At 48.3% G+C, this 57,671-nt stretch carries 53 protein-coding genes (1 of these 53 running past the window's edge); 32 read left to right on the top strand and 21 right to left on the bottom strand.

Annotated elements, in window-relative coordinates:
• The 3 genes from ABFC84_13875 to ABFC84_13865 all read right to left on the bottom strand — a co-directional run.
• Positions 1–123, bottom strand: the 5' portion of a protein-coding gene (locus tag ABFC84_13875; GenBank protein MEN6413830.1) for a YitT family protein. Its footprint begins 738 nt before the window's first position; only the first 123 of its 861 coding nucleotides appear in the window; the start codon lies at positions 121–123; its stop codon lies beyond the left edge, outside the window.
• A 200-nt stretch (positions 124–323) separates the two neighbouring features.
• On the bottom strand, positions 324–515 hold the full coding sequence (locus ABFC84_13870) for a DUF1540 domain-containing protein (GenBank protein ID MEN6413829.1): 192 nt from the start codon (positions 513–515) through the stop codon (positions 324–326).
• Positions 516–748: 233 nt separating this feature from the next.
• A complete protein-coding gene (locus tag ABFC84_13865) occupies positions 749–2,110 on the bottom strand; it encodes a chloride channel protein (GenBank protein MEN6413828.1) in 1,362 nt (453 codons plus the stop codon).
• Positions 2,111–2,384: 274 nt separating this feature from the next.
• Between ABFC84_13865 and ABFC84_13860 the strand changes: the two genes are divergently transcribed.
• Both ABFC84_13860 and ABFC84_13855 read left to right on the top strand, forming a co-directional pair.
• The gene (locus tag ABFC84_13860) at positions 2,385–6,620 is read left to right on the top strand and encodes an acyl-CoA dehydratase activase-related protein (GenBank protein ID MEN6413827.1); all 4,236 of its coding nucleotides are present in this window, start codon (positions 2,385–2,387) and stop codon (positions 6,618–6,620) included.
• A 139-nt stretch (positions 6,621–6,759) separates the two neighbouring features.
• Positions 6,760–7,362 (top strand): TetR/AcrR family transcriptional regulator, encoded by a 603-nt coding sequence (locus tag ABFC84_13855; protein MEN6413826.1) that lies wholly within the window; start codon positions 6,760–6,762, stop codon positions 7,360–7,362.
• A gap of 151 nt (positions 7,363–7,513) precedes the next feature.
• Here ABFC84_13855 and uppP read toward each other — a convergent pair whose 3' ends face one another.
• Positions 7,514–8,332 (bottom strand): undecaprenyl-diphosphatase UppP, encoded by an 819-nt coding sequence (gene uppP / locus ABFC84_13850; GenBank protein ID MEN6413825.1) that lies wholly within the window; start codon positions 8,330–8,332, stop codon positions 7,514–7,516.
• A gap of 274 nt (positions 8,333–8,606) precedes the next feature.
• On the opposite strand from uppP, the gene ABFC84_13845 reads away from it, so the two are divergent.
• The 6 genes from ABFC84_13845 to ABFC84_13820 all read left to right on the top strand — a co-directional run bounded on the left by ABFC84_13845 (position 8,607) and on the right by ABFC84_13820 (position 16,863).
• A complete protein-coding gene (locus ABFC84_13845; GenBank protein MEN6413824.1) occupies positions 8,607–8,780 on the top strand; it encodes a hypothetical protein in 174 nt (57 codons plus the stop codon).
• 294 nt (positions 8,781–9,074) lie between these two features.
• Complete coding sequence (kdpA, locus tag ABFC84_13840; protein ID MEN6413823.1) at positions 9,075–10,778, top strand: potassium-transporting ATPase subunit KdpA; 1,704 nt, start codon at positions 9,075–9,077, stop codon at positions 10,776–10,778.
• Positions 10,779–10,788: 10 nt separating this feature from the next.
• Complete coding sequence (gene kdpB / locus ABFC84_13835) at positions 10,789–12,828, top strand: potassium-transporting ATPase subunit KdpB (GenBank protein ID MEN6413822.1); 2,040 nt, start codon at positions 10,789–10,791, stop codon at positions 12,826–12,828.
• A 29-nt stretch (positions 12,829–12,857) separates the two neighbouring features.
• Positions 12,858–13,436 carry a potassium-transporting ATPase subunit KdpC gene (kdpC, locus tag ABFC84_13830; GenBank protein MEN6413821.1) on the top strand — a complete coding sequence of 193 codons (579 nt, stop codon included), beginning with the start codon at positions 12,858–12,860 and terminating at the stop codon, positions 13,434–13,436.
• A gap of 36 nt (positions 13,437–13,472) precedes the next feature.
• Entirely contained in the window at positions 13,473–16,145 is a 2,673-nt protein-coding gene (locus ABFC84_13825) for a sensor histidine kinase KdpD (GenBank protein MEN6413820.1), read from the top strand.
• A 37-nt stretch (positions 16,146–16,182) separates the two neighbouring features.
• Positions 16,183–16,863 carry a response regulator gene (locus tag ABFC84_13820; GenBank protein MEN6413819.1) on the top strand — a complete coding sequence of 227 codons (681 nt, stop codon included), beginning with the start codon at positions 16,183–16,185 and terminating at the stop codon, positions 16,861–16,863.
• Between the two features lie 282 nt (positions 16,864–17,145).
• Here the strand turns inward: ABFC84_13820 and ABFC84_13815 are convergent, their stop codons facing one another.
• From ABFC84_13815 to ABFC84_13800, 4 genes are all read right to left on the bottom strand, one after another.
• Positions 17,146–18,426, bottom strand: a complete 1,281-nt coding sequence (locus tag ABFC84_13815) for an Nramp family divalent metal transporter (GenBank protein ID MEN6413818.1) — start codon at positions 18,424–18,426, stop codon at positions 17,146–17,148.
• A gap of 120 nt (positions 18,427–18,546) precedes the next feature.
• Positions 18,547–19,323: a phosphatase PAP2 family protein gene (locus tag ABFC84_13810; protein ID MEN6413817.1), complete on the bottom strand. Its 777-nt coding sequence runs from the start codon at positions 19,321–19,323 to the stop codon at positions 18,547–18,549.
• A 443-nt stretch (positions 19,324–19,766) separates the two neighbouring features.
• Complete coding sequence (locus ABFC84_13805) at positions 19,767–20,378, bottom strand: hypothetical protein (protein MEN6413816.1); 612 nt, start codon at positions 20,376–20,378, stop codon at positions 19,767–19,769.
• Positions 20,379–20,719: 341 nt separating this feature from the next.
• Positions 20,720–20,866, bottom strand: coding sequence for a hypothetical protein (locus ABFC84_13800; GenBank protein MEN6413815.1), 147 nt, complete (start codon positions 20,864–20,866; stop codon positions 20,720–20,722).
• Positions 20,867–20,929: 63 nt separating this feature from the next.
• Between ABFC84_13800 and ABFC84_13795 the strand changes: the two genes are divergently transcribed.
• The 7 genes from ABFC84_13795 to rsmI all read left to right on the top strand — a co-directional run bounded on the left by ABFC84_13795 (position 20,930) and on the right by rsmI (position 27,165).
• Entirely contained in the window at positions 20,930–22,408 is a 1,479-nt protein-coding gene (locus ABFC84_13795) for an aminotransferase class I/II-fold pyridoxal phosphate-dependent enzyme (protein ID MEN6413814.1), read from the top strand.
• A gap of 10 nt (positions 22,409–22,418) precedes the next feature.
• The gene (locus ABFC84_13790) at positions 22,419–23,096 is read left to right on the top strand and encodes a thymidylate kinase (protein MEN6413813.1); all 678 of its coding nucleotides are present in this window, start codon (positions 22,419–22,421) and stop codon (positions 23,094–23,096) included.
• 110 nt (positions 23,097–23,206) lie between these two features.
• Positions 23,207–23,653 carry a YaaR family protein gene (locus ABFC84_13785; protein MEN6413812.1) on the top strand — a complete coding sequence of 149 codons (447 nt, stop codon included), beginning with the start codon at positions 23,207–23,209 and terminating at the stop codon, positions 23,651–23,653.
• A gap of 9 nt (positions 23,654–23,662) precedes the next feature.
• Positions 23,663–24,655 (top strand): DNA polymerase III subunit delta', encoded by a 993-nt coding sequence (holB, locus tag ABFC84_13780; GenBank protein ID MEN6413811.1) that lies wholly within the window; start codon positions 23,663–23,665, stop codon positions 24,653–24,655.
• Between the two features lies 1 nt (position 24,656).
• On the top strand, positions 24,657–25,472 hold the full coding sequence (locus tag ABFC84_13775; protein ID MEN6413810.1) for a stage 0 sporulation family protein: 816 nt from the start codon (positions 24,657–24,659) through the stop codon (positions 25,470–25,472).
• Complete coding sequence (locus ABFC84_13770) at positions 25,444–26,199, top strand: tRNA1(Val) (adenine(37)-N6)-methyltransferase (protein MEN6413809.1); 756 nt, start codon at positions 25,444–25,446, stop codon at positions 26,197–26,199. The genes ABFC84_13775 and ABFC84_13770 overlap by 29 nt, the downstream gene beginning before the upstream one ends.
• A 102-nt stretch (positions 26,200–26,301) precedes the next feature.
• A complete protein-coding gene (rsmI, locus tag ABFC84_13765; protein ID MEN6413808.1) occupies positions 26,302–27,165 on the top strand; it encodes a 16S rRNA (cytidine(1402)-2'-O)-methyltransferase in 864 nt (287 codons plus the stop codon).
• Positions 27,166–27,282: 117 nt separating this feature from the next.
• Here rsmI and ABFC84_13760 read toward each other — a convergent pair whose 3' ends face one another.
• Positions 27,283–27,540 carry an AbrB/MazE/SpoVT family DNA-binding domain-containing protein gene (locus tag ABFC84_13760; protein MEN6413807.1) on the bottom strand — a complete coding sequence of 86 codons (258 nt, stop codon included), beginning with the start codon at positions 27,538–27,540 and terminating at the stop codon, positions 27,283–27,285.
• 287 nt (positions 27,541–27,827) lie between these two features.
• Here ABFC84_13760 and metG point away from each other — a divergent pair, with 287 nt between their 5' ends.
• The 6 genes from metG (at position 27,828) to ABFC84_13730 (ending at position 33,733) form a co-directional block, all read left to right on the top strand.
• Positions 27,828–29,765, top strand: a complete 1,938-nt coding sequence (gene metG / locus ABFC84_13755) for a methionine--tRNA ligase (protein ID MEN6413806.1) — start codon at positions 27,828–27,830, stop codon at positions 29,763–29,765.
• A 2-nt stretch (positions 29,766–29,767) separates the two neighbouring features.
• Positions 29,768–30,532, top strand: a complete 765-nt coding sequence (locus tag ABFC84_13750) for a TatD family hydrolase (GenBank protein MEN6413805.1) — start codon at positions 29,768–29,770, stop codon at positions 30,530–30,532.
• Positions 30,533–30,711: 179 nt separating this feature from the next.
• Positions 30,712–31,695: a 3D domain-containing protein gene (locus tag ABFC84_13745; GenBank protein MEN6413804.1), complete on the top strand. Its 984-nt coding sequence runs from the start codon at positions 30,712–30,714 to the stop codon at positions 31,693–31,695.
• Positions 31,696–31,779: 84 nt separating this feature from the next.
• Entirely contained in the window at positions 31,780–32,352 is a 573-nt protein-coding gene (rnmV, locus tag ABFC84_13740) for a ribonuclease M5 (protein MEN6413803.1), read from the top strand.
• On the top strand, positions 32,330–33,172 hold the full coding sequence (rsmA, locus tag ABFC84_13735) for a 16S rRNA (adenine(1518)-N(6)/adenine(1519)-N(6))-dimethyltransferase RsmA (protein ID MEN6413802.1): 843 nt from the start codon (positions 32,330–32,332) through the stop codon (positions 33,170–33,172). The genes rnmV and rsmA overlap by 23 nt, the downstream gene beginning before the upstream one ends.
• A gap of 27 nt (positions 33,173–33,199) precedes the next feature.
• Positions 33,200–33,733, top strand: a complete 534-nt coding sequence (locus tag ABFC84_13730; GenBank protein MEN6413801.1) for a macro domain-containing protein — start codon at positions 33,200–33,202, stop codon at positions 33,731–33,733.
• A gap of 24 nt (positions 33,734–33,757) precedes the next feature.
• Here ABFC84_13730 and ABFC84_13725 read toward each other — a convergent pair whose 3' ends face one another.
• The 4 genes from ABFC84_13725 to ABFC84_13710 are packed head-to-tail and all read right to left on the bottom strand — an operon-like array spanning position 33,758 to position 36,952.
• Positions 33,758–35,158 (bottom strand): glycosyltransferase family 39 protein, encoded by a 1,401-nt coding sequence (locus ABFC84_13725; GenBank protein ID MEN6413800.1) that lies wholly within the window; start codon positions 35,156–35,158, stop codon positions 33,758–33,760.
• Positions 35,151–35,906, bottom strand: coding sequence for a polyprenol monophosphomannose synthase (locus ABFC84_13720; GenBank protein MEN6413799.1), 756 nt, complete (start codon positions 35,904–35,906; stop codon positions 35,151–35,153). The genes ABFC84_13725 and ABFC84_13720 overlap by 8 nt, the downstream gene beginning before the upstream one ends.
• Entirely contained in the window at positions 35,897–36,319 is a 423-nt protein-coding gene (locus tag ABFC84_13715) for a GtrA family protein (GenBank protein MEN6413798.1), read from the bottom strand. Before ABFC84_13715 ends, ABFC84_13720 begins: the two co-directional genes overlap by 10 nt.
• A gap of 45 nt (positions 36,320–36,364) precedes the next feature.
• Entirely contained in the window at positions 36,365–36,952 is a 588-nt protein-coding gene (locus ABFC84_13710; protein MEN6413797.1) for a PadR family transcriptional regulator, read from the bottom strand.
• Positions 36,953–37,338: 386 nt separating this feature from the next.
• Between ABFC84_13710 and ABFC84_13705 the strand changes: the two genes are divergently transcribed.
• From ABFC84_13705 to ABFC84_13690, 4 genes are all read left to right on the top strand, one after another.
• The gene (locus tag ABFC84_13705) at positions 37,339–38,346 is read left to right on the top strand and encodes a hypothetical protein (GenBank protein ID MEN6413796.1); all 1,008 of its coding nucleotides are present in this window, start codon (positions 37,339–37,341) and stop codon (positions 38,344–38,346) included.
• A 68-nt stretch (positions 38,347–38,414) separates the two neighbouring features.
• On the top strand, positions 38,415–39,668 hold the full coding sequence (locus tag ABFC84_13700) for a glycosyltransferase family 4 protein (protein MEN6413795.1): 1,254 nt from the start codon (positions 38,415–38,417) through the stop codon (positions 39,666–39,668).
• Positions 39,665–40,738 carry a hypothetical protein gene (locus ABFC84_13695; protein ID MEN6413794.1) on the top strand — a complete coding sequence of 358 codons (1,074 nt, stop codon included), beginning with the start codon at positions 39,665–39,667 and terminating at the stop codon, positions 40,736–40,738. The genes ABFC84_13700 and ABFC84_13695 overlap by 4 nt, the downstream gene beginning before the upstream one ends.
• A gap of 53 nt (positions 40,739–40,791) precedes the next feature.
• Positions 40,792–42,174, top strand: coding sequence for a mannose-1-phosphate guanylyltransferase/mannose-6-phosphate isomerase (locus tag ABFC84_13690; protein MEN6413793.1), 1,383 nt, complete (start codon positions 40,792–40,794; stop codon positions 42,172–42,174).
• A gap of 127 nt (positions 42,175–42,301) precedes the next feature.
• On the opposite strand, the gene ABFC84_13685 is transcribed toward ABFC84_13690, so the two are convergent.
• The 3 genes from ABFC84_13685 to ABFC84_13675 form a co-directional block, all read right to left on the bottom strand.
• Positions 42,302–43,531 (bottom strand): MFS transporter, encoded by a 1,230-nt coding sequence (locus ABFC84_13685; GenBank protein ID MEN6413792.1) that lies wholly within the window; start codon positions 43,529–43,531, stop codon positions 42,302–42,304.
• A 17-nt stretch (positions 43,532–43,548) separates the two neighbouring features.
• Positions 43,549–44,745 carry an MFS transporter gene (locus ABFC84_13680; protein ID MEN6413791.1) on the bottom strand — a complete coding sequence of 399 codons (1,197 nt, stop codon included), beginning with the start codon at positions 44,743–44,745 and terminating at the stop codon, positions 43,549–43,551.
• A gap of 261 nt (positions 44,746–45,006) precedes the next feature.
• The gene (locus tag ABFC84_13675; protein ID MEN6413790.1) at positions 45,007–46,449 is read right to left on the bottom strand and encodes a PLP-dependent aminotransferase family protein; all 1,443 of its coding nucleotides are present in this window, start codon (positions 46,447–46,449) and stop codon (positions 45,007–45,009) included.
• A 116-nt stretch (positions 46,450–46,565) separates the two neighbouring features.
• Between ABFC84_13675 and ABFC84_13670 the strand changes: the two genes are divergently transcribed.
• The gene (locus ABFC84_13670; GenBank protein ID MEN6413789.1) at positions 46,566–47,147 is read left to right on the top strand and encodes a flavodoxin family protein; all 582 of its coding nucleotides are present in this window, start codon (positions 46,566–46,568) and stop codon (positions 47,145–47,147) included.
• Positions 47,144–47,833 carry a phenylalanine--tRNA ligase beta subunit-related protein gene (locus tag ABFC84_13665; GenBank protein ID MEN6413788.1) on the top strand — a complete coding sequence of 230 codons (690 nt, stop codon included), beginning with the start codon at positions 47,144–47,146 and terminating at the stop codon, positions 47,831–47,833. The genes ABFC84_13670 and ABFC84_13665 overlap by 4 nt, the downstream gene beginning before the upstream one ends.
• A gap of 32 nt (positions 47,834–47,865) precedes the next feature.
• Here the strand turns inward: ABFC84_13665 and ptsP are convergent, their stop codons facing one another.
• Positions 47,866–49,575, bottom strand: coding sequence for a phosphoenolpyruvate--protein phosphotransferase (gene ptsP, locus ABFC84_13660; GenBank protein ID MEN6413787.1), 1,710 nt, complete (start codon positions 49,573–49,575; stop codon positions 47,866–47,868).
• Between the two features lie 210 nt (positions 49,576–49,785).
• On the bottom strand, positions 49,786–50,586 hold the full coding sequence (locus tag ABFC84_13655) for a glycosyltransferase (protein MEN6413786.1): 801 nt from the start codon (positions 50,584–50,586) through the stop codon (positions 49,786–49,788).
• Positions 50,587–50,773: 187 nt separating this feature from the next.
• Between ABFC84_13655 and yabG the strand changes: the two genes are divergently transcribed.
• A complete protein-coding gene (gene yabG, locus ABFC84_13650) occupies positions 50,774–51,646 on the top strand; it encodes a sporulation peptidase YabG (protein ID MEN6413785.1) in 873 nt (290 codons plus the stop codon).
• Between the two features lie 53 nt (positions 51,647–51,699).
• On the opposite strand, the gene ABFC84_13645 is transcribed toward yabG, so the two are convergent.
• A complete protein-coding gene (locus ABFC84_13645) occupies positions 51,700–51,828 on the bottom strand; it encodes a hypothetical protein (GenBank protein MEN6413784.1) in 129 nt (42 codons plus the stop codon).
• Between the two features lie 299 nt (positions 51,829–52,127).
• Between ABFC84_13645 and ABFC84_13640 the strand changes: the two genes are divergently transcribed.
• The gene (locus tag ABFC84_13640) at positions 52,128–52,829 is read left to right on the top strand and encodes a CAP domain-containing protein (GenBank protein ID MEN6413783.1); all 702 of its coding nucleotides are present in this window, start codon (positions 52,128–52,130) and stop codon (positions 52,827–52,829) included.
• Positions 52,830–52,911: 82 nt separating this feature from the next.
• Here the strand turns inward: ABFC84_13640 and ABFC84_13635 are convergent, their stop codons facing one another.
• Positions 52,912–53,253 carry a hypothetical protein gene (locus ABFC84_13635; protein ID MEN6413782.1) on the bottom strand — a complete coding sequence of 114 codons (342 nt, stop codon included), beginning with the start codon at positions 53,251–53,253 and terminating at the stop codon, positions 52,912–52,914.
• 202 nt (positions 53,254–53,455) lie between these two features.
• Between ABFC84_13635 and ABFC84_13630 the strand changes: the two genes are divergently transcribed.
• The 3 genes from ABFC84_13630 to ABFC84_13620 all read left to right on the top strand — a co-directional run bounded on the left by ABFC84_13630 (position 53,456) and on the right by ABFC84_13620 (position 56,095).
• On the top strand, positions 53,456–54,169 hold the full coding sequence (locus ABFC84_13630; protein MEN6413781.1) for a DUF3794 domain-containing protein: 714 nt from the start codon (positions 53,456–53,458) through the stop codon (positions 54,167–54,169).
• Between the two features lie 33 nt (positions 54,170–54,202).
• Complete coding sequence (locus tag ABFC84_13625) at positions 54,203–55,141, top strand: SPOCS domain-containing protein (GenBank protein ID MEN6413780.1); 939 nt, start codon at positions 54,203–54,205, stop codon at positions 55,139–55,141.
• A gap of 153 nt (positions 55,142–55,294) precedes the next feature.
• Positions 55,295–56,095, top strand: a complete 801-nt coding sequence (locus ABFC84_13620; protein MEN6413779.1) for a HipA family kinase — start codon at positions 55,295–55,297, stop codon at positions 56,093–56,095.
• Positions 56,096–56,195: 100 nt separating this feature from the next.
• Here ABFC84_13620 and ABFC84_13615 read toward each other — a convergent pair.
• The coding region (locus ABFC84_13615; protein MEN6413778.1) for a recombinase family protein at positions 56,196–57,671 on the bottom strand (1,476 nt) is incomplete at its 5' end.

The raw sequence follows: 57,671 nt of genomic DNA, 5'->3' as shown, positions 1-57,671 counted from the left end.
GCCATCGATGATCTGATTGGGAACCAGGAAAAACTCCAAACCGGCAGCATCAAGAATAGAGCCGAGAAAGAGAAATAAGAAGTTTTTGATTGAGCGTTTCAGCGCATTTCTTTTTTTTGTCACTCTGTCACCACCTTGATAGTTTTGAATAGTAATTAATTCGTCATCGCCGTTAGTATTTCCTTTTAGCGAAGCTTAAGAGAACTTAGTTACACAGAGAAGGAAGCTCCTATCAATAATATAGAGAAAATCTGCCCATAGCGTCGCTATAAAAACAGCCTGCAACCGGCGAAACTGAACTGCCGGTTGCAGGCTGTTTACGCTTATTTATTTTTCGATGTAAAAGTGTGGCAGTTCGTTTGATCACTCGTGTAAGCGCTATTTCCGTCGCCGTCAGTACTAACCTCAATCGCCGAGGCGTCGCAGCGTTCGCCTTGCTGCCAGAATTTACAGCTGGATACTTTACACTTAACATTTTGTAATGCCATGATTTCACCCCCTTCGATTTCGGACATAGTTTGTCCTGCTTTCGCCTTTTTATTCCACTTTTCAAAGCACCTGACGTAAAATAAGGACGACAGCTGCGGCTAAGGACAGAGACAGACACAAAAATAAAATGCTCTGTCATTGCGAGACGGTACGGCGAAACAATCTCAGGAGCACGGGCCTTTCATGCTTGCTAACGACAGTAAAGGCGGGAGGGGATTTTACGCAAAAAACACAGCCTCGTTTTCGCAAGTTAAAGGGGTCAGCGGTTATCTTTTGGGGGGGAAGGATGTTTGATAAGATGGAGGCGATAAAATAATATTTTCCAAAAGCTTCCGTGAGGGTGGATCACAACATCATGGATAGCCTGAATCGGCTTGCCCGTGGCGATCTCCAGGGAGGCGCTTTTTCTGGTTGCCAGCACCTGGGTGGGGAAGATGCTGTTGTGGCCGATGGCCAGATAGCTGACGGCACAGGCAACGGCGGCATAGGGGGCTATTGCCGGGCCGAACAGTTCCATGGCAATCACCGTGGAAGCGATAGGGGTATTGGTGGCGGCGGCAAGGAGGGCAACCATGCCGATGGCCGCAAAGAAGGCCAAATGGTTTCCACCCAGAATTTGGGCGAAGAGATTTCCCGCTGCCGAGCCGATAAACAGAGTGGGCAGGATGATGCCGCCGCTGCCGCCGGCGGCAAAAGTAATGGAAGTGGCTATGATTTTGGCGAGAAAAGCATAGGGAGCCAGAATCAGCCCCTGGAGCGACTGTTGTATAGTATTCATGCTTAAGCCGAGATAGTCCGGTGAAACAAACCAGCCTAATAAGATTAGCAGCAGTCCGCCGGATATAGGCTGCAGCAGACTGCTTTTTCTGTCGGCAAACCGGTTTTTAACAAATTCCAGGGACTCGATGAAAAATAGCGCAGTCAGGCCGCAGAGTATGCCCAGCAGAATACATTGCAGTACATTCCAGCCGGAAAGAGCGGCGGCGGTTTCTATTTTTTGATAAAAGTAGGGGATGCCGCAAAGGTTGGCGATTTGATAAGCTGTAAGGCCGGCAATAAAAGCCGGAAAGAGGACCTCGTATAACAGCCTGCCTAAAAATAGTACTTCAGCGCCAAACAGGGCACCGCCGACGGGAGTGCCTAGGACGGCGGCGAATCCGGCACTGATGCCGCAGACAACCAGTTTCTTTTTATCTATGGTATCAATTTTCAGATTATTGGCGATTGAAGAGGCAAGCCCGGCACCGATTTGGCCGCACGGCCCGATTTTACCAGCCGATCCGCCGGCTGTTATGGTCAGTATGGATGCAATCAGCTTCACCGGAACGACCCGGAGCGGGACCTGGCCGTTTTTTTCCTGGACTGCGGCGATCAGTCGGTCAGTTCCATAGCCGGCGGCTTCGGGAGCTAATTTATCAATGAGCAGTTTGCTTGCCACAAGGGCAGCGGGAGCCAGAAGGAATGGGTAGGGTAGGGCTTGGAGCATAGTGATTGCATTATTTAGCAGGGTTAGAAAAAGCACGGTGCATCCGCCGACGATAGCGCCAAGGATTGAGGCATACAGCGTCCATTTTGTTATACTGATCAGCAAGGTTGTTTGTTCCAGCCATTTTTTCGTCATGCTCAACTCACTTTTCTAAAAGACAACTCCTATTATTTTTCAATCAGGCAGGAAAGAATTCCTGTCTGATTTGGTATATTCATTCGGATATTTTTCTACACATATACCAGGGGGTCGAGATGCAAAGAATTTGCGAGGATTCTTAATTGTATAATGAATTTTTGCTTGAATCAAAAATAGACCAAGTTTATAATAGAATTAAACAATGTTTAAATCTGCGTTTTCAAAGAACTGCTGCGTTACTATATTATTACATGAGGAGAGGAGTATAAAAATGAATAGAGTGCTGCGTGTTGGTATTGATGTTGGTTCAACCACCATCAAAATGGTGATTCTTGATGAACAGAACAGCATTGTGTTTCAGCAGTACTTAAGACACTTCTCTGATATAACGGCGACGCTGCATGGAATGGTTGCCAAAGCACAGTCTCTTCTGAAGCAAAAGATGCTGTCTGTGATGTTTACCGGTTCGGCAGGCATTGGCATATCCAAATGTCTGGAACTTCCCTTCGTCCAGGAGGTCATTGCCTGTACCAATGCGGTGAGGCAAATGATCCCCAGTACCGATACGGTAATTGAGCTGGGAGGGGAGGATGCCAAGATTACCTATTTCGGCGGTACGGTGGAGCAGCGGATGAACGGCGTGTGCGCCGGCGGCACCGGAGCCTTTATTGACCATATGGCTGCGTTGCTCAATACCGATCCGTCGGGATTGAATGAACTGGCCAAAGGGTATAGTATCCTGTATCCCATCGCGTCCCGCTGCGGCGTATTTGCCAAGACCGATGTTCAGGCGCTGATGAACGAGGGCGTTCCGAAAGAAGATATTGCCGCCTCTATTTTACAGGCGGTTGTCAACCAAACGATCAGCAGTCTGGCCCAGGGGCGGCCGATCAGCGGCAAGGTGGCCTTTTTAGGCGGTCCGTTATCCTTTTTATCGGAACTGCGCAAACGGTTTATTGAAACATTGCATTTAACCCCGGAGCAGGTCATCAGCCCGGCAAGCGCTCCCTATTTTGTGGCTATCGGCGCGGCCCTGACATCCAAGGAGGAGCCTTTTTCCTCGGACTGTCTCTATGCCCGGGCGCCGAAGATGTACAGCATGCGGGAAAACAGCCAGGAAAATTTGGAACCACTGTTTAACAGTGAGACGGAATATGAGGAGTTCAAGGTTCGTCATGCCAGGGATGCTGTACCTAGACGTAATCTTGCCGAATATGAGGGCAGGACTTATTTGGGAATTGATGCCGGGTCGACGACAACGAAGCTGGCCCTGGTGAGCGAGGACGGTAGTCTGCTCCATTCTTACTATGGCAGCAACCGGGGGAAACCTTTGGATACGGTCATCGGGGCTTTGAAAGAATTGTACCGGGTTCTGCCTGCCGGCGTGTCTATTGCCAATTCCGCTGTTACCGGCTATGGGGAGCAGTTTATTAAAGCGGCGCTGCAGGTGGACATCGGCGAGGTGGAGACAGTGGCTCATTTTAAGGCTGCCAACGCTTTTTTGCCGGGGGTTACGTTTGTTCTTGATATTGGCGGTCAGGATATGAAAAGCTTCTTTGTGCGCAACGGTGTGATTGATTCGATTATGCTCAATGAAGCTTGCTCCTCCGGCTGCGGTTCGTTTTTGGAAAACTTTGCTCAGGCTATGAACATGGACGTTCAGGAGTTTTCCCTTCACGGTCTGAAATCAAAACGGCCGGTTGATTTAGGAACCCGCTGCACGGTATTTATGAATTCCAAGGTGAAGCAGGTACAGAAAGAAGGGGCTGAACTCGGTGATATTTCGGCCGGAATTTCCATATCCATTGTAAAAAATGCGTTGTTTAAAGTGATTCGGCTGAAAAATACGGAAGATTTAGGCGATAAAATCGTGGTGCAGGGCGGCACCTTTTACAACGATGCCGTACTGCGCGCTTTGGAGAAAATTATTGGCCGGGATGTTGTCCGTCCTGATATCGCCGGGATTATGGGGGCTTACGGGGCGGCTCTGATTGCCCGGGAACGGGCGAAGGACGGACAGGTGTCGACTTTGCTGCCCGGTGAAGCGCTAAATGAGTTTACTGCCGCTACGGCAATTCATCGCTGCCAGTTTTGCGGCAATCATTGCCTGATTACCACCCAGCGCTTTTCCAACGGTCGGGAATACCATGCCGGCAACCGCTGCGAGCGGGGAGTGGGCCGGGAAAAGGCCGGTGGCGATACTCCCAATCTGTATGCGTATAAATACCGGCGGCTGTTTCAGTATAAGCCGTTAGCGGCTTCTCTGGCGAAGCGGGGAACGATCGGCATACCCAGAGTGCTGAATATGTATGAGGATTATCCCTTCTGGTTTACTTTTTTTACCGAACTGGGGTATCAGGTGGTTTTGTCGGGACGGTCTTCCCATAAGTTGTATGAAATGGGTATGGAGACCATACCCTCTGATTCTTTATGCTATCCTGCTAAGCTGGCCCACGGGCATATGGCCGATTTAGTCCATAAGGGAGTTAAAAAAATATTTTATCCCTGCGTTCCCTATAATCAGATGGAAGACGCGACGGCTGATAATCATTATAATTGTCCGATTGTGACTTCTTATCCGGAAAATATTCAGGCCAATATGGATATTCTGCGGCAGGAAAAAGTCACGCTTTTCCATCCGTTTCTGCCCCTTGATGCGCCGAAACGTCTCGTCAAAAGGCTGGTTCAGGAACTGGCGCCGGAGAAGATAGGCAAAGGCGAGATCAGCCGGGCTGTGAGCAAGGCGTATGCGGAGCTGGAGCATTACAAGGCGGATGTCCGGCAAAAGGCGGAGGAGATACTTGCCTATATCGTCGGGACGAAGGGGAAGGGAATTATTCTGGCTGGCCGTCCTTATCATTTGGATCCGGAAATCAATCATGGTCTGCCCGAACTGATTCAGTCCTACGGGCTGGCAGTTTTGTCGGAAGACGGTATTCGACACTTGGGAGTAACGGAAAGGCCGCTGCGGGTAGTGGATCAGTGGACGTATCATTCCCGTCTGTATGCCGCTGCCAATTTTGTTGCCGGGCAGCCTGCTGTTGAGTTGATCCAGTTGAATTCTTTCGGCTGCGGCCTGGATGCCGTTACGATGGATCAGGTTAAGGAAATTCTCGAAGCTCATCATAAACTCTGCACGGTCGTAAAATTAGATGAAATTAATAATCTGGGCGCGGCGAGAATCCGTATCCGGTCACTGATTGCCGCGCTGAACGAAAGAAGTAAGAGTTCCCTGCCGGTGCCGGCAGAAGGCGGTTATCACTATCACAAAGTGGTATTTACGCCGGAAATGAAGCAGCGGCACACGATTTTAGCACCCCAGATGTCTCCCATTCATTTTCAGTTTTTGGCGGCGGGATTTAGAAAAGCGGGTTACAATTTAGTGGTTGCGCCGATGCCGGACAGGGAGGCAATTAACGAAGGCTTGAAGTATGTTCACAACGATGCCTGCTATCCGACTATCATCGTGGTAGGGCAGCTGTTAAGGGCGTTAAAATCCGGTGAGTTTGATCTGAATAATACTTCGGTCATTATGTCCCAGACCGGCGGCGGCTGCCGGGCTACCAATTATATCGGCATCCTCCGGAAAGCGCTGCAGGATGCGGGGATGCCTCAGATACCGGTGATTTCCCTGGGCGGAGAGCCTTCCCCCGGCTTTTCTCTGTCAGCTTCCCTGCTGGTTTCTCTGATCATGGGAATTATTTACGGCGATTTACTGATGCGGGTATTGTACCGGGTACGTCCTTATGAAACTCAGGCCGGTTCTGCCAACCGATTGTACGAGTATTGGGCGGAGAAATGCCGGCAAGCTATCCTGTCCGGGAAAAAACGGGAGTTTAAGAGCAACATTGACGGGATTGTTCGGGATTTTGACAATCTGGAAATTCACGAGCAGCTGCGAAAACCGCGAGTCGGCGTAGTGGGGGAAATTTTGGTTAAATATCATCCGCTGGCAAATAATCATATTGTTGAATTGCTGGAGAATGAAGGAGCGGAAGCAGTTGTTCTGGATATGATGGATTTCTTTCTCTACTGTGCTCATGACCGCAAAGTAAAATATAAATTGCTGTCAGGAACTTTTAGTAAAATGGTGAAAGCCGAATTGTTTATTCACATTTTTGAATATTACCGGAAAGAGATGAAAAAAGCTCTTTCGGCCAGCCGTCGCTTTGCCCCTCCCCTGACAATCGATCAAATTGCCGCCTTGGCATCGCCTCATTTATCCTTGGCCAATCTTACCGGCGAAGGTTGGCTGCTGACCGGGGAAATGGTAGAGCTCATCCACAGCGGTGTCAACAATATTGTTTGCCTGCAGCCTTTCGCCTGCCTGCCGAATCATATTACCGGTAAAGGGATGATTCGGGAGCTGCGTCATCGCTACCCGGCGACAAATATCGTTCCCATTGATTATGATCCGGGAACCAGCGAAGTCAATCAGCTGAACCGCATCAAATTGATGCTGGCAGTGGCCAGAGAAAAAGGGCAGCCCAGCCGGGAGGCTCTATAGTCATAGTTGTTTTTCATAGCTGAAGTTTGCGTTGATTCCGGCAAGAAATACGGCTGTTTCTTTCAGGCGCTGCCGCCAATCCCGCAATAAGAGTTCTTGCTATAGATCAGACTAAATTAGGCAGGGAGGACTGAGACAGTTGGAACCCGATTTGGAGAACAAACCAACGCCTAAGGAAAAAATTCTCCAGGCTACTTTTGAAATTATCGGCAGTAAAGGAGTCCAGGCGGTTACAACGAGAAAAATTGCGGCAAAAGCGGAAGTGAATGTGGCGGCCGTCAATTACTACTTTGGTTCCAAAGACAATGTAATCAATGAGGCTTTAAAAATATTTACCAACAAACTGATGAGTCCTTATCGTCACCTGGATGACACAACATTGCCGCCGGTGGAGCGGCTGCGGAATTTTTTACGAAGCTATGCGGATTCTACCCTGGAATATCCTGATGTATTTCAAAACTTTATTGAACAGGTGATGCGTCATTCTGATTTGTCTTTTGAGTATATTGAATTTCTGAAAAAAATAGGCTGGGAAAAATTAGAGAGATTGATTCAGGACATTACTTTGGCCCAGGATGAGGAAGACGTATTGCGGATGAAGATTTTTCAAATGTTCAGCAGTTTGGAATTTCCCGTGCTGATCGGAGTCGAAATGGAAACTCTGTCTCAGTTTGATTATTATGATAGGGAGTGCCGCTATAAATATGTGGATCTGGTGTTAAAAGCTTTACTGTCCCGCTAAAAAGGGAGGACGTTCAAAATATTTTGAACGTCCTCCCTTTTTAGCACGTTAGTTAAAAGTCAATTGCAGGCGGCCGATCCGCTGCTTACGGCTAACACCCAGCAAGCAGCCGGCAAATGATTTCCAATTTCCAAGTCCCAAGCCCCATAAGTTATGCGCCCCGGACAAAGAAGACCACTACAATCACAGCGGCTATGATGAAGCGATAGACGGCAAAGACGGCAAAGTTATTGCGCTGCAGATATTTCAGCAGAAAGCTGATGCAAAACAGACCTACGATAGCTGAGACGAGGGTACCGAGTGCAAATAGCGGATTGGCGATATTGTGAATGATTTCGGGGGTGTGCTTTAGCGCTGCACCGGCAATAATCGGTGTTGCCAGCAGGAAGGAGAATTTGGCCGCCGCTTCCCGGGAAAAGCCTAGCAACCGTCCGGTGGTCATGGTGATTCCGGAACGGGAAACGCCGGGAATCAGGGCAAGAGCCTGGGAAATGCCGATGAAAAAAGCCTGCTTAAAGGTTATTTTTTCAAACCGTACTCGCTGCGGCATTTGTTTGTCGATAATATAAAGAATAAGGCCCATAATTGCCAGCCCGGCGGCGATGATGAGAGGCTGGGAGCGGAATAACTCCTCGATCTTGGATTCTAACAGCAGTCCGGCTACTCCGCCGGGTATGGTGGCCGCTACCAAATACCAAAACATCCTTCCCTCTCTTGTTTTCAGTCCCCGGGTTAATCCACCTAAAATCAGTTCCACCCAGTCCTGGAAGAAATAAATCAGTACCGCCACCAAGGTTCCTACATGGAGCGCCACATCCAAAGCAATATCGATATTTCCTCCTGCCTGGGCGATGATCTCATCCCAGCCGAACAGCCAGCGGACGATAATTAAGTGGGCTGAACTGGAGACCGGCAGAAATTCTCCCAAGCCCTGGACAATTCCTAAAATTACGGCAATAAACCATAACATATTGATCATTCCCCTTTATATAACTCTGTTTCCCTGCTGATTGATCCATTTGCTGATTCAAAAAGTGATACGGTCACAACGAATTTATTATACTGGATACCTTTGCATTTTGCAATTTTAACTGTTTTTGTTTCCTGCATAAAGCCATCATTAATGAGTCGCAGTCTTTTGATCTTTATACTTTCTTTACAGGAATAACCGGAACCTTTACCCCGTTTTTATATGGCAGATGATAGGATGAAACTGAAGTTAAGATTCAGTGGGAGATGAGAGTATGCATGACTTTTCGGATTATTATCTCCTTTGGCTGGGGTTTATGGCAGCCGGGATAGTCCTTTTCCTGGCGCTGGTCAAATTATATGATATTTTTGGGAAAATGTATCCGTATTTCCGGGAGACGTTGCGGGATGAAAAAGAAGTAGGAGGCCATGGCAATGGTAGAGTATAACACTGTCGTTACAGTAGCGGTGGCGACGTTTGGCTTCGGGATGGCATTTGGTTTACTGATTTTTCCTTATGTTATGAGACTCAAATAGACGACTCGAATGCTGCGAAAGGGGGAGCATAGCGGCAATCATTCGGCAAATAATAGTATAGGTGGATTTTCCAGGGCGACCCGGTATAAGGGCACAAGCGGTTTAAGGAGGGTATGGGCATGCTTGACTACTGGATTGGTGGGGGCGTTTCTCTCGCATTATTGGTTTATCTCGTATATGCATTATTGAAACCGGAGGAGTTTTAAATGATTAGTGATATTGCTTTATTTATAGGCTATCTGATTGTCCTTATTGCGCTGGCTTTACCGCTGGGTAAGTATATATCTAATGTTTTTCAGGGCAGGAAAACATTTTTCGATCCTGTTTTGGTACCTGCTGAAAAATTGATTTATAAGGTCAGCGGTATCGATCCCAGTCAGGAAATGAACTGGAAACAGTATGCCGGGGCGGTTCTTATTTTTAATGTCCTTGGATTTCTGGCCGTTTTTTTTCTTCAAATCCTGCAGGATCTATTGCCGCTGAATCCGGAGCAGCAAGCTGCGGTGCCCTGGGATCTGGCTTTCAATACGGCCGTCAGTTTCATTACCAATACCAACTGGCAGGCTTACAGCGGCGAGAGCACCATGAGCTATTTCACCCAAATGGCGGCACTGGCCGTACAAAATTTTCTGTCCGCCGCTACCGGCCTGGCAGTGGCCATGACTTTGATCCGGGGGATTACCCGCAAGACGGTAAGCGGACTGGGCAATTATTGGCGGGATATGGTTCGCGGTACTTTTTGGGTATTGCTGCCGATCAGTATTGTGCTGACGCTGGTCTTCGTTCAGCAAGGCGTGATTCAAAATTTTTCTCCTTACGTGACAGCGACAACCCTGGAAGGCGCTGACCAGAAGATCGCCATGGGGCCGGTGGCCTCCCAGGAAGCGATTAAAATGCTGGGAACCAACGGCGGTGGGTTTTTTAATGCCAACTCATCCCATCCGTATGAGAATCCTACGCCTTTAACGAACTTTCTTCAGGTGTTGGCGATATTTTTGATTCCGGCCTCGCTGGTATTTTCCTTCGGCCGTATAGTGCGGGATAAGCGCCAGGGATATGCCATATTGTCGGCGATGCTGTTGTTATTTATTATATTTCTTGGCGGTCTGTACGCGGCTGAAATGTATGGCAACCCAAATCTTGCCTCCCTTGGCGTTGCCGAGCCTACTATGTTGGAAGGCAAAGAAGTCCGCTTTGGCATCGGCGGGTCGGCATTGTTTGGAACGGTAACGACGGCGGCTTCCTGCGGCGCCGTGAATATGATGCATGACAGCCTGACTCCCTTAGGCGGACTGGTACCCATGCTGCAAATCATGCTGGGCGAAGTTGTTGTCGGCGGTGTCGGCTCAGGCTTTTACGGGATGATGCTGTTTGTTTTGCTGACTGTTTTTATCGTCGGTCTGATGGTTGGCCGTACACCGGAATATCTGGGGAAGAAAATCGAGTCCCGGGAAATGAAGATGGCGGTTCTGGGAGTTGTGATTCCGGCGGTAACGATTCTAATCGGCAGCGCCATCGCTTCGGTTACCGATGGCGGTACAGCGGCTACGAATAATAACGGGCCCCACGGCTTAAGCGAGATGCTGTATGCCTACGCTTCTGGCGCCGGCAATAACGGCAGTGCTTTCGCCGGCCTTAGCGCCAACAGCTTATTTTATAATCTTACACTGGGAGTCACGATGCTCCTGGGCCGCTTTGGTGTGATCCTGCCGGTGCTGGCCATTGCCGGCAGTTTGGCGGAGAAGAAAGTTTCCCCTCCCGGTGCCGGTACTTTTCCCACCCATGGCTGGCTGTTTGTAGTCCTGCTGGCAGCGGTGGTATTGATTGTTAGTGCCTTGACTTTTCTACCGGCATTAGCCTTGGGGCCGGTGATAGAACATCTGCTTATGCTGCAGGGACAGCTATTTTAGGGGGGACATGATGAGTAAGCAAATTAGTTTAGACAGTACTATTATCCGGTCGGCTGTCGGCCAGTCTTTTGTGAAGCTGGATCCGCGGGTTCAGTTTCGCAATCCGGTTATGTTTATCGTGTTGATCGGTGCGCTTATTACGACTGCCATGATGGTTAGAAATTTTTTTGGCGGCAGCTTCAGCGAAGTCGTTTTTGAACTTCAGATTAGTCTTTGGCTCTGGTTTACCGTATTATTTGCCAACTTCGCCGAAGCATTAGCCGAAGGCCGCGGCAAAGCCCAGGCTCAGGCACTGCGGAAAACCAGGACCGAAACAAAAGCCAAGAAATTGAGCGGCTTGCAGGGCGAAAAGTTTCAGCTTATTGATGCAGCTGCTTTGAGAAAAGGGGATCTGGTGCTAATAGAGGCAGGCGACGTGATTCCCAGCGACGGGGAAGTCATGGAAGGGGTGGCATCCGTTGATGAGAGCGCCGTTACGGGAGAATCCGCGCCGGTTATCCGGGAATCCGGCGGCGATAAATCTTCCGTAACCGGCGGCACCAAGGTGCTGTCCGACTGGTTAAAAGTCCGGATTACCGCCAATCCCGGCGAAACCTTTCTGGATCGGATGATCAGCCTGGTGGAAGGGGCTAAGCGGCAAAAAACGCCGAATGAAATTGCCCTTGCCATTCTTTTAACCGGACTGACTATTATCTTCCTGGTGGCTGTAGCCACGATTGAACCTTATGCCATTTATTCCGGGACTACCATTTCGGTGGCTGTTCTGATTGCCCTGCTGGTTTGTCTGATTCCTACCACGATTGGCGGATTGCTGAGCTCCATCGGGATTGCGGGAATGGATCGGCTGCTGAAGCGCAATGTTCTGGCCATGTCGGGCAGAGCGGTAGAAGCGGCCGGTGATATTGATGCCTTGCTGCTGGATAAAACCGGCACGATTACCCTTGGCAATCGTATGGCCGCTGAGTTTTTGACCGCTCCCGGGGTTTCACCGGAAGAACTGGCGGATGCGGCACAAATTTCTTCGCTGGCGGATGAAACTCCTGAGGGACGGAGCATTGTTGTGCTGGCAAAGCAGCAATACAACATCCGGGAACGGGATATTGGAAGCCTTGATGCTGAGTTTGTTCCCTTTACGGCACAAACCAGGATGAGCGGTGTCAATAGCAAAGGACGCCAAATCCGTAAAGGGGCAATGGATGCTGTACGCAGATATGTGGAAGAACAAGGCGGGATGATTCCCCAGCAGGTTCAGGAAAGCTGTGAACAAATCGCTAAGAGCGGCGGAACTCCTCTTGTTGTAGCGGAAGGCTCCCGGGTGCTTGGCGCCATCTACTTAAAAGATGTCGTCAAAGGCGGTATCAAAGAGCGGTTTAAGGAATTGCGCCGCATGGGGATTAAAACGGTTATGATCACCGGCGACAATCCTTTGACGGCTGCCGCTATTGCCGCCGAAGCCGGCGTGGATGATTTTCTGGCGGAAGCGACTCCAGAGGCCAAGCTGAAACTGATTCGCGAATATCAGGAAAAAGGAATGCTGGTCGCCATGACCGGCGACGGCACCAATGACGCACCGGCACTGGCCCAGGCCGATGTCGGGGTCGCCATGAATACCGGTACCCAGGCGGCCAAAGAAGCCGGCAATATGGTGGATCTGGACAGCAATCCGACAAAACTGATCGAGGTTGTCGAAATCGGCAAGCAGCTGTTGATGACCCGGGGGTCACTGACAACTTTTAGTATTGCCAATGACGTGGCAAAGTACTTTGCGATTATCCCCGCTATGTTTGCCTCCGCTTATCCCGGACTGAATGCGTTTAACGTCATGGGGCTTGCTACGCCGCAAAGTGCCATTTTGAGTGCCGTGGTGTTCAATGCCCTGATTATTATCGCCCTCATTCCGCTGGCTTTAAGGGGAGTGAAATACCAGCCGTTAGGTGCAAATGTGATTCTGCGGCGCAACTTATTGATTTACGGAGTAGGCGGGCTGATTGTACCCTTTATCGGGATTAAGCTGATCGATATCATTTTAACGGCCTTCGGACTGGTCTAACATCGTCGAGGAAAGGATGCTGAGGTTATATGTTAAGGCAATGGTTAAACGGATTTCTCTTACTGCTGGTGCTGACTGCTTTTACGGGAATTGCCTATCCGCTGGCAATGACCGGTTTGGCGCAGATGGCATTTCCGGCCCAGGCGGCCGGTTCGCTTATTGAACAGGATGGTAAAATCGTTGGCTCGGCTTTACTGGGTCAGAACTTTAGCCAACCCGGCTATTTTCATGGCCGTCCGTCGGCTGCCGGCAGCGACGGCTATGATGCCGCCAGTTCTTCCGGTACCAATTTAGGGCCTACGAGCCAAAGACTGATGGATGCAATTCAAGCAAAGCTGGGTGATGTCCGGGAGGAAAACAACCTGGATTCCAATAGTGCTGTTCCGGCGGATTTGGTTACCTCGTCGGCAAGCGGCCTTGATTCCGATATCTCGCCTGAAGGTGCTTATCTCCAGGTGGAACGTGTGGCTCAGGCGAGAAACATTCCGGCAGAACAAGTCGAAACGCTGGTGGACAGCTATGTAAAAGGCCCACAGCTTGGTTTCCTGGGCGAAAAAAGAGTCAATGTTTTGGAATTGAACCTGGCATTGGACAAGATCGCTCAATAATAGTGATGTTTTAGCTTCATATGAGGAGTGATTGGAGTGAGTATCAATCAGGAAACGCGCCGGGATCCGGAGCTTTTGCTGAAAAAGGCGAAACAGGCATCCCGCGGCAAACTCACGCTCTTTCTCGGCGCTGCCGCCGGGGTGGGAAAAACCTTCGCGATGCTGGAAAATGCTCATGACCGGCTGGCGGAAGGCGTGGATATCGTTATCGGCTGGGTGGAAACTCACGGCCGCAAGGAAACAGAGTCTATCGCGGCGGGACTGCCGCAAATTCCGTCCAAAATGGTTGAATACCGGGGGAAAACGTTGGCGGAGATGGATTTGGAAGCGATACTGGCCAGACATCCCCAGCTTGTTCTGGTGGACGAACTGGCCCATACGAATGTGCCTGATTCCCGCCATGTCCGGCGGTTTCAGGATGTGGAAGAGATATTGAATGCCGGGATCAATGTGTATACGACCCTTAATATTCAGCATGTGGAAAGCCTGAATGATATTGTGGAGCAGATTACCGGCATCAAAGTCCGGGAAACGGTGCCGGACTATATCGTGGACCAAGCCGATCAGGTGCAGCTGATTGATATTCCGCCGGAGGATTTGATTAAGCGGTTAAAAGAAGGAAAAGTCTATGTACCCGGGCAGGCGGAACGGGCGCTGCACAGCTTTTTTCGTCCCGGGAATATCAATGCCCTGCGGGAAATGTCACTGCGGTTTACGGCTCATCGTGTTGATCAGCAGTTAAATGAATATATGCACGATCACGCGATTGAAGGACCCTGGTCGGCAGCCGAAAAGGTGCTGGTATGCGTCAGTGCCAGTCCTTTTTCGGCTCATCTGATCCGGATTGCCAAACGAATGGCCAAGGCAATGAAGGCGGAGTGGTATGCCGTGCATATTGAGACGCTGCACAACACGCCTGCGGACGATAAGGAGAGAGAGCGGCTGGCCCGCAACATGCGGCTGGCGGAAGACCTGGGCGGTAAAGTCATGACGGTTTCAGGTCGGAATATGGTCGATGAAATCCTGACCTTTTCCCATAGTGAAAATATAACCCATCTTGTAATCGGCAAGCCGCTGCATAATCGTTTCTGGGAATGGGTTCGGGGCGGGGCGCTGGTGGATAAGCTGATCCGCAGTTGCGGCGGGATCCAGATCCACGTCATTCAGGGAAAACGGGATAAAGACGATGTGCCGAAAGTGAAAACCGCCATCCGGCCGTCAAGAGTAAACTGGGAACATTATGCCGGCGGCCTGTTCATGCTGGGGCTGGCTGCTGCGGTCAGCTGGCTTATGCTGCCAATGCTTGAACTGGTGAACATTGCCATGCTTTTTTTGCTGCCGGTGCTGTTAAGCGCCGCCTGGTGGGGCCGGGGACCATCCTATGCCACTGCGGTTTGCAGTGTAGTTATTTTTGACTTTTTGTTTGTGCCGCCGGTATTAAGCTTTACCGTTCAGGATTTTCGGTATATTTGGACATTTTTAATTTTTTTACTCGTTGCTTTTGTTGCCGGCGGGCAGACGGAACGGCTGCGGAATGAGGCGCGGTTTGCCCGGAAACGGGAAAAAATGACCCGGGCATTATATGAATTCAGCAGGAAAGTCGCCGCCCTTGTGGAATTAGAGCCCATTATAGCAGGATTGGCCCAAACAGCATCACAAGCGTTAGAGCGGTCGGTCGCAGTTTTTCTTCCCAATGAAAATAGCAAAATAGAACTGAAAGCCTGTGAAAGCCTGGAGAATACCGAGGCGAACCTCGTTCTTGATCCCAGTGAGCTGGCGGTTGCGACTTGGGCGTATGAACATGGCGAGGTTGCCGGACGGTCCACAGAGACGCTGCCTTCGGCCAGATTTTTGTATTTGCCGCTGATCGTGCGGGGGCAGGTTATGGGGGTTATGGGACTTCATATGGTGGAAAAAAGCGTCACGCCGGAACAGCGGCGGCTGATTGACGCCTGGACGACGATTGCCGCCATTGCCGTGGAGCGGATTTATCTGACTACCGAAGCCAACCATGCGGCTTTGCTGCAGGAATCGGAACGGCTGCAGTCCGCCTTGTTTAATTCCATATCCCATGAATTGCGTACACCCCTTGCTACGATTATCGGCTCGATCTCGACGCTGCTGGATAAGGAAATCGCTTTGTCCCGGGATATCCAGGCGGAACTGCTGGATAATATCAAAGACGGGGCCATCCGCATGGAACGGATTATTACGAATTTACTGGACACTGCCCGTCTGGAAAGCGGTGCTATTAAAATTAAACATGACTGGTGTGACGTGGAAGATGTGATCGGCGCTGCCCTGGGGCGGCTGGGAGAAAGCGTGGCCGGCAGGCAGATACAGGTGGATATACCGGAACCTTTGCCGCTGATCCCCGGTGACTGTGTTTTATTGGAACAGGTATTGGTCAATTTAGTGGATAATGCTGTAAAATATTCACCGGCTGACAAGGCGATTGAGATTAGCGCCTCCAGAGAGGACCAGACCGTTATGATTACGGTGGCGGATCACGGCGGTGGAATTCCGGAGCAGGATTTAAATCATATTTTTGATAAGTTTTATCGTGTGGCAGGCTCCCGCGCCGGCGGGACCGGCTTGGGGCTATCCATTTGCAAGGGCATCATTGAAGCCCACGGCGGGACGATTTGGGCGGCAAATCGTCCGGAAAACGGAACGCGGGTCCGGTTTACCCTGCCCCTCGGTAAATAACTTTCACCCCGCAAGAGGGTAAGGATGGGATAGATCAATGGATAAGCTGAAGATTTTGATTGTCGATGACGAGATACAGATTCGCCGGTTGATCAAAGTCTCCCTGGAAGGACACGGCTATCAGGTGCTCCAAGCCGTGAACGGGCAGGAAGGGATTGAACTGGTTTTAAGCGCAAAGCCGGAGCTTATCCTGCTGGACCTGGGACTGCCCGACTTGGACGGCAAGAAGGTCATCGGCAGCATCCGGGAGTGGTCCGATGTGCCGATTATTGTTTTGTCCGCCCGGGATCAGGAAGAAGAGAAGGTGAAGGCGCTGGACGGCGGCGCCAATGATTATGTAACCAAGCCTTTTAGCATGGGCGAATTGATGGCCCGGATCCGTGTTTGTCTTCGGCACGCGGCGGCCGGGTCGGAAGATCCTCAGGTGCATTGCGGCGATTTGCTTATTGATTTGGCAAAGCACCAGGTTACGATTGCCGGCAAGGAAATCAAGCTGACGCCGACGGAGTATGATTTGCTGAAGGTTCTGGCCCAGAATGCCGGCAAGGTTTTGACTCACCGGCAGCTGTTAAAAAGGGTTTGGGGAATCGAAAGTGAAGATACCCAGTATGTCCGGGTGTATATCGGACAACTGCGCCGGAAGATAGAAGAAGAACCGGCCCGACCGCAATACCTGATCACCGAATCGGGAATCGGCTACCGGCTGATGCATAAATAGCAAAAAAATATATTTTACGGTTGCACAATCCTGCCGCCGACATATACTACAGTAAGAAATCATAAAACTCCTAAAGGGGAGTAGCTAACGGGCGGTCAGCCCGTGAGTAGAATCGACATACTGGCGTAAGCCCGGTTCTACTGGCAGAGATTCTGCTGTAGCGAGACCTTTGTTTCCGGCATGCTGCTGGAAATGAAGGCCTTTTATAATTTTCCCGCCCCCAGAAATTCCGCAAGGTCTGTAACGAAACTGCTATTTCGCCAGACCTTGCGGTGTACCCATTCAGTTTGCCTGACCGGTGAAAGTAAGATAGAGAAGAACGGCATTTAAGGTTACGATCATGCTCACGATAATCCAGCCGATAACATTGGTAAGGCGGCTGTTTTTAAAGGTTCCCATAATGTGCGGCTTGCTGGTGATAATCATCAGCGGAATAATGGCCGCCGGCAAAGCGAAACTGAGCATAACCTGACTCACAACCAGGGCGCTCATGGGGTTAATCCCGGCCATGAGGATGGCCATACCGGGAAGCATGGTAATGATACGCCGCCAGCTTGCCGGGATGTCAAAGCCAACAAAACCGTTTAATATGACTTCTCCGGCCATCGTGCCCACAGTAGAGGATGAGAGTCCGGAAGCCAACAGGGCGAACCCGAAAGCGCCGGCAGCCATATTGCCCATTAAAGGCTGTAAAGTGGCATAGGCGGCTTCGATGCTGTCTACGTCGAGACCATTGCCATTGAATACGGCGGCTGAAACGATGACCATGGCTGCATTTACGATGAACGCCATGTTCATTGCGAAGAACACGTCAATCTTAGCCATCTTTAAATGGTGTTTGCAATCCACCAGATGTTTACAGCGACGCTGCTGCACGAGATGAGAATGTAAATAAATCACATGGGGCATGACGGTAGCACCCAGCATTCCGACGGCGACCAGAATGCTGTCCGGTGTAAGCATAGGGACGGCAAGATGGTAGCCTACCTGCCCCCAGTCCGGTCTGGCAAGAAACAACTCCCATATATAGGCGATGCTGATGACGGCTACCATGCAGGTGATAATCCGTTCTACGATTTGCTGACCGTATTTTTGCAGGTGACAGATCACATAGGTAATGATTCCTGTAAGGATTGCCGCCCACACTAAAGGAATGCCAAATAACAGATTAAAGCCTAATACCCCCCCCAGAAATTCCGCAAGATCGGTAGCCATGGCTGCTACGGTGGCTACTGACCATAAGCCCCAGTTGATTTTTCGCGGGAATAGGTTGCCGCAGTGTGCCGGCAAGCCGATTCCTGTAGCGATGCCCAACTTGGCAGAAAGGATTTGCACGAAGATTGCCATCAAGTTACTCCAGAGAATTACCCAAACCAGATTGTAGCCGAATTGCGAGCCGCCGCTGATGTTGGTGCCGAAATTACCGGGGTCCATGTAAGCGACGCTGACAATAAACGCCGGGCCCAGGTATTTAAACAGGCCCTTCGCTTTTGCTTTGATTTCTTCTCCGGCTAGGGCCGGCATGGTTACAGGCAGACTGGTTGCCAGTTGTTCGTCTTTCAATGCGCATCACTCCTCCAAAGATTGCAATCACCCCAATTTAAAATGAATTTTGTCTGTTTGAGTAGCTATTATAGAATATGAAGCAACAGAGTGATTGGTGAGGAGGGAGGCTTGACTTCGTTATCTTTTCCGTTTTTGTTCCCACCACATCAGAAGCGATAGGCAAAAGAACAGCCAGGTGGAGCCTGCCGCATAACCTGCTAGTACATCGGTGGGATAATGTACGCCTAAATAGATCCGGCTAATGCCGATGGCGACAACGAAAATAGCGGTCAGAATAAATAGTAGGAACCGCCAGCGCCACCGGGGAATATGACGGCTGATCAAATAGGCCAGCATACCATAAAAGCAGAGAGAAACCATCGCATGGCCGCTGGGAAAGCTGTAGCCGGTTTCGTCAATCACCCGGAACATATCCGGTCTGTTCCGTTCAAATAAATCTTTTAGCAGGAAATTCAGCAGTCCGCCGCCGGCAAGACAAACGGCCAGGGCTGCGGTTTCCAGCCAGCGGCGGTACAGCGACAGCCCGGCCAGTGTAAGTACTGCCAATACACCATAAAAGGGCGCGGAGCCGAGGCTGGTGATCTGAATCATGACAGAGTCCAGGTGATTGTTTGCATAATAGCGGATAAACCAAATCACCCTATTATCGAAGCCATCCAGCTGGTGGCGGAATAATGTTTTCCAGGCCAGTTCGGCAAAAAGGGTCAGCAATATGGCGCTTAGCAAAAGCCCGATGAGAATATACAGCAGGGGCCAGCGCCGTTCTAACGCAGCAGTCAATTTTTTTAGTAAGGAATACAGGGAAGAATTTTGCAGGAACCGTACTCTGCGGATCGATCCGCAGAGCAAAATCAATATTGCAATGATGATAAGGGATAAGAGTGTCAGGCCCATAGCAACCTCCGTAACCAGGGTGTCTTTTTAGTCTATCGTAGCAGAATTTCTGTCGGTTCAGCTAGTATTCCCGCCAAAAAAAAATATTTCCGCAAATCAGGCTGTAATAGGTCCTGCTTTTAGCGGATTGAAGGATCGGGTGAAAGCTTGTTAAGCTAAGTGTGGTGTTCCATAGTGGGAAAAAGAGGGCCAGTAAGCGAGGCCGCTGAAGGGTCTTATTGGTATGGAAATGCAGGCGCAATGGCAATATTTACAGTGAATTTAAAAAGAATAATAAAAATAATCGGATAATACGAACTGCCATATAGCAAAATAATCAAAAGAAAGACGGCTCAAAGCATCTTGAAAGGATGTATTCGAGTCGCCTTTTCTTACTGTCATTTAAGTTTTTCAGTGGCCGTAAGCGGGCTCTTTTTTACACTGATAGTAAATTTTTTACTTCTTTACAGCTTATAGTTTAAGCCGAATCCCATGCCTTTAGCGGTAATGCCTGAACTGCTGTCTTGGTAGTTGCGATAACCTACATCAAAGGACGCGTTATTGCCAATAGCGTATTTTACGCCAACTTTTGCGTCCTCGACGTGTGAAGATTTCAGATAAGACGCATAGCCGTTAAGATTGCTGGAAACGGGCGCATTGTAAGCGATTCCGGCAAAAACTTCACTGTTTGAATTTGAACCTGCGTCGGATTTGAATCCGGATTTTACATTACCAACGGAAAGGGCGATATTTTTGTTCATTTGATACTGCAGACCTAGCTGGGTTGAATTAAAGCTAAGGTTCGGGTAGTTGTAAAAATAGGTGGATACATTCCGGGTCTCTGAGTTGAGATATTCTCCGGTAAAGGCAAGGTTGCTGCTAAGGCCGTAAGCCAGTTGATAGCTGTCAGCGCGGAATGTGCCCATGTCGCCGACTGTAGTTCCGTTCGTTTTTAAGTTGTAATTCGTATAGCCGGCCTGAATTTGGCCCGCATCAACGTTCATTGCGGGAGCCGATGCAAAAGCGGTACCGGCAAAGGCAAGCGAAGCAATTGTTGCAATAATTGCTTTTCTCATTATACTTTTCTCCTCCATTTTTTAAATCTGAATCTGTTTATAGTATGCAGGAGTAATTTTAGAATTTTTTTAGAAATAATGGCTGGCGATAGAAAAATTATACGGGGGCGATTCAGACAGAAAATGCTGGCTGATAAGGCCGCAATGGCTATATTTGGCGGCGGGTAAAAGGACTGCCGGGAATACTCAAGCCGGGGATCGGACTCAGCGAGTGATGGCGATGAGTGACGGGCTGTCGTAGGGTGTCAGCGCGAAACGTCAGCCGTGGCGATCTCAACGATGGGGGAGGCGGAATGGAGATCGAGATTGCTTCGCTGACGCTCGCAATGACAATTCCAGCTTTACGTGCCAAGTGCAGTCCCAATTTCCAATTTCCAATTTCCAAGTGCCATGAGCCAATCGCCAACAACCAAGTACCATGAGCCCCCGTCGCAGTCAATCGCCAACAACTCATCGCCCCCGTTGCCAAAATCCCCTATCATTATCAAACTAAAATGGGGTATAATAGTGCAAACAGGTAATTTTATCCTATGATAGTTTAGGAGGCGCTGGTGTTGCTCAGAACAAGGCAGGTTGAGACACCTTTATTGGCAGCAATGCTGCATTATGTACAGGACGGAGTTGTTCCCTTTCATACACCGGGACATAAACAGGGAAAAGGAATGCACCCCCGTTTAGGAAACATCATCGGGCACGACGCTTTGGCGCTGGATTTAGCCTTAATGGGGGAACTGGATGATCTCCATGAACCTCACGGCTGTATTAAAGAAGCTCAGGATTTGGCGGCGGAACTGTATGAAGCCGATCATAGTTTTTTTGTAGTCAATGGCACTACCGGCGGTATTTATGCCATGATTTTAACCATTGCCGGGCCGGGAGAAAAAATCATCGTGCCCCGCAACGCCCACCGATCGATTATCGGCGGGATTATATTGAGCGGCGCTATTCCGATTTTTATGCAACCGGAAATAGACCGGGAACTGGGGCTGGCTATGGGAGTCAGTCCGGCAACGGTGGAAGCGGCGGTCAGCCGGCATCCTGACGCCAAAGGCGTGCTGATCATTAACCCCACTTATTACGGTGTGGCGACGGATTTGAAACGAATCGTCGATATCGTACATTCCCGGGGGATGGCGGTAGTGGTGGACGAGGCTCACGGGCCTCATCTTAAATTCAGCGACAAGCTGCCCATTCCGGCCCTTGATGCCGGAGCGGATATTTGCGCCCAAAGCACCCATAAGATTATTGGCGCTATGACACAGTGCTCCATTGTCCACTGCCGGGAAGGACGGGTCAATGTCCCCCGGCTGAAAGCTATGCTGCAGTTGGTACAGTCTACCAGCCCCAATTATATTTTGATGGCGTCTTTAGATGTGGCCCGGATGCAGATGGGCACCCAGGGGCGGGAATTAATTGACCGGGCGATTCAACTGTCCCAGTGGGTCCGCCAGGAAATCAACAAGATCCCGGGTTTGTACTGCTTCGGGGAGGAAAAGCTGGGCACTCCCGGTGTCTACAGCATTGATCCGACCAAAGTTACGGTTACGGTAAAAGGACTGGGGCTTCAGGGAGCGGAAGCGGAACGGATTCTGCGGCAGCAGTACCATGTCCAGGCTGAACTTTCCGACATGTACAATTTGTTGTTTTTGATTACTTTAGGCGACAGCGATAAGGAAGCCCATATTTTGGTGGATGCCTTACGGGACATGGCTGTCAAGCACTGCGGCGAGTGTGATTTTTCGGCAGTGGAGGATGTTTTCGCCAATATCAAGTATCCCGATTCGCCGGAAGGCGTTATTTCTCCCCGGAAGGCGCTGTTTGGCAATACTTGTACCGTTTCGTTTGAAGATTCGGTCGGCTTGGTATGTGCGGAAATCGTAACTTTTTATCCGCCCGGTATTCCGCTGCTTTGCCCGGGAGAACGGATTTCCCGGGATGTCATTGATTACTGCCATCGTCTTCAGGAAGCGGGTCTGCATATTTCCGGCCCGGAAGATTATACTTTAAAAACAATTAAGGTAGTGGATTAAGGGAGGAAACATGCGAGGAAAGCTGATTGTAATTGAAGGTGGCGACGGGTGCGGCAAACAAACCCAAACCGGTAAATTGTTTGAAGCGCTGCGGGGAGAAGGATACCCGGTGCGTAAGGTAGAATTTCCCAACTATGACAGTGATTCGTCGGCCTTAATTAAAATGTATTTAAACGGAGAATTCGGCGCCAATCCGGGAGATGTAAACCCCTATGCCGCCTCCGCTTTTTATGCGGTGGATCGCTACGCCTCCTATAAAAAAGACTGGCATGATTTTTACCATTCCGGCGGCATCGTGCTTGCTGATCGCTATACCGCATCCAACATGATTCATCAGGCGGTTAAAATTGCTAATGAACCGGAAAAGCACCGGTTTTTGGACTGGCTGTTGGATTTTGAGTTTGGTAAGTGTTGCATTCCTGTTCCTGACTGCGTAATTTTTCTCGACATGCCGCCGGAATACAGCAGCCGGCTGCTTCGCAACCGGGAAAATAAATACGGTGCCGCAAAACAGGATATTCATGAACGCAATCAGCAGTATCTGGCGGATTGTTATGATAACTCCCGTCTGATTGCCGCTTGGTATGACTGGATAACGATTTCCTGCGTGACCGACAGCAAGATTAAAAGTATGGAGCAGATTCATCAGGAAATCCTTGCGGCAGTGCAGAAAGTACTCCATAGCTAGAACCGGCAGCCGGTGATATAGCGGTTATTTGATTATTTGAGATAAAAGAATTATAATTATCAATATCTATAGTTGTGACGTGAATAAAAGTTTGAAAGGCAGGAGCCTGTGTGAAGATTAATAATGTAGGGGCTGCCAATGCGCCGTTGCGGGCGGAACACGAACTAGCCGGCAAGCCGGGACAGATCATGAACCGTTTTGCTGCTGATTTGCTGCAAACACAGGATGGACAGTATAAAGGCCGGATGAAAGCCCTGCTGGATGAAATCAGCAAGCAGGGCGTGAAACTCGGTCAGGTTCCCACCTATGCCGAACTGAAGACTTACCGGGAAATGGTTCGTAAATTTGTCGGCGAAGCGGTCGGCCGGATGTACACGGTTCAATCCCAGAGCGGCTGGGATCGTCAGGGCCGGCAGAAGCTGTATACTACTATCCGCCAGATTGATGATCAGCTGGCCGGCTTGACGGAAGATGTTCGTAACGGTCAGGAGCGGCAGTTGGAGATTATGGCCCGTCAGGATGCTATTCGCGGTATGCTGGTGGATATATATATGTGAGGATAATTTATGTTATGGAATGAGATTATCGGACATAGGGAGAATATCAGCCAATTAAAGCTTATGCTTCATCAGGGGCGTGTCCCTCACGCGTTGCTGTTTACAGGGCCGGAAGGAGTAGGCAAAATGCTGACGGCAACTGTTTTGGCCGCCGGCCTGTTGTGCGAGAACAGCAAAGGCGAGAGACCTTGCGGCAGCTGTCTGTCCTGTCGGCAGGTGAAGGGATTCAACCATCCCGATCTGCTGGTTGTTCGGCCGGACGGTGCTGCTATAAAAATTGACCAAATTCGCGATTTGCAGCGGGAGACGGCTTTGACGGCGTATCGGTCCGGCTGCCGGGTGGGGATTATCGAAGATGCGGAGCGAATGACGCCTCAGGCCGCCAACAGCCTGCTGAAAACACTGGAGGAGCCACCGGGACAACTCATCTTTATTTTGGTTTCAAGTCATCAACAGCAGCTTTTGGAAACGATTATTTCTCGCTGCCGTGGTTTGCGGTTCGGACCGCTGCCCGGGGACTTGCTGGCCCAAGCCCTATGCCGGCAGGGAGTGCCGGCGGAAAGGGCCGGGACAGCCGCCCGCCTGAGCGGCGGACGCATGGGGGCCGCTCTGGAGATCGTGGAACCGGAAGGGCTGTTGTTCCGTGATCAGGCGGCCGGGCTGATCGCCGGGCTGCCGGCAATGAGCATGGAAGCATTATGGGATCATATGGGCGGGCTGGAAAAAATGGAACGTCAGGCAATGTTGCTGCTACTGCAGTATATGGAGTTTGTTTTGCGGGATTTGCTGCTGATCGCAGCCGGACAGGACGACCGGCTACTATTGAATGTGGATATCGCCGGGGCTTTAAAGGAACAGACTTGCAACTGGAGTGAAACTAGGCTGACGACAGCTTTTTCCGCAGTGGAAGCAGCCAGACGGGCGATAAACGGCAATGCCAATGTTCGGCTGACCAGCGAGGCGCTGCTGATTCGGCTGCGTGATGTAATAAGGGAGGATTAACGTGCAAACAGTAGTTGGGGTGCGTTTTAAGAAAGCCGGTAAAATATATTATTTCAGCCCGGGGCTGCTAAAATTGGCCGCCGGGAATTTTGTTATTGTGGAAACGGCCAGAGGACTGGAGCATGGCGAAGTGGTTATCGACCCGCGGGAAGTGCCGGAAAGCAGCATTGTAGCGCCTCTTAAGACTGTACAGCGGAAGGCTACCCCCCAGGACGAACAAAAAATTAGCGAAAATGAGGCCAAAGAAAAAGAAGCCTTTGAAATTTGTGAGCAAAAGATTAAGTCCCATGGTTTACCGATGAACTTGGTGGATGTGGAATATACTTTTGATGTGAATAAAATTGTTTTCTATTTTACGGCCGAAGGACGGATCGATTTCCGGGAATTGGTAAAAGATCTGGCGGCTGTATTCCGTACCCGCATTGAACTGCGGCAGATCGGTGTGCGGGATGAGGCGAAGATGATGGGGGGGATCGGCTGCTGCGGCCGTCCTTTGTGCTGCGCTACCTTTTTAGGCGATTTTGAACCGGTGTCCATCCGCATGGCGAAGGAGCAGAACTTATCGTTGAATCCAACGAAAATTTCCGGCATTTGCGGCCGTTTGATGTGCTGCCTGAAATATGAAAGCGATTGCTACGGCGGCTGCTGCAAAAAGATTACGCCGCCGGCAGTTGGCCGGAAAGTAGTGACCATCGACGGCGAAGGGAAAGTAGTTTCCCTTAATAATAATAAAAAGACGGCGGTTGTACAGCTGGAACAAGGAAAAACTGTCGTGATTTCCTGGGGAGATGTGGTGGAAAAAGAAGATCATGAATGAAGTCCCGTTGAATCCGGGAGAACGCCTGGATGATTTGCTGATTAACGATTTAAAGATTATTCAGCATGAGGCTGAATTTTGTTTTTCTTTGGATGCAGTACTTTTGGCTCACTTTACCACTCTGAAGCTGGGGACAACAGTCGTTGATCTGGGGACAGGCACCGGGGTCATTCCCTTGCTGCTGACTACCCGGGGTGCGGGCCGAATTACCGGGGTTGAGCTGAATGAGAAAATGGCGGATATGGCAGCCAGAAGTGTCCGGTTAAATGGCCTTGACGGTCAAATTCAAATCCGGCAGGGAGATTTTCGCCAAATGAAGGGTCTGCTTCCGGCAGGAGAAACCGGTTTGGTCGTGGCCAATCCTCCCTATCGTCCGGTGGGCGGCGGCTTTTTAAATCCCCGGGACAGTGTTGCCATGGCTCGTCATGAGGTGACTGCCAATCTACAGGATGTTGTGGCGGCGGCCCGCTATTTAGTTAAGTTTCGCGGCCGGGTTGCCATGGTTCATTTGCCGGAGCGCCTGGCGGAGGTTCTAAAGGTGATGAGTGATTCCGGTATTGAACCGAAACGGCTGCAGCTGGTGTATCCGGCAGTTCAACGGAAGCCCAATATATTGCTGGTGGAAGGCGTGCGGGGTGCCAGGCCGGGACTGGATGTGCTGCCGCCCCTGGTGATCTATAAAAATGACGGTAGCTACAGTGATGAAATCCTGGAATATTATAAGTGACGGCGGTTGGCGATGAACTGTGGGCGAAGGGCTATGGGCCAAGAACCAAAAGCTAACAGCCCACAGCCAAAAGCCAACCGCCCCCTTTAAGGAAGTGAGTCTTTGAGTGATAAACCCGGTACTTTATTTTTATGCGCCACACCGATTGGTAATCTGGAGGATATGACCTACCGGGCGGTGCGGATATTGCAGCAGTCAGCGGTGATTGCTGCCGAGGATACCCGGCGTACCCGTAATTTATTAAACCATTTCGCTATTCACACTCCCCTCGTCAGCTATCACGAGCATAATAAGGCCGGGCGGGGACCGGAACTCATCGGAAGGCTGCTGCGGGGAGAAGATGTGGCAGTAGTCAGTGATGCCGGACTGCCGGGGATTTCCGATCCGGGCAGCGATCTGGTTGACCTGGCCATTGCAGCTGGGATTACCGTGACTCCCCTGCCAGGGGCCAATGCGGCGCTGTCGGCACTGGTTTGTTCCGGGCTGGATACTACCTTGTTTACGTTTATTGGCTTTTTACCGAGAACAACAAAGAAACGGCGGGAACTGCTGGCGAAGTTAGCCGGTTATCCCTGCACGATGATTTTGTATGAAGCGCCTCACCGGTTGAAATCTACGCTGACAGAGCTAAGGCAGGCTTTTGGCAATCGCCCGGCAGTAGCTGCCCGTGAACTGACCAAGAAATTCGAGGAATTTCTTCGCGGCACGCTGGAAAGTCTGCAGGAGCATTTTGCCGCTGCCAGTCCCAGAGGAGAATTCACTTTAGTGATTGCCGGGTGTCCGTCAGCACTGTCAGGTGAACTGCCATCACAGTCGGCGGCTGAAATTTCGCCGGGGCAGGCGGTAATGGCTTTGGCCGCTGCCGGACAAGATAAGAAGGCGGCGATCCGCGCGGTAGCACTGGCAAGAGGCATTCCCAAACGGGAGGTATATCAAGCCGTTCTCCTGCTGGAACAGGGCCAGTAGATAATCTTGGCTATTGGCAATGGGCTTTTGGTTATGAATGAGTCAAAAACCAACAACCCTCCGGCCGCCAAATAAAGAAAAGGAGAGGCGTGCGCCTCTCCTCCCGGATGATACTTTTTAGACAGCTGCTGCCTGCATCATAGCTTCCATGCAGCTTTTGCAAACATTTTTCCCTTTGAAATTGGTTACTTCATCAGCGTTGCCGCAGAACACGCAGGAACAAGCCGGTTCGTATTTTCGCAGAATAATACGGTCACTGTCGACATAGATCTCCAAAGCATCTTTTTCCTCAATGTCTAAAGTCCGGCGCAATTCGATAGGAATAACCACCCTGCCCAGCTCGTCCACCTTACGTACAATACCAGTTGATTTCATGTTTTATTTTCTCCTCTCTTCAACAACAAAATTCGACAAAATGTCTACAACTAGATAATACCAAATATTACAAAGCTTGTCAACCTTATTTTCCCATAAGACGACGTTTTTCCCAAAATAGGGATCATATTGTATGCAAGAACAAATGTGTATGTCGTAAAAACACGAATTGTGTCGATGATACAAATTTCTTGGCAAATAGCTGCAAACACTTTATTATTGTCACTTGGTTTATAACTGAAATGTAGTATCCGGCAGATGCTAAATGGCAGTAGTTAAAATATATAATTTTTGAAAGGCAGGATTTCAGCATGGAGAAAAAGCCCTTTTATATTACTACCCCAATTTATTACCCCAGCGACAAACTACATATCGGGCATGCCTATTGCACGACAATTGCGGACTCGATAGCCCGTTATAAACGGTTGGCCGGGTTTGACGTTTTTTTTCTGACCGGTTCGGATGAACACGGACAGAAGATCCAACGTAAAGCGCAGGAAAATGGGATTACGCCGCTGCAATATGTGGATAGGATTGTCGCTTCATTCCAAAACCTATGGCGTAAATTGAATATTTCCCATGATGATTTTATTCGAACGACAGAAACCCGGCATCGGGAAGTGGTGCAGGCCATTTTTCAAAAAATTTACGACCAGGGCGATATTTATAAAGCTGCTTATGAAGGCTGGTACTGCACTCCCTGCGAGACTTTCTGGCTGGAGCGCCAGCTGGAAGACGGCAAGTGCCCGGACTGCCACCGACCGGTAGAAATGCTGCAGGAGGAAAGTTACTTCTTCCGCATGTCCAAATATCAGGATCGGCTGTTGAAGTTCATTGAAGAAAATCCGGATTTCATTCAGCCGGTTTCCCGGCGCAACGAAATGATTAATTTTATTAAAGGCGGACTGGAGGATCTGTGCGTATCCCGGACAACCTTTGACTGGGGAATTCCGGTTCCATTTGATACTAAGCATGTGGTGTATGTCTGGTTTGACGCTTTGGTCAACTACATTACAGCAGCCGGGTATCTTCATGACCGGGACAAATTTGCCAAATACTGGCCGGCGGATCTCCATCTGGTAGGAAAAGAAATCGTCCGGTTTCATTCCATTATCTGGCCGATTATTCTCATGGCGTTAGGGGTGGAACTGCCGAAAAAAGTATATGGTCATGGCTGGCTGATCGTCGAAGGAGATAAGATGTCAAAGTCCAAAGGCAACGTGATTGATCCCATTGGGTTGATTGATGAATTTGGCGCCGATGCCATTCGCTATTATCTGCTGCGGGAAATTACCCTGGGAATGGACGGAAACTTTTCCCGGGATGCCTTGATTAACCGAATTAACGCCGATCTGGCCAATGACCTGGGCAACTTGCTGCACCGGACGCTGAATATGATTGGCCGCTTCAATCACGGAATCATTGAGGCTCCCGGCGCCAGTGTTCCTCTGGATCAGGAGCTGATTAAACTGGCCCGGGATACGGCTGCCGGCTACGAAAAATTTATGGACGCTATGGATATTAATGATGCCATAAAACAGGTATGGGCATTAATCGGCCGAACCAATAAATATATTGACGAAACATCTCCCTGGGCGTTGGCGAAAGATCCGGCAAAGAAAGATCGCTTAAACACCGTCCTATACAACTTAGCCGAGACGCTGCGGATTGTGGCGATTCTGATTTCACCCTTTATGCCCGGCACATCGCCAAGAATTTGGGCCCAGTTGGGAATTAAAACCGATTTTACGCAGGTCAGTCTGGCGGATGCTCAGGCTTGGGGCCGTTTGTCTGCCGGAACGAAGGTGGCTAAACCGGAGCCTATATTTCCCCGGATTGAGGCGAACCCGGCTGAAGCGAAAGTCGAGTCTAAACCGGCTGCTCCGGCTGAAGCTGCACCAACGCCGGAAATTACAATTGATGAATTTGCCAAAATGGATTTACGGGTAGTTAAGGTACTGGCAGCGGAAAAAGTAAAAGGAGCGGACAAACTGCTGCAGCTGACCGTTGATTTAGGTACAGAGCAGCGCACCATCGTGTCCGGTATTGCCAAGCAATATGCACCGGAAGAATTAGTCGGGCAGACAGTGGTCATGGTCGTCAATCTGAAGCCGGCTAAAATACGCGGTATTGTATCCCGGGGCATGGTACTGGCCGCTTCCTGGGAGGACAAGCTGAAAGTGGTAGCTGTACCCGATATGCCGGCGGGCAGCAAGGTGAAGTAGCCATGCTGTTTGATTCCCATGTTCATCTGGATGATGAGAAGTTTAACGACGACCGAGAAGAAGTCATTGCCCGGGCCAAAAAAAATGGCGTATCCTGGATGATCAACCCCGGCGACAGTATGGCTTCCTCCGCCCGGGCCATTTTCCTGGCAGAGCAGCATGACGCTATCTATGCCGCGGTTGGCGTTCATCCCCATGAGGCGGAGGCAGTGGAAGAGGGGGATTACGAGCGGCTGGCAGCTTGGACGAAGCAGCCAAAAGTAGTGGCGATTGGCGAAATCGGCTTGGATTACTACTATGATTTGTCTCCCCGGGAGGTACAGCAGCGGGTAATGATTCGTCAGCTGGATGTGGCCCGGCAGACGGGGATGCCGGTTATCATTCACGACCGGGATGCCCACGGTGATATTCTGGAGATTCTTAAAAAAGAAGGCAAGGGGTTGCAGGGCGTTTTTCACTGCTTTTCCGGCAGCTGGGAAATGGCTCGGATTGTCTTGGATTTGGGATTCTATTTGGCGGTAGGGGGTTCCCTTACTTTTAAAAATGCCGCCAAACTGCCGGCAGTCGTCACTGCTGTGCCCCTGGAGCGATTGCTGCTGGAAACCGATTGTCCCTATCTGACGCCTCGTCCCTACCGGGGACGTCGTAATGAACCGGCCTATGTTCGGCTGGTTGCCGAAGAAGTGGCCAGACTGCGCCACATGGAGCTGTCCGGCTTGGCTGAAGCGACTACCGGGAATGTCCGGCGGTTGTTCAGCATCAAATAAATAGTTTTTACGTGTACTAAAATAAGTAAAGCGCGAATATCTTGTATTGTTCGCGTTTTATTTTTTTGTATAAAATGACCAGGACTGGGCAAACTTTCAGCAGAAATTGAATCATGTATTTCTTGACAAAGCGTTGACTTAGTGGTACAATATTACAATCCTTTGAAAGGGGGAATTACATGACGTTATTTCAACCCGTAAAGGTGCGATCAGGGCGTATGACGCTGCTGATCATCGCGTTGATCATCATCTCGCTTTTGGCCACTGGTTTTGTGTGGGCACACAAAACAGTACATATTGTAGTTGATGGATCCGATTTAGCAATCAGCACGCTTAGCGGCAAGCCCGATGCTGTGTTGGCGCAAGCTGGGGTGACCTTAGCTCCGCAGGATGAGTACCGCCTGTCTACTCCTAAACTGACTGACGGTACGGTTATTGAGGTATTTCGTGCCGTACCGGTAACTTTGGCTTATCAGGGGGAAGACAAGATCCTGGTTACCGGAAAACCAACCGTCGGTGAATTAGCCGCCAGTTTGGGAATACGTAAGGAAAATGTTAAACTTGTGCCTGGCGAGAATACCCGGATTCAGTCCGGGATGATAATCCAGGCTATTGTCATTTCGGAAAAAGTGATTGAACGCGAACAGGTCGAACCTTTCCCGGTTGTGCACCAACCGGATGCTACTTTAGAAAAAGGCATTGAGGAAGTAGCGGAGGAAGGCCAAAATGGCAGCAAGACAGTTAAGATCAGGCAGCATTTTGCTGATGGCAGCGTCACGGGGGAAGAGGTTCTTGCCGAAACCATAACTACCGCTCCGAAACCAAAAATTATTCGTGTCGGGACGCGGGATACTGTGGAAACCTCTCGCGGTGCTATGCGGTTTAAACGCACCGAAGTCATGGAAGCTACCGCTTATCTGCCCACAGACGGGTCGTCGGAAGGACTCACGGCTACCGGAATACCGGCACGACAGGGTATCGTGGCTGTCGATCCGGATGTGATTCCTTTAGGCGCCCGGCTGTATGTACCCGGTTATGGATTAGCGCTGGCGGCTGATACCGGGGGAGCCATTGTCGGCAGCCGTATTGACTTGTGTATGGAAAGCCCGTATGATGCCTGGCGGTTTGGCAGGCGGATGGTAAAAGTGTATGTTCTCGAATAACGGGAAAGAATAACAGGGTGTACACCCTGTTATTCTTTTGCCCGCTCATGGTATAATACTGGCAGGAAGAGGGGAGCGGCAGGTGTGATTAAAGAAGTAATTGTGGTGGAAGGAAAACAGGATGTACAGGCCGTTCGCCGGGCGGTGGACGCCGAATGTATCGCCACCGGCGGATTCGGCTTGTCGCCTTACTGTCTGCAAAGAATTGAACAGGCTTACGACAAACGGGGGCTGATTATTTTAACCGACCCGGATAGCGCCGGTGAGCGGATCCGGGGCTTTTTGAGCCAGCGGTTTCCCGCGGCCAAACATGCTTTTGTTTCCCGGGAATCTGCCACCGCCAATGATGATGTCGGAGTCGAGCAGGCTGCGCCGGAAGCCATCCGCCAAGCTTTGGCGAAGGTTCGTTATCTGGAATGGCAGCCAGCCGCTGAATTTACCCGAGCGGATATGACAGGGGCAGGGTTAAGCGGTGTTGCCTCTGCCGCCAGCCGCAGAGCTGCGGCTGGCGCCAGCCTTGGTATTGGTTATGCCAACGGGAAAAGTTTTTTGCACCGATTAAATCATTACGGAGTTACCCGCGAAGAATTCAACCGGGCTATTGCTAAATTGGGACAGGTATCGGAGGCAGAACATGATCCAGCCCACCATTGCTAAAAAAGAAGTTACCTTACATATTCTCAAAACTTTTGGTATTCATATGAGCAAGAAACTGGGACAGAATTTTTTAATTGATGAATCTGTCGTAGACGGTATTGTTGCTGCGGCTGAATTGCAGGCTGACGATGCTGTATTGGAAATCGGGCCGGGGATTGGCACGCTTACCCAGGGACTGGCTGAAACAGGCAGCCATGTGGTGGCGGTGGAAATTGACCGAAGGCTGATTGAGGTGCTCTCCCAGACGCTGGGTGGTTATGAAAATATCCGGGTCGTCCATGGCGATATTCTTAAAATCGACATTTCCCGGGAAATGATGGCAGAACACTACAAAGTTGTTGCTAATCTGCCGTATTATATCACCACGCCGATTATTCTCGGGCTGCTGGAAGCCCGGCTGCCGATCAGTCTGCTGGTGACTATGATTCAAAAGGAAGTGGCGGAGCGGATGACAGCCAGCCCGGGAGGCAAGAATTATGGCGCTTTATCCGTTGCCGTACAGTATTTTACCGAACCGGAAATCATGTTTATAGTTCCGCCCCGGTCGTTTGTTCCCTCGCCGGCAGTCGAATCGGCAGTCATCCGCTGCCGGGTGAGGCAGCAGCCGGCAGTGGATGTCCGTGATGAAAAAGTGTTTTTCCGGGTGGTGAAGGGAGCCTTTGCCCAACGCCGCAAGACATTGTCCAATGCGTTGAAAACCACCGGCGCAGGAACGGAAACAATACATAATGCCCTGGCAGCGGCAGAAATTGACGGTTCCCGACGGGGAGAAACGCTGTCTCTAGCGGAGTTTGCCGCCATTGCGAATGCCTGGGAGTGATTACAAGTAAGCGGGAGGACGAAAGCGATGATTCAAGTTGGCAATAAAACGCTGATTGTGAAGCAGGGCGATATTACGGCGGAAACATCGGATGCCATCGTAAATCCGGCCAACAGCACTCTGATCCATGGGGGAGGCGCCGCCCGGGCCATAGCGATCAAAGGCGGTGCCGTCATTCAGCGGCAAAGCAATGAAATTATCAGAAAAATCGGCTGCCTGCCGGTTGGGAAAGCGGTGATTACCGATGCGGGACTGCTGCCGAGCAAATTTGTTATTCATACCGTCGGCCCCCAATGGGGGGAGGGAGGAGAGCCGGAGAAACTGAAAAAAGCAATTTTCAGCAGTCTGCAGCTGGCTGAGTTGTACAATTTGCGGTCGCTTTCCCTGCCTGCCGTATCCAGCGGTGTCTTCGGCTTTCCCAAACAAGAATGTGCGAAAATATTAATGGAAACCGCCTTCGAATTTTTACAGCAGCCGGATATAGGATTGGAACAAATTGTTATGTGCAATTTTGATGACGAAACGTATCAGATATTTCTAGCCCAGGAGAAGAGAATGTAGGGGGAACTGGCTGTTCGCTAGGGGTTAAAAGACTCGCAAATGGTAACATTTAAATACATATAACGTACGCCTCATATAACGATTGTTAAAGGTTAAAATATCAAGTTCTTCTACTCGTTCAAACTTTTGTTGAAGTTCCGGCAGTTTCTCCGGACCGCCAAAATACAGGGCTTCAGAAATGGTCCTGCCTATCAGTTTCTCATTCCAGTAATCATAGTTTGAGGGCAGGGAACTTGTCAGAATATAGACTTCCGGTCGCCCCTTAAGATAGTACCAGGCCATGGAAGCATTCTGGTAGGAATCAGACAAAATGACAAGGTCGGTCGAGGGTAGATAGGCACTGCCTGACTGGAAAAGCTCCTTATAACCGTAATAAGGAGTCTTCAAATTAATCCGGTCAGGCAATAGCGGGACTTCTTCAGGGAACCGGACGAGTACTAACAGAATGACCGTCAAAATTATGCCGGTGGCAGGAACCCATTTATTGCGATAAACATCCAGCCAATAAGCCAATAAAATAGTGCCTGTTATATAGGCAGGCAATGGCCAGTTAGCCTCAACTTTCTTAGTCATAGCTGTAAAGCTGAAAAATAGAAGCACGAACAGAAACGGCCACAATAAAAAGGCCAGTTTCGCATCAGTAACATTTTTTCGGACACATTTGCAAACGTAATAGAGCAGGGCTGTAAAAAAAATTGGGTTGGCAATCCCTGCCTGGCTTTCCCAAAACTCGGCTAATGTCAGCCAACTGATCATTTGCTTGTGCCCTATTCCGTGTTCAAGCTGATAATAAAAAGAAGCCCAGTCATGTAACCCATTCCACAATAAAACAGGTAAAAACACGAAAAGAGCCAGACTAACGGTCGTATAAACCGATTTGTGCCATAATAGCGGGCGATAACGGGTCGTCAGTAAAAAAATAAAAAGTCCGGCAACCAGCAGTATCCCGGTATATTTAGACAGAAGCATCAGGCCGATTGCTGCGCCGGACCAGTAAAAAAAATTTTTTTTGGATTCAAATATCGCCCCGTACGCGAAATATAAAGTTAGCGCCCAAAAAAACAGGAGGGGCGCATCGGGAGTCACTACTTGGTAATTAATCTGTACAAGTGGAATAAATAGAAACAAAATCAAACTGAGCTCAGCTACCTTCCCGGAAAACATTTTGCGCGCAAGCAAATAAATGCTCCAGGAAGTAGAAGAAACGGCTGTGACAGAGACCAAACGAATTGTCCACTCGCTGTCGCTGAACAAGGTGAACAGTTTAATTAGATAAGCCACCATGGGGGGATGGTCATAATAGGACAACTGCAGATTTTTTGACCAAACCCAGTAATAGGCCTCATCAGGATGAAGCGGTAAAAAAAAGTTATAGAGCAAATTAATGGAAATGATACAACCCAGAATGACGTATTTTTTATACATAGTCCTTTCGTATTAGTCCTTCCATGCATTTCTCGTTCTTAAAGCGGCTTTTTCCAGCTCGTAATTTCCATATCATCAGAACTGCTTCCATGAAAATTTTACGGGACATTTTTGATTTTCCTTCCGCTCTTTCTTCAAAAACAATCGGCATTTCTTTGATTCTAAATCCTTTGAGAAAAGTACGGTATGTCATCTCAATCTGGAAGGAGTAGCCATTCGATTTAATATCATCCAAATTGATTTGCTCTAATACTTCACGGTGAAAACATTTAAAACCGCCGGTTAAATCTTTAAATGGCAGTTTCAATATAGCTCGAGAATACAAGCTGCCGCCATAGCTGAGCACCCGGCGGATAAAATTCCAATTTACAATGCCGCCGCCAGTGACATATCTGCTGCCAAGGACTAAATCACAGTTTTCTGCGGTCGCGATAAATTGTTTTAAATATTTGGGATTGTGGGAAAAATCCGCATCCATTTCAAATATGTATTGATAATCCCGTTTTAATGCCCATTTAAAACCGGCAATATAAGCTGTACCAAGCCCTAATTTTCCGCTGCGTTCAAGCAAAAATAATCGATCCGGATATTGCTTTTGGATGAGTCTATTAATCAGATTTTCTGTGCCGTCAGGAGAATGATCATCAACGATAAGAACATGGATATCGGCAATTTCTTTATATATGATTGCCAGAAGTTCTTCTAAGTTATTGCGCTCATTGTAAGTTGGCATTATAACTAGCTCCATAGGATACCGGAACCTCCCTTTTTGTGCTTATCATGGGACTCCCCAAAAGTGATCAGATAGTTTAAGATAAAGTTTAACCCGCTAACCACACCAATGGACATCAATTGAGCCAGAATTATATTCAGCTTAATGTATTCTACTAAAAATTGCAGGAAAAAGAGATTCATTCCTAAGGTTATTGCGCTGATTAGGCAAAAAATCAAATATTTTTTAGGGATATTTTTACCTGCAGCCTGATTTTTAAATGTCCAAAGAACATGTCCGGCAAAATTACTGGTAACGGCTACGATGAAAGAACATCCTGCCGCAATCAGATAATTAGTCTTTAAGGCAGTCAGACATATATATACCGCCATATTAATGCCAACACCGGCTAGTCCGACCAGTGAAAATTTTATTAGCAGTCTTATCAAAAAATTATCTCCTATCATATTGGAGAAAAAATGTTTGCGTTCATATCAGTTCTCGGTGAAATCATTTTTCTCTAATAAATTTTCTATTAAAATATCGATAAAATCAATTTCATATTTAATCATTAGCGTGAGATGGCTAAATAATGTTTTCATATAAAAAGGGAGTCCCTTTTCGTCGTAAAAGAGGAGCTCTTTTTTTTTGTAAGATTCAAACCGCTTAATGCTGTTTTCAGTAACTTCCGCAAGAAAGGTTTTCCTTTTCCTAAGTGCTGTTATAACTTCTTCTGTAGGCAAAAGGGGAATGACTGTAAGGGCTAAATCGAATCTGTACTCTCTTTCTCTTGCAGAGGATAGTGCCAATATTGCTTCCTGCTTTAATATTTTTTTACCGTTATCAGTTATTTTGAATTTTCTGGGTATTGGCCCTTTCCCTTGCTTTTTTGTGTCGGCATAAGAAGTTACAAGCTGTTTTTTGCTTAATTTATTAAGACCAACATAAATTGATGTAGTCCCAATATCGGCCCATTCTCTGTAGTCACGTTTTTTTACCAATTGGCTGATTTCATAACCGGAAACATCCTGGTGTTCACAGATAATTTGCAAAAGCATAAATTCAACATTAGCAAGTTTCATAAGTGATCCTTTTCATATATTTTATTAATATAATATTACACCTATGTAACATTATATTCAAGCGAATTATTTATAGATAGCGAATGAGACGGCATTAACTTTTTTGCCGCCTAGGCAGTACCGGCTGTATTCCAAGCGGCAGCCGCTTCATTCTATTCTTACCTAAATACCGAAAGGGGAAGGGAAAACTTTACAAAAGGGAAGGTTCGTTGTATAATTTAGCTAATAGCTGTTAGCACTCAATGACGGTGAGTGCTAACAATATATCGCGTTTTAACCACCTTGGGATACTAAAGATTAAGTGTGAGCGATAGGACTCGTTAACACTTAATTGACGCATCATTACACTTGCCGCTAAAGGCGAATATCACGGAGGGGGTTTTTTTGTGACCAAAGAAAAATTTATGACCAGATTGAAAAGCAATGACAATACCTATAAAGAGCTTTTTGTCAGACATCCCGATAATCCGATTTTAACAGCGAAAAATTGGCCTTATCCGGCGCATACCGTATTTAATCCGGCTGCAACGCTGTTTCAGGGGAAAGTTCTTCTGCTGGCAAGGGTGGAGGATCGCCGGGGATTTTCTCATCTTACCAAAGCGGTTAGCGATAATGGGGTTGATCATTGGCGGATCGACGGTGCGCCGACGCTGGAACAAGATATTGATAATCATCCCGAAGAATGGTGGGGAATTGAAGATCCCCGGATTTCCCGGCTGGAAGAATTGGGTAAATGGGCTGTTACCTATACCGCCTATTCTCAGGGGGGACCGCTTGTAGCCATAGCGTTAACTGATGATTTTCAAAAATTTGACCGGCTGGGACCTATCACATCACAGGATGACAAAGATGCTGCGTTGTTTCCGCATCGTATCAATGGTAAATGGGTGTTAATTCATCGACCTGTTGTTGCTAATTATATACCGGGTTCGCATATTTGGCTTTCTTATTCCGATGATCTTATCCAATGGAGTGACCGGCAGGTGCTGATGCATGCCCGTTCCGGCGGATGGTGGGATAGCGGCAAGATCGGCCTTTCTGCGCCGCCGTTAGAAACTGAGGACGGGTGGCTTCTCTTGTACCACGGGGTGCGCCAGACTGCTTCCGGTTCTATTTACCGGTTAGGATTGGCGCTGCTTGATCTGGAAAATCCCTTGAAAGTACTGCATCGCAGTGATGAATGGGTTTTTGGTCCGGTAGCCCGGTATGAACGGGAAGGCGATGTAGATAACGTAGTCTTCTCCTGCGGCTGGGTAATGGACGAGCCGACAGGCGTAGTGAAAATGTATTATGGCGGAGCCGATACTTGTATTGCTTTGGCTACTACCACTATCAGTGATTTACTGGAATACATCCATCAATGTCCCGAACCGCAGCCATATAATTTTTATTAGCACGATTCCATGTGTTTGATTTGATGGCAGCAAGCGAAAAGATAGTCAAAAGAGGGGGACAAAAGAAGATGGCTACCAATATAGTTAAAAAAGTTGCTTTTTTGAGCACTTATCCGCCCAGGGAATGTGGATTAGCTACATTTACTGAAGATTTGGTTAATTCGATGAATAAAATATCTTTGGTTCAACCAAGCGTTATTGCTGTGGCTAAGAAAGAAGACTATGTTGATCCTCGGGTGAAATTTATAGTGAATCAGCAAGAGCGTTCCAGTTACTTGAAGGCGGCTCTTTGGGCCAATCGCCATGCCGACTTGCTGATTATTGAACATGAATACGGCATATTTGGCGGCGACTGTGGCGAATATGTGCTTGATTTGGCGAAAGGGCTAAAGATTCCTTTTATCGTTACTACTCATACCGTGCTGTTAAGCCCATCGCCTAAACAGAAAACTGTGCTGCGGGATTTAGGTAAACTGAGTGCGAAAGTGGTGACTATGGCAGAAAGCTCCATTCCCATATTGACAGGAACTTACGATGTTCCGACAGAGAAAATTGCATTTATCCCTCATGGAGTCCCCAGCATGCGAATGGCATCGCGGGAACAATTGAAACTGTACTATCCTGATTTGCAGAATAAGCAGATCATCAGCAGCTTTGGACTTATCAGCCCGGCTAAAGGACTGGAGTATGGCATTAAGGCCCTGGCAAAGGTGGTACCCGATTATCATAATGTGCTTTATTTGATTCTGGGGAAAACCCATCCCGCCGTCAAGGAGAGGATGGGAGAAAGTTATCGGCAGAGTCTGATGGATTTGGCGGAGAATCTGGGGATCAGGGAACATGTTCTGTTTATTGATAAATATCTGACAAAAGAAGAAGTAATTACCTATCTCCAGTTATCAGATATGTATCTGACTCCCTATTTGTCTAGGGAACAGGCAGTCAGCGGGACATTGGCTTACGCGATGGGGTATGGCCGGGTAATTATATCGACTCCTTACCGGTATGCCCAGGAAATGCTGGGCAGCGGCCGGGGGCTGCTGGCTCAATTCAGAGATGCTGATTCATTAGCAGCCTGTATGCGAATTGTACTCGGCAATCCCTCCCGGAAAAAAGAAATGGAACTGAAAACTATGGCTGCCGGCCGGAAAATGACGTGGGAGAATGTAGCCGGCCGTTACGCTGAATTGTGCATCAGCACGATTGGTAATAGAAATAGTCAGTTGCAAAAAGATCTGCGGCTGCCGGTGCATTTACCGGACAAACATGTGTCTTTTCCCTTTGAGATGAACACGGGGAATGGAATGAAGGCAAGATTATGATAAAGGCGAAGTCCGGTCTTGTGTTCGATGACTCCCATATTTTTCGCATGACCGATGATACCGGCATGTTTCAGCATACCCGGTTTAGTGTTCCGGATTTGTCTGAAGGTTACACTGCGGATGATAACGCCCGGGCCCTGATCATGGCGGTAATGCTGTATGAAAGACAGCATAAGAAAAAATTTTTAGCTTTAGTGTACCGATATTTGGCCTTTGTTTTGCATGCGCAAAATGAAACCGGGCGTTTTCGGAACTTTATGACCTATAACCGGCAGTTTACTGAGACAGAAGGCTCGGAAGACTGTTTCGGGCGCTGTCTGTGGGCATTAGGGTATACGCTGGCCTCGCCGGCTATGCCGGCGGGAGTTAAGGCTGGTTGTGCCAGTGCGGTTCGTCGTGCCTTGCCCAACATTCCGCTGCTTCTCAAATGGATCAGAGGACAGGCGTATGCTATTATCGGTCTTGGTTTTGTTGCGGGCAGTGAGGCTGATACCATGATTCACGGCCTGGCCGCTCAGTTAGCCGATGCTTTTGAAAAATACACCGAAGAAGCAGACTGGCAATGGTTTGAGGACGAATTGACCTATGATAATGCGGTATTGCCGTGGGCTATGTTTACAGCTTACCGCAGGACAAAACAGGATCGGTTGCTGCATGCTGCCCGGGAGAGTATGGCTTTTTTTGACAAGGTATCGTTTCGTGATGGCTTTTTTCGGCCGGTGGGCTGCAACGGCTGGTGGATACGGGGTAAAGAGCCGGCGTTATATGATCAGCAGCCGGTTGAAGCATCAATGTCTACATTAGCTCATTTAGCAGCTTTTGCCGTTACCGGCGAGCAAGGGATGCTGGAGTTAGCCAAAAAAAGTTTTGCCTGGTATTCCGGTGACAATTCTTTAGGGGAAAGCCTGATTGATCCGGATACCGGCGGTTGTTTCGACGGCATTACTCCTGAGGGCGTCAACCGTAATCAAGGGGCGGAAAGCATCGTTGGCTACGGGATTGCTACGTTGGCTTTGGCAAAATACAAGTCCGCTGACCGGGGGATCATGAAACAAGCAAAGAGATACTAAAACAGCCGTAGAGAATAGAGCGTTTCTGTTCTTATACAAGGGAGATTATAACGATGAAGATTGTTATTTTAGCTGGCGGCGGGGGAACTCGACTTTTCCCTTTGTCGCGCAGTTCTTATCCGAAACAATTCTTGCAAATTGATGGAGAGCAATCTTTATTAGCGCAGACAGTTACTCGCTGTTTATCCATCGTAAGGCCGTCCGATATTCTCATTGTCACCAACGATGCTTACCGGCACCATGTCCAGGCAGAGCTCGCTGCCTGCCGGGCGGGAGCTGCTCATATACTGCTGGAGCCGGTCGGGCGCAATACGGCTCCGGCGATTGCCTTGGCAGTGCGATATTGTCTGGATAAGCTGGGAGTTGATAAAAATGAAGTCATCTTTGTATCTCCTTCCGACCATCTTGTTCGTTCGCAGCCAGACTTCGCCGCTGCTGTCAAAACAGCGGAAAAAATGGCCGGACAGGATAAGATCGTGACACTAGGCATTCAACCGGATAACCCGGAATCCGGGTATGGATATATTCATGCCGGGGAAGCTTATGGCGATGGTTTTGTCGTGGCGGACTTTAAGGAAAAGCCGGATCAGGCAACAGCAGAAAAGTATTTGGCAGCAGGCGGTTATTACTGGAATTCCGGCATGTTCGCTTTTACAATCGGCTGTATGAGTGAAGAACTCAAACAGTACCGGCCTGATATTTATCAGATTATGGCTCTCCCCTTTGCTGAGATGCAGGCTGAATTTCAGCAGATGCCGAGCATTTCTATTGATTATGCTGTGGCGGAAAAATCAAAAAGAATGGTGATTATCCCCTTTAAAGCCTATTGGAATGATATTGGTTCATGGGATGCCATTTATGGTGCGATGGAAAAAGATGAGCATGGCAATGCTGTCAAAGGAGACTGTCTGCCGCTTCATTGCACCAATACCTTGATGATGGGGCGCAGCCGTTTGCTTGCCGGTATTGGACTCGAAAATTTGCTGGTTGTTGAAACGGATGATGTTATTGTTGTGGCGCGCCGGGGCGAATCCCAGCAAGTGAAAGATCTGGTAACGGAATTAAAGCGGCAGGGCCGTAAGGAAGCCGTGGAGAATACGACGGTGTACCGGCCCTGGGGCAGCTATAAGGTAATGGGTGAAGGCTCGGGCTACAAAATGAAAAAAATCAGGGTGAGCCCCGGCCAGAAGCTGAGTCTGCAGCTCCATTATCATCGCAGCGAGCATTGGGTGGTGATTGGCGGAACAGCTAAGGTCACGGTTGGTCAAACGGAAAAAATGGTTCATCGTAATGAAAGTGTCTATATTCCGCCTTCTACCAAACATCGTTTAGAAAATCCGGGGAAAATTCCGTTGGAAATTATTGAAATTCAAAATGGGGATTATTTGGAAGAGGACGATATTGTCCGTTTTGAAGATAGTTATGGCCGGGTATGACAGCACAGTTCAACAAGAGACAAAGCAGGGGATATGTTTTTTTCGGACAGAGAGAAAATTATCGTGGCAGTTTGGGCGGACCGGATTTTAGAACCGGAATAACGGCAGATACAAGATAAATCGGCGGTTACGCTTTCGGGTGAATGTGGAGTGTCGTGGTTTTATTTGGTATAAGCCATGCGATTGTCAGTAATAGTAAAATTACTGCCGTTCCCCAATAGGCTGCGTATGCTTCCACGTAGCCATTCAATAAATAGCCGATAAATGGTCCTATTGCTGCGCCAAAATCGATGGCAACCGAATACGCTGTTAAAACTAAATATTTTGAGGAACGTGACGCCGCATCGGAAGCAATGGCATCGGTAATTGTGGTTAATGCGGTCGCTGTAAGCTGGATGCCGATGACAATCAGCAGCCAGGGCAGCAGTGGAATCGAAAGCGGGATCAGCGCAAAAAGAAAACCAGCCATCAGTAAGGATATGATCAGGACTCTTCGCCGGCCATACTTACCATCGGATTTTTTTCCGACCCAGGGGGCTAGCCAAGGTTCCCAACCCCAGCGCATTGCTTGGAGAATACCGGCGAGAGATGCCGCGCCAACGGCAATACCATAGATATTTATCGTAGATGAGTTATGTACTTGTACCAGATAGCTTAATGTTGCGTTGAATACACCCTGGTAGATCATGGCGACTAACGTGCCTGTTAGTAAGGCCCAAAGAATGGTGGAATCCTTCCACAGGACGGACTTGCTGCTAGGCTGTTCCTCGGTACTGGTATTTTTCCCTTTAGAGTTTGGGACCCAGAGCAAAGCTGCCGGAATCGATAATAGGGTTATAGCGCCGAAGAGCAGCGATGTAACGGATAATCCGTAGAAATCGGCGATAAATCCGCCGGCGAGCATGCCTGCCAAACTTCCCAGCCGGTATAATCCATTAAAAGTTCCCATACAATGTCCCCGATTAGAGTCAGTGGAGCAATCAATAATCGCAAAGTAGGAGCCCAGTCTTAAGAAAGTCCAGGCTAAACCCCAGAGACACCGAATCAGCAAGAGGGGTAAAAAGCCCTTTACCAATCCGTAGGAGAATGTTGTCGCGGCTGCTAAAATTACGGCAAAGAATACTCCCTGCCGGGTGCTGATTTTTTTATATAACCAGCCTACAAGTGGATTTAACGGCAGTCTGACCAGGCGGTTTGCGGATAATAGAACCCCTACTTCCCATAAAGAATTAAGCCCGGCCTCTTCCCAATGGGTTGGCAGAACAACATACAGCATGGAATCACCAATCAAGCAGGCTGCCGTAAGTAAAGCTAAAACGATGATCGGTTTCATTTTGGCATCAGAAAAATGGAGCATAGTTGCTATTATTTCTCCTATGTGTATTTTACTTGGGGGATATTTTTATCCATCATGAGTACTGGGATGACAGCTCCCGCAGCGGCAATTGCCATTATGCCGAAGCTCCAATTTATACTAACGGACGAAGCGATAAAACCAAAAAGAAGCGGAGAAACCATATTGGCAATTCCGCGAGAAAAGCCATTAATCGCAAATATATCATCATATTCGTGTTTTTGGACCGGTTCTGTGATAATTGTCTGGACAACCGGGACGGTTCCTTTTGTCACAATACCGAGTAAAAACGATGCTCCGATAACAATAAAAAGCTGCTGCCCTAGCAGAAGAATTCCCAGGAGTATCGCCATCATAACTTCAGATACTACAAATACCTTGCGAGTGCCAAATGTATCCACCAACCTTCCAAGCGCTGTTTTTCCCAGAAAGCAGCCAAAGGTAAAGGCAAGTGCAAACGACGCAATAATTTTTGGGTCAATACCTTTTGCAAAGAGGAGGAAAGGAAGAAATACAAAGACCTGGTTGCTGCCAAAGGCGTCTAGTATGCTTGCGCTCATTGGCAGCGCATATTGACGGTTGCGTAAAAGTGAAAAAGCAGGAAGATATTTTTTTTCGGCTGCTGCCGTAAAAGTTGCTTGCTTGATTGTTTCTTTTTGGTGAGAAGTGGAAAGAAATATATATCCGGCAAATAACAAAGCTCCCAGACCATACGTTAAGCAGACAATTCTCCAGCCGGGAACCCCAAACAGAGAAAGAGCGGCGATAAAAGCAGCAAGCGAAACAAGCGGCATTCTCCCGATATCGCCGATAGCTGCGAAATCACCCATTGCTTTTCCCAACGATCGTCTTGCAGAATTCGCTGTAAGATACGAAAAGGCAACATTATGAAACAAACCAAACCCCGCATTGCCGATGATAAAACAAAATCCTGCAAGATAAACATTTTGGGAAAAGGCATTCGTAAAAAATCCAATGCCATACAATAATAGTATGAGGCTTATAGTGCGGAACAAGCCGAAATGCTGAGAAAAGAATATGGTAGATAGTCCGGCGATGGTAATCACCATGTTTGAAAGAGAAATAATCACGCCAACTTCTTTTTCTCCGGCTGCAAAAGAAATGATCATAAACGAAAGGAGTATTGGAACGCAGTCAAATAGACCATCAACGATTATATGAAGCGTATTGAGCAAGATTTTATTTTTCACAGGCATTTTCAATACAGCCCTCCTAAGTTCGGCTTTGTAAGACAAGGCGAGCGTTTTCTCGTCTAACTTTCGGTATATGATCCAGTAGAACCGGTTAGGCAGCGAAATTATCCGGTAGGATAAGTCAGCAGCTGCTTACTTGCACAATACGAATGCACACAAATTATTTTCCATTATTTATCATGCTGTCGGCAGCACTTTTAAACATTCGACACGCAGGGCTGTGGTTCCTTACTTTTTTTGTGTTTTTTTAACAGGAATTTTAAACTATGGCGTTAAGCGATGAGTATCCAGGCTATTGGGGGAATACTGCTGCAGCGCTGCTTTTAATCGCCGGATTCCTTCTGCTATTTCAGTTTCGTTTACGTTGCCAAAACCAAGAATGGCTTGGTCGGAGAACTTTTTATCTTTTCTGTGGATAATGTGTTGTTCCACGGGATAAATCAGGACGCCATGGTGCAGGATGTCCTTCAATACCGGAGAAGAAAATGTTACATTTTTAAATCTGGTAGTCAGGTGCAGCCCTGAAGGACAGCTCAGTATCTCGGCAGAATCGGCGAAATGGTGTGTCAACGCAAGTGCCAGCTTGTTCCGCCGCTTGCGGTACACTTTATTCATTTGGGCGACATGCCGCTGCAATTGGCCGGTATGGATGAACAGCGCCAGGGATAATTGGTCAATGGCAGAGGGCTGCTGGGTGGCAGACCAATTCGAGCGGTAAAACGTATCCAGCAGGTTTCGGGGCAGAATCAGGTAGCCAAGTCTTAGCGCAGGCATGAGCACTTTGCTGAAGGAACCGACATAGATGACTTTTTCCGGGTCCAGTTCCTGCAAGGCGGGAACCGGACTTTTTTCATAGGTAAACTCATTTTCGTAGTCGTCTTCCACCAGGTAGGAATTTGTATTTCTGGCAAAGTTGATAAGCTCGATTCGACGCTGGATAGACAGTATGCCGCCGGTGGGAAACTGCTGTGAAGGGGTTACCAGGGTAAAGCTCGGGGGAAAGTCTTTTTGTGATGGCAAAAGACTGGTCTGAAGGCCTTGCCCGTCGATAGGAACGGAAGCCAGGTCACAGCCCAGCATGGTTAAGTATCGCTGAACATCGTAATTGACCGGGTCGGCAATAATGACTTTGCGGTTATGGGTACATAATAAGCGGGTGATTAGATAAAATGCCTGGGTTGAACCGGATGTAACCATGATTTGTTCCGGCGAAGCGATGATCCCTCTTGTCGCAAACAAATAATTTGTTAAGGCCGAGCGCAGTTCAGAACAGCCGGCAGGGTGATGATAGCCGAAATAGGCAGCCGGTATATCGGTTATAACTTGAGCAACGGATTTTTGCCAGGCCTTTCGGGGAAATAGATCTAAAGCGGGAATTCCATAGCGAAAATCGATGAGATCCGCTGTTGTTTTCTTTTGATTCCGGGCGGCAGCCGGAGGTCCGGGCGGCAGCTGCATCAGACAAGCATTCGGTGCAACTGTCGTATAAGAGCCTTGGTGGCTGATAAAAAATCCTTCTAATTTTAATTGGTCATACACTTCTACTACAGTATTTCTTGCTATATTGAGCTGATTAGCCAGATTTCTGGTAGCGGGAAGACGGGCGCCTGCCGGCAATTGCCCTGTCAGTATCTTTTTACGGATTTGCCGGTAAAGTTGTTTGGCGACTGACAGTTCTGAGTTTCGATCGATGGTTATCCCATACATTTGCTGCACCTCGCTAAATTGGTACTGAAAATATCACTGGGAATTGGTACTAAACAAAACCAATTCCCAGTGATATTTTAATATAAGAGGGATAAAAGGGAAAGAGGTTGAGGTGAATGATGATAAACGTGTTAGGTATAGTAGGAAGCCCCCGTAAAAAGGGTAATACCCATCAATTGGTTGCAAAAATTCTGGAAGGGGCCGCATCCGGGGGAGCAGCCGTACATTATGTTTTTTTAAGCGGTTTGTCGGTGAGAGAATGCGATGGGTGTCATGTATGCTGGCAGGGGAAAGAGTGCAGCAAACATGACGATATGAATCATTTGTATTTGCAAATTAATCAGGCGGACGTATTGGTGCTGGGTACTCCTGTATACTGGTATGGGCCTACGGCATTGATGAAAGGTTTTATGGACCGGTTTGTTTATTACAATTGTGACTGCAACCGGAGGCGGGTCAAAGGGAAAAAAGTGTTGCTGGCGATTCCCTTTGAGGATGCGAACAGGGAGACCGCAGAGCCGGTAGAGCAGTTTTTTGAAAAGAGCTTGTCGTATTTAGAAATGAACTTGGCAGGAAAAATTGTAGCTGGTGGACTGCGTAATCATGGACAGGTTTCCGAAAAAGAGGATTTGCTGGAAACTGCGTTCAAGCTTGGTCAAAGTGTAGTAAAGACGGATGAATCTGATTTGTCAAAATGAAAGCAGGGAGTGATCGGATGCTGACGATTGATGAGACATGGAAAACAACATACCCCGGAACCAGTATTGGTATCATGGCTGTCAATGAGATTACCAATTCCTATGGGAATAAGACGCTGACGGAAAAGAAGACACATTTACTGCAGTTCCTGCAAGCTCAAATTAAAACAAAAGAAGCGCTACTGACTTATGGACCGCTGCCCCACTATGTCCAGTACTATCATCATTACCGGAAAACATACCATGTCTTGCCGCAGCTGGAATCGGTGATTTTTAAAGGAAAACAAATTTCCGGCATCAACCCATTGGTAGAAGCCATGTTTATGGCCGAATTAAAAAGCGGTCTTTTGACAGCCGGGCATGACGGCGATATTTTAAAACTGCCGTTGCTGCTTCGTGTTGCTGGCGGAAAGGAAAAATATACGGGGATCAACGGCAAAGAACAAACAACAAAAAAAGGTGATATGCTGCTTGCCGACAGCGGAGGAATTATTTCCAGCATTTTGGGCGGTCCGGATTTTAGAACCAGAATAACAGGGACGACAAAAAAATGCGTTTTTGTCGTGTACGGAGTACCGGGCATTTCGTCAAACATCATAGAAGCGCATTTGGCACAGATACTGGACAATATAAATGAATTTTCCGCGAATCCAATTGTTGCATTTCAGCATGTCTATACTGCTTAGTTACATAAGGAAAACGCGGGGACCCGGCTGGTTTAAAATTTTTCCAGATATTCCCGGATTTTGCCGCCGTCATCAAGGGACAGTATTGTCTGGAGAAACTCGTTTGTCTGCCGGGTATCAATGCTGCGGATTTTTTCCCGTACTCGCGGCAGCGCCGCTGAACTCATACTTAATTCATCGATCCCCATTGCCGTGAGCAAAGCTGCAGCCAGCGGGTCGCCGGCCATTTCACCGCACATGCCTACCCGGATGCCGTGCTGATGGGCGGAAGAAATTACATTGCTGATTAGCTGCAGTACCGCCGGATGGAAATGGTTATAAAGATCGCTTATTTTTTGATTGCCCCGGTCCACCGCCAGCGTATATTGAACAAGATCATTGGTGCCGATGCTGAAGAAATCACATTCCCTGGCCAACTGCGGTGCCAGCACTGCCGCAGCCGGAGTTTCGACCATGATCCCCAGCGGTACATTCCGGGCATAATTTTTTCCTTCCCGTTCCAGCTCCGCTGCCGCTTGTTCCAGATATTTTCTGGTACGCCGGATTTCACTGCCGTTAATCACCATCGGCAGCATAATTGCCACCTTGCCGGTTGCTCCGGCCCGTAGAATAGCTTTTAGCTGAGGGAGAAATAAATCGGGACGCTCCAGGCAAATGCGAATGGCGCGCCAGCCCAAAAAAGGATTGCTTTCCTGATCAATACTGAAATAAGAAAGCGGTTTGTCGCCGCCGATATCCAAGGTGCGGATAATGCAGACATGCGGACCACATTGGGCTACTACAGCTTGATAGGCCAGAAATTGTTCTTCTTCGTTAGGAAAGTTATCCCGTCCCATAAACAGAAACTCGGTGCGATAAAGGCCTACGCCTTCACTGCCGAACTGCAGGGCTCGCTCCATATCCTGGGGCGTACTGATATTTGCCGCTAATTGTACCTGCCTGCCGTCAACAGTAACTGCCGGCAGCGTTGCGCTGGCTAAATCCCGGGCATATTGCGCCTCTTCCGCCTGTTTGCGGGCGATGTATGAAGCGCATTCAGCTTGCTCAGGCGAAATCACTATCGTGCCGTTTGATCCGTCCAGCACTACCGGTGTGCCGTCGTCCAATTCGTTCAGTCCGGATACGCCGACAATAGTTACCAGGCCTTTTGCTTTGGCAATAATAACCGCATGGGAAGTCGTACTGCCCTGTTCGAGGATTAGACCCTGCACAATTTGCGCCGGTAGATCCGTCAATACGGATGGTTCTAGAGCCTGAGCGGCCAAAATTACCGGTTCATTTTCCAGGACAACGGCTTGAATATTCAGCAGAATGCGGGTTATCCGGCGGCCGATATCGAGAACATCTGCACCCCGTTCCTGCAAATACGGATCATCTATGGATTGAAAGGCCGCAGCATATTCTTGGGTTACCGCTACTATTGCCAGCGGTGCCGGTATTGTTTCCTGGATTTTTTGCAGGACAGCTTCTTGCAGCATCGGATCGCCTAACATAGTCAGATGGGCTTCCATAATATCGGCCGGATCTTTTTGAAGGCTTTTTTTGGCGGTATCAATGATTTTCCCAACTTGTTCCTTTGCTTGGCGCAAAGCAGCAGTAAATTTTTCCGCTTCCCGGGCAGGTGAATCAGCCTTATAATACGGTAAGTGCTTTTCGATATCCTGCGAAACTCTTTTAATTCTGCCAACAGCGACACCGGGGACAATACCAACTCCCTTTAGGACCTCAGACACTTTTTTCACCTACTTCGTCAAATTTTATTTTTGTGAAATTCGTGTGTACCTTCTGCAGTAGTAAGTACTTCGTTTAAAGTTTTCCCAATGGAGCCCGGCACCGCTGATTGCGCCTTCCCCAACGGGGCGCGTTTTTTATTTTATTATACTCTTATCAGATGCATATTCGTATCTTTTTACTAAATATGATTGCAGTATAACTGTTGAACAGCCCTGCTCTTAAGGAGAGCAGGGCTGTTCGGTTAAAAAGTGATCCAATAGATCCAGCCGGCGTTCGCTGTGGTAGCCAAGGTAGGTCTTATTCTGCCATTGCCTGGTACGGGGCTGGTCTTGAAATACTGCGATGGCTTCCAGACAGTCACCGACAATGGTTTCGATGATTTTGTTGGTATGAATCTGGTTTTTAATGGATGAGCCCAGCCGATAATGGGGAATGGTAGTCGCCACATCGATTCTCAGTTTATGAATCCGGGCCAGGGCAAGCGGCACGGGAGGAATGGCTAATTCACGTACGGGGATGGTCTCCAGCAGACGGCGGGATACGGCATGCGGTCCGTGGGCGGGAGTGGCTAAATTGATTTTTTTGTCCAGCCCTAAGGTTTTGTTTACATTCAGCCGCCACTGGAAGGTGGGGTTGTAGCGTTCGATGTGCCGGGGGGGTGACGGATAGCAGTTTGTTAAGGCAATATCCAGATGTTTTAACAAGATCCCATCAATTAATTCCATTAAATTTTCATTAAAGGTTCCTACCATGTCTCCATCGACAAAGGCAATTACATCACTGCCCAGCGACAGGGCCGCTTTTGCGCCGACGGCGCGGGGTACATCAATACCCAAACATTCATGAAAGTAGATAACTTGCAGCTTTGGCAATCGCATTTGCAGTACTTCCTGCAAAGTAGCATCTTTGGAACCGTTCGCAACCAGGATAATATGATCGATTGGCAGGGTTCCCAGATTCTGGAGTACGGTCACAATTCGGCCTGCTTCATTTTTTGCCGGAACAACCACGGTAATCATGCGCCATCACCTCGGGAAATGGAGTGCGGTGCATGTGACTTAAAATAGTCACACTAAGGCTTAGTACAGTATATTGGTCTGCGGTGGAATTTGCTACTTGTCCCCGTAAAAAAGCGCGGCGGGAAGGAAGGTGGCAAAATGCTTTAAAGCGACATAGTATGGAGTAACAGGGGGGAGGGATCAGGTTATGGCAATCACAATCGGTGATTTAGTGATTCGAAAATCCCATGGCGGCGATATTGTTTTCAAAGTAACTGAAATTTTTCAGGATGAAACCGGTCAGTCCCATGGCGTACTGAAAGGAATGTATTTGCGATTAATCGCCGATGCACCGTTAGTGGACTTGGAAAAAATTGATGCGGAGCATTTGCGGAACGAAATTTTGCGGCTGGAAGGCGTGCATAATGACAGTCTGAAACGAGTGATGATGCGGCGCAGCATGGAACGGGAAAAAATAGAGATGGGCCGTTCGGAACCGAATAAAAAATATCCTTTTTTCGACTTGCCCGGTCAGGTACTCCACATTGACGGTGATGAAGAATACCTCGGGATGTGTCTGAAAACTTACAATCAACTGAATATGGAGGCGGTCGGCCGGTGTATTCCGGAAGATAAACAGCCGGACCATGTGGTGAAGCTGGTGGATGAATACCGGCCGGATATTCTGGTGCTTACCGGCCATGATGCTCTGATCGGCGGCGGCAAGAAGGATTTCCGCGATATCAATAATTACCGGAATTCCAAGTACTATGTGGAGTCGGTAAAGCGGACCCGTGTATTTGAGCCATCCTGGGATGAACTTGTCATTTTCGCCGGGGCTTGTCAGTCATATTTTGAGGCAATTTTAGCGGCCGGCGCCAATTTCGCCAGTTCACCGCAACGGATTTTTATTCATGCGTACGACCCGGTGTTTATTGCGGAAAAAGTGGCGTTTACACCCATTCATAAGACGGTGGATGTCAGTGATGCCATTACGGCTTCGGTAACTGGGATTGAAGGTGTGGGCGGAGTGGAGACGCGAGGTAAATTTCGGCTGGGATTGCCAAAAACACCCTATTAGACGCAGCAGAAAAGGCGCGAAGCATCGCGCCTTTTCTGCTGCGTCTATGGATATTACCGCTTGTCCGGACGTTTCGCATCTTTCGATTTTGGACAAAGCTCGGAAGCAAACTCGGTGAAGGATTGCTTGCAGCTTTTTTTTTCACTGCAGCCGCAGCAGCCTGATTTGCTAAAATCCGCCATTGTTATCACCTCCATCCTGATAGTATTGTTTCCAAAGTTACAAGGTTAATGATTGACAATTTTTATAAGAGAAAAATGGGGGGATGTTAAGCGCGAGGGCAGATGGAGAAAACGGTAAATACTTATGTAAACATTACCACGCCGGGAAAACAGGATTTTCTTGTTTAGAGGGCGAATATACGGAGTGTTGCAAGATCTTGAATCAGTATAATCTATTTTTTATGTATACTTCATTCTGGCTTGCAAACAAATGCAGTGCTCATAAGAAAAACAGTATCTGTAGAAAGGCAGGTAATTTTTTGAAGAAAAATAAAATTTGCAGTATGTTTCTGGGGGGGATTTTGACTTTATCGTTGGTAACCGGCTCCATTGGCGGTACATTTGTCTCGACAGCACTGGCTGCGACTCCGGAAAGTGCCCAGGAAAGCACTAAATCCGACCAAGGGATTGTAACCGGACTTGTGGCTGTGGGATTGCTGGCGATGTTAAGCCATAGCGGTCACAGCAGCCACGATAGCACGAATTCTGCAGCGAAAAGCACCGGCTCTCAGCCGGCGGCAGCGAGTTCGACCTCAAACTCCGGGTTGTCTTCTACCAAAACTGCGGCTTCTGCCAGCAGCCTAGCTGCTGCTGAACAGCAAGCTTTCAAGCTATTGAACGCCGACCGGGCCAAAAATGGATTGTCGCCCTTGAAGTTAAATTCCCAATTGACCAGTTTGGCGGAAAGTTATGCCAAGGATATGATCAATCGCAATTTCTTTTCCCACACCAATCCGGAAGGGCAGTCACCGTTTGACCGGATGAAGAATGCGGGTATTAGCTATAGCTATGCCGGCGAGAACATAGCGATCAATACCAGCGTTTCTGGGGCGGAAACGGCTTTCATGAATAGTTCAGGCCATCGTGCCAACATTTTAAGTTCCAATTATACTGATGTGGGCATCGGCGTGGGGTATGGCGCCAACGGTTCGCTTTATGTGGTACAGGAGTTCATTCGCTGATCAAGCCGCTAGTAGAGAACGGAACAAAACAGGGCGTCCCGCGGATTATCCGCGGGACGCCCTGTTTTGTTTCTGAGACAGCCTATTCGGCAATACCGCACTTGGGACACATGCCTTGGTGCATATGGTGGTCAAATTCACAGCCGCAGCGGGAACAGATTTTGTAGAGGCGGTAACTGGTGATTCGATAAAGTTTGTAACAGCATTTAAAAGTTTTTACGCATTCTTTTTTCGGCTTGCATTTCATTTTAGGCATTTCGCAGGGCATCGGCGGGCAGCAGTCTGGTTCCATTTTTGGCATGCAGTCCATTTCATGATGGTCGCCGCAGTCGTCATACATTGGGTGCATCGGATGCATATAAGGGTATCCGTCTTTGTGCCAGCAGCCGGCTTTATAGTTGTGATCATCCCATTTTGGATACATTCATCGTAACCTCCCATTTTTTTGATCAGAAAATTCCTGGGGGAATTTCTACTATATACTATGATGAACCAGAAGAAAATGTTATGTTTCCTGACATAAAAAACGGTATTGAAAAGAGCCGGTATAAGACATGCGATTTTTTGGCACATTGGGTCAGGCGCAGGCATATATATAACTAGAACATACAAAGGGGGGAATATGTGTGAATGATAAAGATACCCGGCAAACGGTTAGCGCATCGTCCAGCGGAGCAACGGGTTACTATGATCCATGCACAATGGGAACGGAAACGGGTCCGCAAACGATTATAGTCCGTCAGGTAGTGGGTGAGGCCGAAAAGCAAAAGGTATTGGATATTCATGTGGTAGTTCCGGATGCAAAGCCGGCGATTGAACAGATTGTTGATGTATTTGTCAAAGAAGTGGAAGTCAACTCTGTGGATGTGATTACCGATAAGGTGATTGTTCGCGGCGAATTTGAAATTAAAGCCATTTATGTGGCTTATCTGCCGGATCAGCCGGTTCATGCCGTGGAAATCAAGCATTACAAATGGACACAGGATATTGATATGCCGGGAGCCCGCCGGGGTATGGATGCCGATGCCAGCGTCGTAGTGGAATTCGTTGATTACGATGTGGATCATCATACCCGGGCTTATCAGTACAAAAACTATGAAATGGACGACGATGATGACGACTGCGATGATCACCACCATCACGATGACTGCGATGATCACCATCATGATGATGACTGCGACGATGACGATCATGACGATGATTGTGACCACCATCATCACCACCATCACTGCACCCGGGAATTTGATGTATCGGTGGTTTTAAAGATTACCGCTAAGGTTATGACGGACCGGGAAGTACAAATTGGCGTTTATACCACAACAGGCAAAGCAAAAGGATAAAGTGTATTACATTTCTTTAAAGGGGGGGGAATAATGGACGAAAAATTAAGACAGACTTCTGGTTCCACGGCCGCCAGCAGCGGTGTTACTATCACAGGCAGTGCAACGACTATGAATGCGGAACTCATTTGCGGCTGCCCGCAGCCCGGCCCGGAAACTATTGAGGTTGAACAGGTCTTAGGGGCGGAAATGGCCCAGCGGGTTGTCGAATTTGACATGACGGTCCCGGCGCAAAAACCGGACATTGAACAGGTTATTGATGTTTACGTGAAAGATGTTTGCATCAAAACAGTGGATGTTATTCCCAATAAAGTAATTATCCGCGGCGAGCTGGAAGTAAAAGTCATGTATGTGGCGGATTTGCCGAATCAGCCAGTTCACGCTTTTGAAAAAGATCAGGTTCGCTTTACCCGGGATATTGAAATCCTCGGCGCGGAACGGGGCATGGATGCTACCGCGGATGTGAATGTGGAGTTTGTGGATTACGACTTCGATTGTGATGACCGGCGTAAAGTCCACATTACAATCGTGCTTAAGTTCTGGGCCAGGGTACTGACAACGACGCTGATGGATGTTTACGCTCTCGGTCCGGTTACTGAGATTGGGGATATGGAAACTACCACGGCCACGTTGTCAACGGACAACACAACTGCGGCCAGCGAGTTTGAATCCAATCAATATGCCGGCTATGGCGTGCAGAATGTCTTTGTTACCGGCCCTGGAATTACGCCGACGGCGGGTGTTCCAATGGGAGTTTCGGGAACGGCTGCCGTTACCGGCAACAATGTCAATATTCGCACCGGCCCTGGAACTAATTTCCCTGTTGTGATCCAGGTAAAAAAAGGCGATACCGTGACGATCAAGGATCAGGCATTCGGCTGGTACAAAGTTGTACTGTCCGATGGCTCCACCACCGGTTGGATTGCCAGTTGGCTGGTGGATACTGGCGTACCGGCCGGGACCAAAGGATAAGGATCAAAACGTAAAACACCGCGCATCCGAGCCGGATTGTGCGGTGTTTTGTATTTAGGCGGCAGAGGAATCTTTGGAATACTGTGTCATATACTGTAACATGCCGCAAAAAGGATCCTTCTGCGGCCAGCTTGTGGATAAGAGGGTGGGATCATGCTGACTGGAGTGAAGTATCTGGGAGCAGTGGGACTGGGAGTTACGTCCCCTCAGCTGTTTCGGGCTGATGACGGTAAAATCTATGTTGTTAAGCTTCAGAATAATTGTTTGGGAACCAAAGTTTTGGCCAATGAGTATTTGGCCAGCCAATTTGCCGGAGTGATGGATCTATGCTTTCCGCCGGGAGAAATTATTTATATCAGCGACCAGGTGCTGCAAAAAAGCCGGCGGCTAAAAGCCAAGCGGGTAAATAAGGGACCGCATTTTGCCAGCCGGTATATCGGCGGCAGCCGGTATGTGGTGCGGAATAATTTATATAAAGCCGTCAATAAAACAAAGCTGGCAGGCGTGATGCTGTTTGATCATCTGTTTCACAATCTGGACCGGACTTGGAATCGCCGGAATTTGATTATCCGCCGGGAAGATCAGGGAGGAGTTGTTTATGCGATTGATAATTCTCATTTGTTTCGCCGCGGACGCTGGAATATTAATTCTTTGACGAAACTGGAATCCCAGATTACGCTGAATCACCGGCGGGCCTATGGCTGGCTGCTGAAACATTTTTTAACTGCCGGCGATTTCGCTCCTTATGTAGCCAAGGTAAAGGCGCTCAGCGATGAACAGATTACCGGCCTCGTGGAGAATATTCCCCTTCAGTGGCTGCCGGATCAGGCTGAGCGTCAGGCTTTAATTCATTATATTCGGGTTCGTCGGGATATGGTGGAAGAGATTGCCGGCCGGCTGTATGCGTTAATCCCGAATGTAGACCGGAGTGCCGATCCGGATCAGGGCAAATAGCTCTTCCGCATTTTCATTGCGCATCCGGATACAGCCATGAGAGATCATTTGACCGATCAGCCAGGGCTGGCTGGACCACTGTATATAAAAACATGACAAATCATATCATTTCCCACGTTATTTTAAATTTTGGATGAGAGACACTTCCTTTTTGCTGGTCAAGGCGGGTGGCCGTGACTTTGGCTAGAACCGACTGAATAATATTTCTCATTTCATCGGGAGTTAAATCTCCTTGCTGAATTAGGGGAAGGATTGCCTTTGCCATTTCTTCAAATGATATTTCCGGTGTTGCTTTTTCTTCTGGGCGCAAAATGTTTTTTCTTTCTTGTATATCTACAAGCTGAGAACGAATTTTAGCCAGTTCTTCGTCTGATTCTTTTTCGGAAATCATTTGCTGGCCAAACCATTTCACAATCGTTTCGCGGCGTTTAATTAGTTCTGTTTCTAAGTTATTTAACCTGATTATCTCTTCGCTGTAATCTGGCTGCGCAAGTTTTTTAGGCGCATATTTTTTGATTTTTTCCGGGCTTTTGAAGGCGTCAACTAGTTTACCCCAAACATCCTTATCTATCGCGTCAGACGGTAGGCTTTTTGAGGGGCATTTTACACCTGTATTTCTTAAATCTGCATATCTATGAGCCGAACACTGGTAGTATGTTTTGTAACTTCCATCCCGAAACCGGCAATGATGGGCGAGCATTCGTCTACCACAAACCCCGCAAAATAAAATTCCGCGCAGCAAGAAGGGCGCACTGACAGGCTTATGTTTAGACACGGCATTCCGTTTTAATTGTTTCTGCGCTCTTTCAAATGTAACTTCGTCAATAATTTCCGGGACCTTTATGGGAATCCATTCTTCCTTAGGCCGTTTCTCTATGGTTTTTGATTTTATCCCCGACCTTTGCTGTCGATATTTCATGCTCATGAAAGTACCCGTATAGGTTTCGTTTCTAAGTATGTTATGGATGGTAGACGTAGGCCACACAGCCTTACCGGTTGGTGAGGGTATAATTTTTGCTTTTAATTCTTTCTGTACGCCTTCAATACTAAGCTGTTTATCGGATACTAAACGAAAAATGTCACGAATAAGCGTTGCTTGTTTTTCGTTTATAATATAAGAACATTTTTCCGCATCGTAATTATACCCGTATAGTTTGAAATCCTGCATAATTTTTCCCTGCATGGCTTTTCGGCGCTTCCCGCGCAAGGTCCGGTCAAGAATCTTTGCTTTTTCAAACTCGGCGATTGCACCACGCATAGAGAAAAACAACCGGCCCTCCGGGCTGGCATCATAATCACCCGTGATGAAATGTAGAGCAACCTTGCTCTTTTCCATTTCTTCAGCGACTAATAGCTGAATAGAGAGTTTTCTGGCTAGACGGTCAGGATCATATACAACAACAGAATCAATTCTGCCGGCGGCGATATCATCCCGAAGCGCTGTTAAGGCTGGTCTGTCCAAAAATTTACCGGATATCCCGTCGTCAATATATTCTATAATGTTTGTAATTCCCTTGTTGAGCAGAAAGGCTTTACAGGAAGCTATTTGATCGTCAAGGCTATAGCCTGTTTTCGC

The sequence above is a fragment of the Veillonellales bacterium genome, from assembly GCA_039680175.1.
In the GTDB taxonomy this organism is placed as follows: domain Bacteria; phylum Bacillota; class Negativicutes; order JAAYSF01; family JAAYSF01; genus JBDKTO01.
Note: the sequence above shows the minus strand (reverse complement) of the source record. Positions and strands in the feature narration are given on the sequence as shown.

Excerpts from the sequence above, each read along its gene's own strand:
- ABFC84_13870 (MEN6413829.1), bottom strand. The coding sequence starts at position 515 with ATGTCCGAAATCGAAGGGGGTGAAATCATGGCATTACAAAATGTTAAG.
- ABFC84_13865 (MEN6413828.1), bottom strand. The coding sequence starts at position 2,110 with ATGACGAAAAAATGGCTGGAACAAACAACCTTGCTGATCAGTATAACA.
- ABFC84_13860 (MEN6413827.1), top strand. The coding sequence starts at position 2,385 with ATGAATAGAGTGCTGCGTGTTGGTATTGATGTTGGTTCAACCACCATC.
- uppP (MEN6413825.1), bottom strand. The coding sequence starts at position 8,332 with ATGTTATGGTTTATTGCCGTAATTTTAGGAATTGTCCAGGGCTTGGGA.
- ABFC84_13845 (MEN6413824.1), top strand. The coding sequence starts at position 8,607 with ATGCATGACTTTTCGGATTATTATCTCCTTTGGCTGGGGTTTATGGCA.
- kdpA (MEN6413823.1), top strand. The coding sequence starts at position 9,075 with ATGATTAGTGATATTGCTTTATTTATAGGCTATCTGATTGTCCTTATT.
- kdpB (MEN6413822.1), top strand. The coding sequence starts at position 10,789 with ATGAGTAAGCAAATTAGTTTAGACAGTACTATTATCCGGTCGGCTGTC.
- kdpC (MEN6413821.1), top strand. The coding sequence starts at position 12,858 with ATGTTAAGGCAATGGTTAAACGGATTTCTCTTACTGCTGGTGCTGACT.
- ABFC84_13820 (MEN6413819.1), top strand. The coding sequence starts at position 16,183 with ATGGATAAGCTGAAGATTTTGATTGTCGATGACGAGATACAGATTCGC.
- ABFC84_13810 (MEN6413817.1), bottom strand. The coding sequence starts at position 19,323 with ATGGGCCTGACACTCTTATCCCTTATCATCATTGCAATATTGATTTTG.
- ABFC84_13805 (MEN6413816.1), bottom strand. The coding sequence starts at position 20,378 with ATGAGAAAAGCAATTATTGCAACAATTGCTTCGCTTGCCTTTGCCGGT.
- ABFC84_13790 (MEN6413813.1), top strand. The coding sequence starts at position 22,419 with ATGCGAGGAAAGCTGATTGTAATTGAAGGTGGCGACGGGTGCGGCAAA.
- holB (MEN6413811.1), top strand. The coding sequence starts at position 23,663 with ATGTTATGGAATGAGATTATCGGACATAGGGAGAATATCAGCCAATTA.
- ABFC84_13770 (MEN6413809.1), top strand. The coding sequence starts at position 25,444 with ATGTGGTGGAAAAAGAAGATCATGAATGAAGTCCCGTTGAATCCGGGA.
- ABFC84_13760 (MEN6413807.1), bottom strand. The coding sequence starts at position 27,540 with ATGAAATCAACTGGTATTGTACGTAAGGTGGACGAGCTGGGCAGGGTG.
- ABFC84_13750 (MEN6413805.1), top strand. The coding sequence starts at position 29,768 with ATGCTGTTTGATTCCCATGTTCATCTGGATGATGAGAAGTTTAACGAC.
- ABFC84_13745 (MEN6413804.1), top strand. The coding sequence starts at position 30,712 with ATGACGTTATTTCAACCCGTAAAGGTGCGATCAGGGCGTATGACGCTG.
- rsmA (MEN6413802.1), top strand. The coding sequence starts at position 32,330 with ATGATCCAGCCCACCATTGCTAAAAAAGAAGTTACCTTACATATTCTC.
- ABFC84_13730 (MEN6413801.1), top strand. The coding sequence starts at position 33,200 with ATGATTCAAGTTGGCAATAAAACGCTGATTGTGAAGCAGGGCGATATT.
- ABFC84_13725 (MEN6413800.1), bottom strand. The coding sequence starts at position 35,158 with ATGTATAAAAAATACGTCATTCTGGGTTGTATCATTTCCATTAATTTG.
- ABFC84_13720 (MEN6413799.1), bottom strand. The coding sequence starts at position 35,906 with ATGGAGCTAGTTATAATGCCAACTTACAATGAGCGCAATAACTTAGAA.
- ABFC84_13710 (MEN6413797.1), bottom strand. The coding sequence starts at position 36,952 with ATGAAACTTGCTAATGTTGAATTTATGCTTTTGCAAATTATCTGTGAA.
- ABFC84_13700 (MEN6413795.1), top strand. The coding sequence starts at position 38,415 with ATGGCTACCAATATAGTTAAAAAAGTTGCTTTTTTGAGCACTTATCCG.
- ABFC84_13695 (MEN6413794.1), top strand. The coding sequence starts at position 39,665 with ATGATAAAGGCGAAGTCCGGTCTTGTGTTCGATGACTCCCATATTTTT.
- ABFC84_13690 (MEN6413793.1), top strand. The coding sequence starts at position 40,792 with ATGAAGATTGTTATTTTAGCTGGCGGCGGGGGAACTCGACTTTTCCCT.
- ABFC84_13685 (MEN6413792.1), bottom strand. The coding sequence starts at position 43,531 with ATGCTCCATTTTTCTGATGCCAAAATGAAACCGATCATCGTTTTAGCT.
- ABFC84_13680 (MEN6413791.1), bottom strand. The coding sequence starts at position 44,745 with ATGCCTGTGAAAAATAAAATCTTGCTCAATACGCTTCATATAATCGTT.
- ABFC84_13675 (MEN6413790.1), bottom strand. The coding sequence starts at position 46,449 with ATGTATGGGATAACCATCGATCGAAACTCAGAACTGTCAGTCGCCAAA.
- ABFC84_13670 (MEN6413789.1), top strand. The coding sequence starts at position 46,566 with ATGATGATAAACGTGTTAGGTATAGTAGGAAGCCCCCGTAAAAAGGGT.
- ABFC84_13665 (MEN6413788.1), top strand. The coding sequence starts at position 47,144 with ATGAAAGCAGGGAGTGATCGGATGCTGACGATTGATGAGACATGGAAA.
- ABFC84_13655 (MEN6413786.1), bottom strand. The coding sequence starts at position 50,586 with ATGATTACCGTGGTTGTTCCGGCAAAAAATGAAGCAGGCCGAATTGTG.
- yabG (MEN6413785.1), top strand. The coding sequence starts at position 50,774 with ATGGCAATCACAATCGGTGATTTAGTGATTCGAAAATCCCATGGCGGC.
- ABFC84_13645 (MEN6413784.1), bottom strand. The coding sequence starts at position 51,828 with ATGGCGGATTTTAGCAAATCAGGCTGCTGCGGCTGCAGTGAAAAAAAA.
- ABFC84_13635 (MEN6413782.1), bottom strand. The coding sequence starts at position 53,253 with ATGTATCCAAAATGGGATGATCACAACTATAAAGCCGGCTGCTGGCAC.
- ABFC84_13625 (MEN6413780.1), top strand. The coding sequence starts at position 54,203 with ATGGACGAAAAATTAAGACAGACTTCTGGTTCCACGGCCGCCAGCAGC.
- ABFC84_13620 (MEN6413779.1), top strand. The coding sequence starts at position 55,295 with ATGCTGACTGGAGTGAAGTATCTGGGAGCAGTGGGACTGGGAGTTACG.